The organism is Embleya sp. NPDC050493 (genome assembly GCF_044458105.1).
Classification (GTDB): Bacteria; Actinomycetota; Actinomycetes; order Streptomycetales; family Streptomycetaceae; genus Embleya.
In genome coordinates this window covers 1-52148 of record NZ_JBITHP010000026.1, presented here as the reverse complement: position 1 = coordinate 52148, position 52148 = coordinate 1, and the positions used below count along the sequence as shown (strand labels likewise).

At 71.3% G+C, this 52148-nt stretch carries 49 protein-coding genes; 37 read left to right on the top strand and 12 right to left on the bottom strand.

Annotated elements, in window-relative coordinates; genetic code table 11:
* The first annotated feature begins 158 nt into the window (after positions 1–158).
* The 8 genes from ACIBM5_RS36060 to ACIBM5_RS36025 all read left to right on the top strand — a co-directional run bounded on the left by ACIBM5_RS36060 (position 159) and on the right by ACIBM5_RS36025 (position 9924).
* On the top strand, positions 159–1145 hold the full coding sequence (locus tag ACIBM5_RS36060; RefSeq protein WP_391586750.1) for an ABC transporter permease: 987 nt from the start codon (positions 159–161) through the stop codon (positions 1143–1145).
* Between the two features lie 13 nt (positions 1146–1158).
* Positions 1159–2379: an oligopeptide/dipeptide ABC transporter ATP-binding protein gene (locus tag ACIBM5_RS36055; RefSeq protein ID WP_396010928.1), complete on the top strand. Its 1221-nt coding sequence runs from the start codon at positions 1159–1161 to the stop codon at positions 2377–2379.
* A gap of 45 nt (positions 2380–2424) precedes the next feature.
* Positions 2425–3558: an ABC transporter ATP-binding protein gene (locus ACIBM5_RS36050; protein WP_391586752.1), complete on the top strand. Its 1134-nt coding sequence runs from the start codon at positions 2425–2427 to the stop codon at positions 3556–3558.
* Positions 3559–4051: 493 nt separating this feature from the next.
* Positions 4052–5698: an ABC transporter substrate-binding protein gene (locus ACIBM5_RS36045; RefSeq protein ID WP_396010927.1), complete on the top strand. Its 1647-nt coding sequence runs from the start codon at positions 4052–4054 to the stop codon at positions 5696–5698.
* Between the two features lie 158 nt (positions 5699–5856).
* Complete coding sequence (locus ACIBM5_RS36040) at positions 5857–6786, top strand: ABC transporter permease (RefSeq protein WP_391586754.1); 930 nt, start codon at positions 5857–5859, stop codon at positions 6784–6786.
* A complete protein-coding gene (locus tag ACIBM5_RS36035) occupies positions 6779–7789 on the top strand; it encodes an ABC transporter permease (RefSeq protein ID WP_391586755.1) in 1011 nt (336 codons plus the stop codon). Before ACIBM5_RS36040 ends, ACIBM5_RS36035 begins: the two co-directional genes overlap by 8 nt.
* A 16-nt stretch (positions 7790–7805) precedes the next feature.
* The gene (locus ACIBM5_RS36030; RefSeq protein ID WP_396010926.1) at positions 7806–8849 is read left to right on the top strand and encodes an ABC transporter ATP-binding protein; all 1044 of its coding nucleotides are present in this window, start codon (positions 7806–7808) and stop codon (positions 8847–8849) included.
* The gene (locus tag ACIBM5_RS36025; protein ID WP_396010925.1) at positions 8842–9924 is read left to right on the top strand and encodes an ABC transporter ATP-binding protein; all 1083 of its coding nucleotides are present in this window, start codon (positions 8842–8844) and stop codon (positions 9922–9924) included. Before ACIBM5_RS36030 ends, ACIBM5_RS36025 begins: the two co-directional genes overlap by 8 nt.
* 89 nt (positions 9925–10013) lie before the next feature.
* Here ACIBM5_RS36025 and ACIBM5_RS36020 read toward each other — a convergent pair whose 3' ends face one another.
* Positions 10014–12146, bottom strand: coding sequence for a prolyl oligopeptidase family serine peptidase (locus ACIBM5_RS36020; RefSeq protein ID WP_396010924.1), 2133 nt, complete (start codon positions 12144–12146; stop codon positions 10014–10016).
* A 206-nt stretch (positions 12147–12352) separates the two neighbouring features.
* On the opposite strand from ACIBM5_RS36020, the gene ACIBM5_RS36015 reads away from it, so the two are divergent.
* From ACIBM5_RS36015 to ACIBM5_RS35995, 5 genes are all read left to right on the top strand, one after another.
* The gene (locus ACIBM5_RS36015; RefSeq protein WP_396010923.1) at positions 12353–12553 is read left to right on the top strand and encodes a DUF2304 domain-containing protein; all 201 of its coding nucleotides are present in this window, start codon (positions 12353–12355) and stop codon (positions 12551–12553) included.
* A 148-nt stretch (positions 12554–12701) separates the two neighbouring features.
* Positions 12702–13322: a class I SAM-dependent methyltransferase gene (locus tag ACIBM5_RS36010; protein ID WP_396010921.1), complete on the top strand. Its 621-nt coding sequence runs from the start codon at positions 12702–12704 to the stop codon at positions 13320–13322.
* Between the two features lie 59 nt (positions 13323–13381).
* Complete coding sequence (mshB, locus tag ACIBM5_RS36005; RefSeq protein WP_396010920.1) at positions 13382–14284, top strand: N-acetyl-1-D-myo-inositol-2-amino-2-deoxy-alpha-D-glucopyranoside deacetylase; 903 nt, start codon at positions 13382–13384, stop codon at positions 14282–14284.
* A gap of 10 nt (positions 14285–14294) precedes the next feature.
* Complete coding sequence (locus tag ACIBM5_RS36000; protein WP_396010919.1) at positions 14295–14687, top strand: DUF6113 family protein; 393 nt, start codon at positions 14295–14297, stop codon at positions 14685–14687.
* A gap of 355 nt (positions 14688–15042) precedes the next feature.
* On the top strand, positions 15043–17889 hold the full coding sequence (locus ACIBM5_RS35995; protein WP_396010918.1) for a VanW family protein: 2847 nt from the start codon (positions 15043–15045) through the stop codon (positions 17887–17889).
* Positions 17890–17996: 107 nt separating this feature from the next.
* Here the strand turns inward: ACIBM5_RS35995 and ACIBM5_RS35990 are convergent, their stop codons facing one another.
* A complete protein-coding gene (locus ACIBM5_RS35990) occupies positions 17997–18716 on the bottom strand; it encodes a hypothetical protein (RefSeq protein WP_396010917.1) in 720 nt (239 codons plus the stop codon).
* A 91-nt stretch (positions 18717–18807) separates the two neighbouring features.
* Between ACIBM5_RS35990 and ACIBM5_RS35985 the strand changes: the two genes are divergently transcribed.
* The 5 genes from ACIBM5_RS35985 to ACIBM5_RS35965 all read left to right on the top strand — a co-directional run bounded on the left by ACIBM5_RS35985 (position 18808) and on the right by ACIBM5_RS35965 (position 24275).
* Positions 18808–19758 (top strand): ABC transporter ATP-binding protein, encoded by a 951-nt coding sequence (locus ACIBM5_RS35985; protein ID WP_396010915.1) that lies wholly within the window; start codon positions 18808–18810, stop codon positions 19756–19758.
* Positions 19755–20483 (top strand): ABC transporter permease, encoded by a 729-nt coding sequence (locus ACIBM5_RS35980; protein ID WP_396010913.1) that lies wholly within the window; start codon positions 19755–19757, stop codon positions 20481–20483. The genes ACIBM5_RS35985 and ACIBM5_RS35980 overlap by 4 nt, the downstream gene beginning before the upstream one ends.
* Before the next feature lie 47 nt (positions 20484–20530).
* A complete protein-coding gene (locus ACIBM5_RS35975; protein WP_396010912.1) occupies positions 20531–21739 on the top strand; it encodes a sensor histidine kinase in 1209 nt (402 codons plus the stop codon).
* Between the two features lie 10 nt (positions 21740–21749).
* Complete coding sequence (locus ACIBM5_RS35970) at positions 21750–22355, top strand: response regulator (RefSeq protein ID WP_396010910.1); 606 nt, start codon at positions 21750–21752, stop codon at positions 22353–22355.
* Between the two features lie 315 nt (positions 22356–22670).
* Positions 22671–24275 (top strand): cellulose binding domain-containing protein, encoded by a 1605-nt coding sequence (locus tag ACIBM5_RS35965; protein ID WP_396010908.1) that lies wholly within the window; start codon positions 22671–22673, stop codon positions 24273–24275.
* Positions 24276–24520: 245 nt separating this feature from the next.
* Here ACIBM5_RS35965 and ACIBM5_RS35960 read toward each other — a convergent pair whose 3' ends face one another.
* Positions 24521–25360 (bottom strand): SirB1 family protein, encoded by an 840-nt coding sequence (locus ACIBM5_RS35960; protein WP_391586770.1) that lies wholly within the window; start codon positions 25358–25360, stop codon positions 24521–24523.
* The gene (locus tag ACIBM5_RS35955; RefSeq protein WP_396010906.1) at positions 25357–26298 is read right to left on the bottom strand and encodes a GNAT family N-acetyltransferase; all 942 of its coding nucleotides are present in this window, start codon (positions 26296–26298) and stop codon (positions 25357–25359) included. Before ACIBM5_RS35955 ends, ACIBM5_RS35960 begins: the two co-directional genes overlap by 4 nt.
* Before the next feature lie 204 nt (positions 26299–26502).
* Here ACIBM5_RS35955 and fdxA point away from each other — a divergent pair, with 204 nt between their 5' ends.
* The 5 genes from fdxA to ACIBM5_RS35930 all read left to right on the top strand — a co-directional run bounded on the left by fdxA (position 26503) and on the right by ACIBM5_RS35930 (position 31515).
* Positions 26503–26829, top strand: a complete 327-nt coding sequence (fdxA, locus tag ACIBM5_RS35950; protein WP_020556628.1) for a ferredoxin — start codon at positions 26503–26505, stop codon at positions 26827–26829.
* Positions 26830–26916: 87 nt separating this feature from the next.
* The gene (gene dapC / locus ACIBM5_RS35945; RefSeq protein ID WP_396011004.1) at positions 26917–27999 is read left to right on the top strand and encodes a succinyldiaminopimelate transaminase; all 1083 of its coding nucleotides are present in this window, start codon (positions 26917–26919) and stop codon (positions 27997–27999) included.
* Positions 28000–28083: 84 nt separating this feature from the next.
* Positions 28084–29145, top strand: a complete 1062-nt coding sequence (gene dapE, locus ACIBM5_RS35940; RefSeq protein WP_396010905.1) for a succinyl-diaminopimelate desuccinylase — start codon at positions 28084–28086, stop codon at positions 29143–29145.
* Between the two features lie 79 nt (positions 29146–29224).
* Positions 29225–30007 (top strand): TIGR00730 family Rossman fold protein, encoded by a 783-nt coding sequence (locus tag ACIBM5_RS35935; protein WP_396010904.1) that lies wholly within the window; start codon positions 29225–29227, stop codon positions 30005–30007.
* 98 nt (positions 30008–30105) lie between these two features.
* A complete protein-coding gene (locus ACIBM5_RS35930) occupies positions 30106–31515 on the top strand; it encodes an alkaline phosphatase PhoX (RefSeq protein ID WP_396010902.1) in 1410 nt (469 codons plus the stop codon).
* Positions 31516–31637: 122 nt separating this feature from the next.
* Here the strand turns inward: ACIBM5_RS35930 and folP are convergent, their stop codons facing one another.
* Positions 31638–32450, bottom strand: a complete 813-nt coding sequence (gene folP, locus ACIBM5_RS35925; protein WP_396011003.1) for a dihydropteroate synthase — start codon at positions 32448–32450, stop codon at positions 31638–31640.
* A gap of 205 nt (positions 32451–32655) precedes the next feature.
* On the opposite strand from folP, the gene ACIBM5_RS35920 reads away from it, so the two are divergent.
* Together ACIBM5_RS35920 and ACIBM5_RS35915 are read left to right on the top strand one after the other, a co-directional pair.
* On the top strand, positions 32656–33498 hold the full coding sequence (locus tag ACIBM5_RS35920) for a DivIVA domain-containing protein (protein ID WP_396010901.1): 843 nt from the start codon (positions 32656–32658) through the stop codon (positions 33496–33498).
* Complete coding sequence (locus tag ACIBM5_RS35915) at positions 33495–34073, top strand: DNA-3-methyladenine glycosylase I (RefSeq protein WP_396010900.1); 579 nt, start codon at positions 33495–33497, stop codon at positions 34071–34073. The genes ACIBM5_RS35920 and ACIBM5_RS35915 overlap by 4 nt, the downstream gene beginning before the upstream one ends.
* 105 nt (positions 34074–34178) lie before the next feature.
* Here the strand turns inward: ACIBM5_RS35915 and ACIBM5_RS35910 are convergent, their stop codons facing one another.
* Positions 34179–34976, bottom strand: coding sequence for an enoyl-CoA hydratase/isomerase family protein (locus ACIBM5_RS35910; RefSeq protein ID WP_396010899.1), 798 nt, complete (start codon positions 34974–34976; stop codon positions 34179–34181).
* Between the two features lie 293 nt (positions 34977–35269).
* On the opposite strand from ACIBM5_RS35910, the gene ACIBM5_RS35905 reads away from it, so the two are divergent.
* Entirely contained in the window at positions 35270–35437 is a 168-nt protein-coding gene (locus tag ACIBM5_RS35905; protein ID WP_078976897.1) for a DUF3117 domain-containing protein, read from the top strand.
* A gap of 131 nt (positions 35438–35568) precedes the next feature.
* Here ACIBM5_RS35905 and ACIBM5_RS35900 read toward each other — a convergent pair whose 3' ends face one another.
* The gene (locus ACIBM5_RS35900; RefSeq protein WP_391586779.1) at positions 35569–36255 is read right to left on the bottom strand and encodes an O-methyltransferase; all 687 of its coding nucleotides are present in this window, start codon (positions 36253–36255) and stop codon (positions 35569–35571) included.
* A 325-nt stretch (positions 36256–36580) separates the two neighbouring features.
* Here ACIBM5_RS35900 and sigE point away from each other — a divergent pair, with 325 nt between their 5' ends.
* The 5 genes from sigE to ACIBM5_RS35875 all read left to right on the top strand — a co-directional run bounded on the left by sigE (position 36581) and on the right by ACIBM5_RS35875 (position 41644).
* Positions 36581–37198, top strand: coding sequence for an RNA polymerase sigma factor SigE (gene sigE, locus ACIBM5_RS35895; RefSeq protein ID WP_052174094.1), 618 nt, complete (start codon positions 36581–36583; stop codon positions 37196–37198).
* Between the two features lie 104 nt (positions 37199–37302).
* Positions 37303–37923: an anti-sigma factor family protein gene (locus ACIBM5_RS35890; protein ID WP_396010898.1), complete on the top strand. Its 621-nt coding sequence runs from the start codon at positions 37303–37305 to the stop codon at positions 37921–37923.
* A 288-nt stretch (positions 37924–38211) separates the two neighbouring features.
* The gene (locus tag ACIBM5_RS35885) at positions 38212–40110 is read left to right on the top strand and encodes a trypsin-like peptidase domain-containing protein (protein WP_396010897.1); all 1899 of its coding nucleotides are present in this window, start codon (positions 38212–38214) and stop codon (positions 40108–40110) included.
* Positions 40111–40275: 165 nt separating this feature from the next.
* A complete protein-coding gene (locus ACIBM5_RS35880) occupies positions 40276–40713 on the top strand; it encodes a sec-independent translocase (RefSeq protein ID WP_396010896.1) in 438 nt (145 codons plus the stop codon).
* 286 nt (positions 40714–40999) lie between these two features.
* Complete coding sequence (locus ACIBM5_RS35875; protein ID WP_396010895.1) at positions 41000–41644, top strand: hypothetical protein; 645 nt, start codon at positions 41000–41002, stop codon at positions 41642–41644.
* A 161-nt stretch (positions 41645–41805) separates the two neighbouring features.
* Here ACIBM5_RS35875 and ACIBM5_RS35870 read toward each other — a convergent pair whose 3' ends face one another.
* Positions 41806–42954, bottom strand: coding sequence for an Mrp/NBP35 family ATP-binding protein (locus ACIBM5_RS35870; RefSeq protein ID WP_396010893.1), 1149 nt, complete (start codon positions 42952–42954; stop codon positions 41806–41808).
* Positions 42955–43028: 74 nt separating this feature from the next.
* On the opposite strand from ACIBM5_RS35870, the gene ACIBM5_RS35865 reads away from it, so the two are divergent.
* Genes ACIBM5_RS35865 through ACIBM5_RS35855 form a run of 3 tightly spaced genes read left to right on the top strand, consistent with a single transcriptional unit; the run spans position 43029 to position 45691 of the window.
* Positions 43029–43913: an amidohydrolase family protein gene (locus ACIBM5_RS35865; RefSeq protein ID WP_396010891.1), complete on the top strand. Its 885-nt coding sequence runs from the start codon at positions 43029–43031 to the stop codon at positions 43911–43913.
* A 43-nt stretch (positions 43914–43956) separates the two neighbouring features.
* A complete protein-coding gene (locus tag ACIBM5_RS35860; protein WP_396010890.1) occupies positions 43957–44433 on the top strand; it encodes a macro domain-containing protein in 477 nt (158 codons plus the stop codon).
* A 19-nt stretch (positions 44434–44452) separates the two neighbouring features.
* Entirely contained in the window at positions 44453–45691 is a 1239-nt protein-coding gene (locus ACIBM5_RS35855; RefSeq protein WP_396010888.1) for a benzoate/H(+) symporter BenE family transporter, read from the top strand.
* Here the strand turns inward: ACIBM5_RS35855 and ACIBM5_RS35850 are convergent.
* From ACIBM5_RS35850 to ACIBM5_RS35840, 3 genes are all read right to left on the bottom strand, one after another.
* Positions 45666–46247: a TetR/AcrR family transcriptional regulator gene (locus ACIBM5_RS35850; RefSeq protein WP_396010887.1), complete on the bottom strand. Its 582-nt coding sequence runs from the start codon at positions 46245–46247 to the stop codon at positions 45666–45668. The genes ACIBM5_RS35855 and ACIBM5_RS35850 overlap by 26 nt on opposite strands.
* A 123-nt stretch (positions 46248–46370) precedes the next feature.
* The gene (locus ACIBM5_RS35845) at positions 46371–46955 is read right to left on the bottom strand and encodes a DUF1003 domain-containing protein (protein WP_396010886.1); all 585 of its coding nucleotides are present in this window, start codon (positions 46953–46955) and stop codon (positions 46371–46373) included.
* On the bottom strand, positions 46945–48219 hold the full coding sequence (locus tag ACIBM5_RS35840) for a magnesium transporter MgtE N-terminal domain-containing protein (RefSeq protein WP_391586790.1): 1275 nt from the start codon (positions 48217–48219) through the stop codon (positions 46945–46947). Before ACIBM5_RS35840 ends, ACIBM5_RS35845 begins: the two co-directional genes overlap by 11 nt.
* Before the next feature lie 143 nt (positions 48220–48362).
* On the opposite strand from ACIBM5_RS35840, the gene ACIBM5_RS35835 reads away from it, so the two are divergent.
* Positions 48363–49190, top strand: coding sequence for a hypothetical protein (locus ACIBM5_RS35835; protein WP_396010885.1), 828 nt, complete (start codon positions 48363–48365; stop codon positions 49188–49190).
* A gap of 110 nt (positions 49191–49300) precedes the next feature.
* Entirely contained in the window at positions 49301–50248 is a 948-nt protein-coding gene (locus ACIBM5_RS35830; protein WP_396010884.1) for a hypothetical protein, read from the top strand.
* A gap of 52 nt (positions 50249–50300) precedes the next feature.
* On the opposite strand, the gene ACIBM5_RS35825 is transcribed toward ACIBM5_RS35830, so the two are convergent.
* Positions 50301–50900 (bottom strand): hypothetical protein, encoded by a 600-nt coding sequence (locus tag ACIBM5_RS35825; RefSeq protein WP_396010883.1) that lies wholly within the window; start codon positions 50898–50900, stop codon positions 50301–50303.
* Between the two features lie 115 nt (positions 50901–51015).
* Here ACIBM5_RS35825 and ACIBM5_RS35820 point away from each other — a divergent pair, with 115 nt between their 5' ends.
* Positions 51016–51984, top strand: a complete 969-nt coding sequence (locus tag ACIBM5_RS35820; RefSeq protein WP_391586794.1) for an HpcH/HpaI aldolase/citrate lyase family protein — start codon at positions 51016–51018, stop codon at positions 51982–51984.
* The last annotated feature ends 164 nt before the right edge of the window (positions 51985–52148 follow it).

The window sequence follows — 52148 nt, the reverse complement described above, 5'->3', positions numbered from 1 at the left end:
CACTCACAAACCGTTATTCTAACTTTGCGCGCCCCCCCCCGCGCTGGAGTTTCACGCTGGTTGACGGGTTGGGGGCGCGCCCCCCCCCCGGGGGGCCCCCCCCCCACCGCGACGGGACGGATCACCCTCTGGGCACATCGCGGAGGAAGCCCGGCCTCATGCTTCGATTCCTGGTCCGTCGGCTGATCGGCGTAGTGGCGATCCTGCTCGTCGTCAGCGGCATCACCTTCTATCTCTTCTTCGCGGCCTCCGGCGCCGACGACGTCGTACGACTTTCGTGCGGTCGCAACTGCACCCCGGAGATGCGCGAAGTCGTCCGGCAGAACCTCGGCCTGGACAAACCCCTCATCGAACAGTTCTGGATCTTCATCTCGGGGATCTTCACGGGGCGCACCATCGGCGACAAGGTGTGCGACGCGCCGTGCCTGGGCTACTCGTTCGCCAACAACGAGAACGTCTTCGACAAGTTGGCCGACCGATTCCCGGTGACCCTGTCGCTCGCGATCGGTGCGATCGTGCTGAGCATCGGGATCGGCATCGGGATGGGCGTGTTGGCCGCGCTCAAGCGCGGCAAGGCCACGGACAAGGTGACCACCGGTGTCGCGCTGCTCAGTGGCTCCGCCCCGATCTACGTCCTGGGCCCGCTGTTCATCTACGTCTTCGTCCAGCAACTCGGATGGCTCGACCGACCGACGGACCCCCCATCGTTCTTCGGTGATCCCGGAGGATGGGTATCCGCGTTGCTGCTGCCGTGGGTGTGTCTGATGACGATCCATATGGCGATGTACTGCCGCCTCACCAGATCCACCATGGTCGACGTGTTGTCCGAGGACTACGTCCGAACACTCAAGGCCAAGGGTCTGTCCGGCCGCAGCGTCTACCTCAAACACGCGTTCCGCGGCGCGCTCAGCCCGATCGTCACCGTCCTGGGCGTCGACATCGGCGTCCTGATGAGCGGCACGATCATCACCGAGTCCACCTTCAGCCTGCACGGCATCGGCATGCTCGCGGTGACCTCGGTGGTCGACTCGGATCTGCCGATGATGATGGGCGTGGTGATGGTCGCGGCCACCTTCACGATGCTCGCGAACCTCGCCGTGGACATGGCGTACGCGGCCATCGACCCCCGGGTGCGGCTGTCATGACGGGCGGCCCGCGATGAGACTGCGCCGCAGCGCGGCCACGAGCCCCGCTCCCTCCGGAGCGTCCACCAAGCCCACCACGGCCGCGGCATCCAGGGATGCCACGGTCTCCGACGAACAGGCCCGGGAGCAGGACATGGCCGCCGGCACCGACACCACCGACGGCACCCCGAGTCTGGTCAGGCAGCGGGATTCGAGCGGATCCGGCGACCGACCCGACGCGTTCCTGTCGGTCCGCGATCTCCAGGTCCACTTCAACACCGAGGACGGTGTGGTCAAGGCCGTCGACGGGTTGTCCTTCGACGTCGAGAAGGGCCGCACGCTCGGCATCGTCGGCGAGTCCGGATCGGGCAAGTCGGTCTCCTCGCTGACCATCCTGGGGCTGCACAACCGCGAGCGGACCAGGATCCACGGCGAGATCCGGTTCGACGGTCACGAGTTGGTCGGGATGCCCGAGCGCAAACTGCGCGACCTGCGCGGGCGACGGATCTCGATGATCTTCCAGGACCCGCTGACCGCGCTGTCGCCGTTCTACACGGTCGGCGAGCAGATCGCCGAGTCCTACCGCCGGCATACGGGCGCCAATCGGCACGACGCGCACGCGCGGGCCATCGAGATGCTGGACCGGGTCGGCATCCCCAACCCCAAGACCCGCGTGAACGACTATCCGCACCACTTCTCCGGCGGCATGCGCCAGCGCGCGATGATCGCGATGTCCCTCGTCTGCGACCCCGACCTGCTGATCGCCGACGAGCCGACGACCGCGCTCGACGTGACGGTCCAGGCGCAGATCCTCGATCTGTTGCGGGACCTCCAGGACGAGTTCGGCACCGCGATCCTGTTCATCACGCACGACCTCGGCGTGATCGCGTCGATGGCGCACGACGTGCTGGTGATGTACGCGGGGCGCAGCGTGGAGAAGGGCTCCGTGCGCGAGGTGCTGAAGAACCCCCGGCATCCGTACACGTGGGGGCTGCTGTCCTCGATGCCCAACCTGTCGGGCGACGTCGACATTCCGCTGCGGCCGGTGCGTGGCACCCCGCCGAGCCTGCTGGCGCCGCCCTCGGGCTGCCCGTTCCACCCGCGGTGCGACTACGTCGACGCGGTGGGCGGCGATCGGTGTTCGAGCGAGCGCCCCCCGCTCGCCCTGGTGGACGGCCGCGGCGCCGCGTGCCACCTGAGTGCCGAGGACAAGCAGCGGATCTTCATCGACGACGTCCGTCCGCTGCTCGGCTGACCGCCCCAGCCCGGCCGACGACGGTAGAAAGCAGGAGTAACGACGATGACCGAGACGATCAGCGAGTCCCCGGCGCCGACCCCGGACCCCGCGCCCGAGTCGCCCGGCGAGCCGCTGCTCGACGTGCGGGGCCTGGTCAAGTACTTCCCCGTCAAGGGGGGCGGTCTGGTCCGCCGCAAGATGCTGCACGTGCGCGCGGTGGACGGCATCGACCTGTCGGTCGCGGCGGGGGAGAGCGTGGGCCTGGTCGGCGAGTCCGGCTGTGGCAAGTCCACGACCGGCCGGCTGATCAGCCGGCTGCTCGAACCCTCCGGCGGCACGATCCGCTACGACGGCAAGGACATCACGCACGCCACCCGGCGGCAGATCGCGCCGATCCGCACCGAGATCCAGATGATCTTCCAGGACCCGTACTCGTCGCTGAACCCGCGACAGACGGTGGGCGCGATCATCGCGTCGCCGATGGAGGTCAACGGGATCGATCCGGAGGGTGGCCGAAAAAAGCGGGTGCAGGAACTGCTGGAGCGGGTGGGGCTGAACCCCGAGCACTACAACCGCTTCCCGCACGAGTTCTCCGGCGGCCAGCGGCAGCGGATCGGCATCGCCCGCGCGCTGGCGCTGCAACCGAGGCTGATCGTGGCCGACGAACCGGTCTCCGCGCTCGACGTGTCGATCCAGGCCCAGGTGATCAACCTGCTCCAGGGCCTGCAACGGGACATGGGCATCGCGTTCGTGTTCATCGCGCACGACCTCGCGGTGGTCCGGCACTTCTCCCAGCGGGTCGCGGTGATGTACCTCGGCAAGATCGTGGAGATCGCCGATCGCGCGTCGCTGTACTCGAACCCGCACCACCCGTACACGCACACGCTGCTGGCCGCGGTGCCGGAGGCGGACCCGGACAAGAGCGCGAACCGGACACGCGTGCACGCCTACGGGGACATGCCCAGTCCGATCAACCCGCCGTCGGGTTGCCGGTTCCGCACCCGCTGCCCCAAGGCGCAGGACGTGTGCGCGAACGAGGAGCCGCCGCTGATCGGCATCGAGACGCTGCTGGCGGGCCATCGCGTCGCGTGCCACTTCCCCGGACCACTGGAAGCCACCGCGAAAGCGGAGGAGACCATGCCCGAGGAGCGGATCGAAGCGGCCCTGGAAGCGGGGATCAGTTCCGACCCGGAGTAACGGCCGGTTGTTATAGCGCAGTCCCGAACGGGATGCCACCGATTTGGTGGCATCCCGTTCTTCGTGCTTTCCTGCAGGTCAGCTACGCGCGTTGAACCCGTTCGACCAGCGGGTCCGCGCCGTCGGGCCCGGGCGAGTATCGTCACCCTCGGTAGCGTTTCTCGCCTGTCGAGACGAGGTAGGGGGCGTGCTATGGGTGTTCGTTCATCGGACTGTATGCTCCGGGCAGCGGTACATGGTGTCCGTTTGATACGGCTTCATTACTGGTCTCATATGTGCGGGTTTCGAGATTGATCACGGATTTACGTGATCAAACTGAAACCTGTAGGGGATTGGTCGAAGCCATTTGGTGACGGATAGTAGATCCGCTTGTGCTCGGAACCTGGTCACGCGCTCGGGGGCGCCGACTCTACGAGCAGCTGTGACGGAAGCTTCCCGATCGGGACGCCCCGTTGCACTTCACTTCGGTAGTGATTCCACGAGGAGGCAACCCATGCGCGGAACAACGCGCGTGAAGTGGGTCGTCGGCATGGCCGTTCTCGGCCTGGCGGCGACTGCGTGTGGCAGCAGCGATGACGACAAGGGCAGCAAGGGCGGTGGCGGCGGGCTTCCGGCCGGTTACTACTCCGCCAGCAGCACCGAGCCGCAGAACCCGATTCAGCCGGCGAACTCGAACGAGACCGGTGGGTTCTACCCGCTGCAGCTCATGTTCCGCGGTCTGTACACCTACGACTCCAAGACCGGCCAGCCCGTGCCGGCCATGGCGCAGTCGGTGGAGAGCCCGGACTCGACGAACTACACCGTGAAGCTCAAGCCGGGGTGGACCTTCCACAACGGCGAGCCGGTCACGGCGAAGTCCTTCGTCGACGCGTGGAACTGGGGCGCCAACTCCGACAACAAGCAGATCAACTCGAGCTGGTTCGCCAAGATCGAGGGCTACGACGCGGTGCACCCGGAGAACGGTGCGCCGACGACCAAGGAGATGTCCGGCCTCAAGGTGGTGGACGACAACACGTTCACCATCAAGCTCACGCAGGCCGTCTCGTCCTTCAAGGCGAGCCTCGGTTACGTGGTCTACTCGCCGCTGCCGCAGGAGTTCTTCAAGGACCCCAAGAAGTACGGCGAGGCGCCGATCGGCAACGGTCCGTTCCAGCTGGACACCGCCAACGGCGGCTGGAACCACAAGAAGTCGATCACCGTGAAGAAGTACGACAAGTACGCCGGTGACGACAAGCCGAAGTCCAACGGTGTGCGTCTGGACATGTACACCACGTACGACGCCGCCTACACGGCGCTGCGCGACAACAAGCTCGACGTGATCGACCAGATCCCGACGTCGGCCGTGGGCAGCTTCAAGAAGGACCTGGGCGACCGCGCGATCGAGGCTCCGCAGTACTCGATCCAGAAGATCGGCTTCCCGCTGTACGACGCCGGCTGGGGCGCGCCGGGCAAGGAGAAGGTCCGCCAGGGCCTGTCCATGGCGATCGACCGGGCGAGCATCGTCAAGGCGATCTACAAGGGCGCCGAGCAGCCGGCGACCGACTGGCTGGCCCCGAACATCCCGGGTTACAGCAAGGACATCACCGGCGACCTGACCAAGTACGACCCCGCGAAGGCTCGCGAGCTCGTCCAGGCCGGCGGCGGCATCCCCGGTGGCAAGCTCACGATCGCCACGAACGCGGACGGCCCGCACAAGGAATGGGTCACCGCGGTCTGCAACAGCATCAACGAGGCGCTGAAGCAGCCGGGCGCCTGTGAGCCGAAGCTGTACCCCGAGTTCAGCGTGGCGCGCAAGGACATCACCGAGAAGAAGATGACCGGCGCGTACCGCACCGGCTGGCGTGGGGACTACCCGTTCCCGGACAACTTCCTCGCCGACATCTACCTGACCGGTGCCGCGTCCAACGACTCCGGCTACTCCAGCCCGGTCTTCGACGACCTGGCCAAGCGTGCGATGGCCGCCCCGGACCAGACCGAGGGTGTCAAGCTCTGGCAGCAGGCCGAGCAGCAGATGGCGAAGGACGTTCCGTCCATCCCGCTGTGGTACTACGTGACCAAGGGCGGCTCCTCGACCAAGGTCTCCAACGTCCAGTTCGACCCCTACGGCAACCCGGTCTTCACCGAGGTCACCGTCAAGTAGTGATCCGGATATGACCCGGCACTGACATCGGTCCGGCCGCACCCTGGGTGCGGCCGGACCTTGCCGGTGGCGGGCCGGGCCGGCGACGTGCGATCCACGGCGCCGGTCGCTGGTCCGATCCCTCGCTTCGGGCCGACGACGACAGCAGGAGGCTGGCAATGGGGCGATATGTCGTACGGCGACTGCTCCAGATGATCCCGGTGTTCATCGGGACGACGTTCTTGATCTATTACATGGTGTACCAGCTCGGTGGCGACCCCATCGCGGCCATGTTCGGCGACAAGGGTGCCGACCCTGTCTTCGTGCGCCAGATGCGGGAAGAGTTCCACCTGAACGACCCGCTGATCGTGCAGTACTGGTACTACATCACCGACCTGCTCCATGGTGATTTCGGGACGAGCTTCAACGGCCGTCCCGTCGCCGACGAACTCAAGCGGGCCTTCCCCGTGTCGATCCGGCTCGCGATGATCGCATTTGCGATCGAGGTCGTCGTCGGTGTCGGTCTGGGCCTGCTGTCCGGCCTGCGCCGCGGCAAGTTCGTCGACACGCTCGTTCTCGCCGGCACGCTCGTGGTCATCTCGATCCCGGTCTTCGTGCTCGGCACCGTCGCCCAGTTCTGGCTGGGTTCGGAGTGGGGCATCTTCGAGGCCACCGCCACCGTGGGCGACGCGACCTGGAGTCAGCTCCTGCTGCCGGGCATCGTGCTCGGCTCGCTTTCCTTGGCCTTCGTCGCCCGACTCACCCGGACCAGCGTCGCGGAAAACATGCGCGCCGACTACGTCCGCACGGCGACCGCCAAGGGTCTTCCGCGCCGTCGGGTGGTCACCCGCCACCTGCTGCGCAACTCGCTCATCCCCGTGGTGACGTTCCTCGGTGCGGATCTCGGTGCCCTGATGGCCGGCGCGATCGTGACCGAGGGCATCTTCAACGTCGACGGTGTCGGCCGCCTGATCTACCTCGCGGTCACCAAGCACGAGAGCTCGACAGTGGTCGGCGCGGTGGCGGCATTGGTGATGATCTATCTGGTCATGAACCTGATCGTCGACCTGCTGTACGCCGTCCTGGACCCGAGGATCCGGTATGCCTGACATGAACAAGCAGCAGCGCGAACAACTGGCGACCAGCAGCGACGAGCAGCCGCAGTCGGCCATCGAGCTGCCGGGGATGCTGCTCGCGGACGAAGAGGGCACCACGCTGGAGAAGCGCGGCGCGTACTCCGCACCGGACGTGCAGGGACCGCAGGACAAGCCCCGCGGAGCCTGGGCCGAGGCGTGGCGCGAGCTGCGCAACAGCCCGAGCTTCTACGTGTCGGGTGTGCTGCTGCTCTTCCTGGTGTTCATGGCGGCCTTCCCGGGTGTGTTCACCGACATCGACCCGCGGCACTGCCCGATCCTGGACACCAACAAGGACCCGTCCGGCGACCACTGGTTCGGCACCAACGTGCAGGGTTGCGACGTGTACGCGCGCACCGTCTACGGTGCCCGCGCCTCGATCATCGTCGGCGTCGCCACGACCGCGCTGATCGTGGTCATCGGCGGCCTCGTCGGTGCGCTGTCGGGCTACTTCGGCGGCTGGCTGGACACCATCCTGGCCCGCATCACGGACATCTTCTTCGGCATCCCGCTGCTGCTGGCGGCGCTGGTGTTCATGAGCTCGGTCAAGGACCGCACCGTGTGGACCGTGGTGGCCGCGCTCGGTGTCTTCGGCTGGATGCAGATCGCGCGCATCATGCGCGGCTCGGTGATCACGGTGAAGAAGTCCGACTACGTGGTGGCCGCCAGGGCGCTCGGCGCCGGCACCCCGCGCATCCTGGGTCGACACGTGCTCCCGAACGCGATCGCCCCGGTGATCGTGGTCGCGACCATCTCGCTCGGCACCTTCATCGCCACCGAGGCGACGCTGTCCTTCCTGGGCATCGGACTGCCGCCCACCGAGATCTCGTGGGGTGCGGACATCAGCTCCGCGACCACCGCGCTGCGCGACTCGCCGTACCAGCTGATCTTCCCGTCGATCTTCCTCTCGGTCACGGTGTTCAGCTTCATCCTGCTCGGCGACGCGGTGCGCGACGCCCTCGACCCGAAGCTCCGCTGAGGGAGGGGACAGACAAGTGACGACGATCGACACGAAGAACAAGCCCGAGGGCTCGGGCTCGGCCGCCGCCGCGCCGCTGCTCGAAGTGGACAACCTCCACGTCGAGTTCCGCACCCGCGACGGCGTGGCCAAGGCGATCAACGGTGTCTCGTACGACGTCAGCGCGGGCGAGACGCTCGCGGTGCTCGGCGAGTCCGGGTCCGGCAAGTCGGTGACCGCGCAGACGATCATGGGCATCCTGGACATGCCGCCGGGGCACATCACCGGCGGTGAGATCCGCTTCCACGGCAAGGACATGCTCAAGATGTCCAAGGAGGAGCGCCGGAAGATCCGCGGCCAGAAGATCTCGATGATCTTCCAGGACGCGCTCTCCGCGCTCAACCCGGTGTACTCGGTGGGCTTCCAGCTCGCCGAGATGTACACCGTGCACCGCGGGATGTCCAAGAAGGACGCCAAGCTCAAGTCCATCGAGTTGATGGACCAGGTGCGCATCCCGGCCGCCAAGGACCGGGTGAACGACTACCCGCACCAGTTCTCCGGCGGTATGCGCCAGCGGATCATGATCGCGATGGCACTCGCGCTGGACCCCGAGCTGATCATCGCGGACGAGCCGACCACCGCGCTCGACGTGACCGTTCAGGCGCAGGTGATGGACCTGCTCGCGGAACTCCAGCGCGAGCGCAACATGGGTCTGATCCTGATCACCCACGACCTCGGCGTGGTCGCCGACGTCGCGGACAAGATCGCGGTCATGTACGCGGGCCGGATCGTCGAGCAGGCGCCGGTGCGCGAGCTGTACCGGCAGCCGACCCACCCGTACACCAAGGGTCTGCTCGAATCGATCCCGCGGCTGGACCACAAGGGTCGCGAGTTGTACGCGATCAAGGGCCTGCCGCCGAACCTGATGCGCATCCCGTCCGGCTGCGCGTTCAACCCGCGCTGCCCGTATGCGCAGGACGTGTGTCGCAGCGAGATTCCGCCGCTGCACGAGATCTCGGTCGGGCGTGGCAGCGCATGCCACTTCTGGGAGACCGTGATGGAGGGAGAAGTCCGTGACTGAGTCCCCGAGCGGCGCGACCGCCGCCGACCTGCGCAAGGTCGTCAAGCCGGTGACGCAGGGCGAGCCGATCCTTCAGGTGCGGGGGCTGGTCAAGCACTTCCCGATCACCCAGGGCATCCTCTTCCAGAAGAAGATCGGCGCCGTCAAGGCCGTCGACGGCGTCACCTTCGACCTGATGAAGGGCGAGACTCTCGGTCTCGTCGGCGAGTCGGGTTGTGGCAAGTCCACGGTCGCCCGGCTGCTGATGAACCTGGAGTCGATCACCGCGGGCAGCGTGCTCTACAAGGGCGACGACCTGGCGAAGTTGTCCGGTCGCGCGCTCAAGGCGGTGCGTCGCAACATCCAGATGGTCTTCCAGGACCCGTACACGTCGCTGAACCCGCGGATGACGGTCGCCGACATCATCGGCGAGCCGTACGACATCCACCCCGAGGTCGCGCCCCGGGGCGACCGCAAGCGGCGGGTACAGGAACTGCTCGACCTGGTGGGCCTGAACCCGGAGCACATCAACCGGTATCCGCACCAGTTCTCCGGCGGTCAGCGCCAGCGCATCGGGATCGCCCGAGGCCTCGCGCTCAACCCGGAGATCATCATCGCGGACGAGCCGGTCTCCGCACTGGACGTGTCGGTGCAGGCGCAGGTGGTCAACCTGCTGGAGAAGCTGCAGAACGAACTGGGTCTGTCGTACCTGTTCATCGCGCACGACCTCTCCGTGGTGCGGCACATCTCGGACCGCGTCGCGGTGATGTACCTCGGGCGGATCGCCGAGATCGGCACCGATGCGCAGATCTACGACCACCCGACGCACCCGTACACCCAGGCACTGCTGTCCGCGGTGCCGGTGCCGGACCCGGACGGCCGCGAGCACCGCGAGCGGATCATCCTCACCGGTGACGTGCCGTCGCCGGCGAACCCGCCCTCGGGCTGCCGGTTCCGCACCCGCTGCTGGAAGGCGCAGGACATCTGCGCCGAGCAGGAGCCGTTGCTGGAGATCCGCAAGGGCCTCTCCGGACTGGGTGCGCACGACAGCGCGTGCCACTTCGCCGAGGAGAAGGACATCGTCGGCGCGGCCTGACCCGCGTCCCGACGCCGCAGCGCCCGCCGTTCCCGATCGGGAACGGCGGGCGCTGCGGCGTGTGGCGGCTCGTGTCGCTCGCCGGTGGGTCAGTCGGTCGCGGGACGCGCCAGCGCGCGGCGCAGGAAGTCGACCTGAAGGAGCAGGAGGTTCTCCGCGACCTGCTCCTGCGGCGTCATGTGGGTGACGCCGGACAGCGGCAACACCTCGTGCGGGTAGCCCGACGCGAGCAGGCTGCTGCTCAGCCGCAGCGTGTGCGCCGCGACCACGTTGTCGTCGGCGAGACCGTGCACCAGCATCAGCGGCCGACGGGTCGTCGGCTGCTCGCCCGCCCGGCCGGCGGTCACCAACGAGTTCCGCCGGTAGGCGTCCGGCTGTTCGGCCGGCAGGCCGAGGTAGCGCTCGGTGTAGTGCGTGTCGTAGAGCTCCCAGTCGGTGACCGGCGCGCCGGCGACCGCCGCGTGGAAGACGTCCGGACGGCGCAGCACGGCCAGCGCCGCCAGGTAGCCGCCGTAGGACCAGCCCCGGATGCCCACCCGCGTGGTGTCCAGCCAGGGCCGCTCGGCGGCGACCGCCGCCAGGGCGTCCACCTGGTCCTGGAGGGTGACCGGGCCGAGGTCGAGGTGAACCGACTTCTCCCACTCGGGGGAGTGGCCGGGAGTGCCGCGGCCGTCCGCGACCAGCACCGCGAAGCCCTGATCGGCGAACCACTGCGAGGTCAGGTGCGGGTTGCGCGCGGCCAGCACCCGCGGGCCGTGCGGGCCGCCGTACGGGTCCAGCAGGATCGGCAGCCGCTCGCCGGAGGCGGGGTCGAACCCGGTCGGCAGCAGCAGTGCGCAGGGGATGTCGCGGGCGCCGGCGCGGAGCAGCTCGACCCGCGCGGTGAGCACGGGGGTGGCCGCGTGCGAGGTGATCTCGGCGAGTTCGGCTCCCGCGCGGTGCACGGTGACCCGGGCGCCGAAGCGGTCGAGCGAGGAGGACAGCAGCACGGTGGTGTCGCCGGAGCGCACCGCGTTGTGCACGCCGGGTTCGGTGCTCACCCGGGTGACCCCGTCGGCGGCGACCCGGTACACGTGGATCTCGCCGATCTCGGGATCGCTCGCGTCGGTGCCGGCCGATGCGGTGATCAGCACGTCCTCGTCGGCGATGTCCAGGATCGAGCGCACGAACAGACGCCGGTCGGTCAGCTCCTTGTCCGCGACCACCACGCGGCGTGCGCCGTCGGCGTCCGCCAGCCGGACCAGCCGGCCGTCCGGCGTCCACGCGGGCACGCCCGGGACCAGGTCGATCCACACGTCGTCGGTCTCGGCGTGCAGCTCGCGGGTGGTCCCGGCGGCGACGTCGACGGCGAGGGTGAGCAGGCGCTTCTGGTCGCGCGGCTGCACGCTCAGCAGCGGATCGCCGCCGGCCGACCAGTGCACGCTCGCCAGGTAGGGGTATGTCGCGCGATCCCAGGTCAGCTCGGTACGGCTGCCGTCGAGGCCGATCAGCCACGCGGTGACATCGGCGTTGGGGGTGCCGGCCGCCGGATAGGCGACCCGGGTCGGCGCACCGGCCGGGTTGGCCGGGTCGCTGATCCACCAGCGGTCCACCGGCCCGTCGTCCACCCGCGCGACGATCAGCGCGGAGCCGTCGGGGGCCCACCAATAGCCCCGGAAGCGGGACATCTCCTCGGCGGCGATGAACTCCGCCAGGCCCCAGACGACGTCGTCGCCGTCGGGCTCGGCGAGCGCGGTGTCCCCGGAGCCGTCGACGGCCACGACGCGCAGGGCGCCGCCCGCCGCATAGGCGATGTGCGTGCCGGTCGGGGAGGGACGCGGATCGATCACCGGGCCGGGCACGGTCAGCTCGCGCGGGGCCTCCCCGGTGGCGAGGGAGACGGCGAACAGCCGGCCCGAAAGGGTGAAAGCCGCCAGATCGCCGGCGCTGTCGAGCGCGTAGCCGACGATGCCGGCCGCCCCCTCGCGACTGCGTTCGCGCCGGGCCCGCTCCTCGGCGGAGAGGTCCTCGGCCGCGCCGCCGAGGAGCACCGCGGGATCGGCCACCAGGCGCTCGACGCCGGTCTCGGGATCGAGCGTCCACAGGCACGTGGTGGGGTCGTCGGCGGCCTTGGACCGCAGGAAAGTGATCCGGCCGTCGGCGATGCCGAAGCTGCGCGGAGCGCCTTGGGTGAAGCGCTGCGTGCGGGCGTATTGCCGGGGAAATGTGATCTCCGAGCTCATGCGCCACAGCGTACGTGGCGGTGACGTCGAGGGAAGGGGAGACCGAGGGAGAGTGCGGACGCCCGTACGAACACCACCTCACGCCCGCTGAACGAGTGAACGCTGTTCGTGATCGCCGGCTTACAGTCTGTGTGTAGACATGTCCCTTTGGGTCCGCCGGCCGGCTTCCCCGAGCAAGCCGCGAACCCCCTGCGCACAGGAGGTGCGTGACTGTGGTGGTGTCCGTCTCCGCCGTGCTGCTGCTCGGTGTCACCGTCGTCTTCTTCGTCCGAAAGTCCGCGCTCAGGCCCGTCCACGCGATCACCTGCACGATGCTCGGCTTCTATCTGTCGACGACGTCGATGGCGCCCTCGATCCGAGACGCGGGGATGAGCTTCGCCGGAGTGGTGAACGGGATCCACTTCTGAACGGGATTCGTTTCCGAGCGGGTGCCGTCGACGCGGGTCCGGGGATCGCTTCCGGGCTGATTCACCGCCGTTGTGGTGTACGGAATCCGGGTGCGATCGCGGGCTCGCCGGGCCGGGTGGCGGGTCGGGCTTTGTAGGCTCGTCTGCCATGACCAATCGATGGCTGGCCAATACCGGCGGCACCCGTGGGCCCGAGTACGCCGAGCGGTTTCGCAGGCTCGCCGCCGAAGGGCGGGACATGCACGGCGAGGCGCGGTTCTGCGACGCGCTGCTGGCCGAGCCCGCACGCGTGCTGGACGCGGGGTGCGGGACGGGTCGGGTGGCGATCGAGCTGGCCCGGCAGGGCCACGAGGTGGTCGGCGTCGACCTGGACGCCTCGATGCTGGCCGAGGCCGAGGCGGCGGCGCCCGGACTGACCTGGGTGCTCGACGACCTCGCCGACCTGGACCCGCTGCCGCTCGGCGGGCGCGGCAGCTTCGACCTGGTGGTGGCCGCCGGCAACGTGATGATCTTCCTGACCCCGGGCAGCGAGGCCGAGGTCGTGCGCACGCTGGCCACGATGTTGCGGCCGGGCGGGATCCTGGTCGCCGGCTTCAGCCTCACCGGTGGTCCCGACGGGGTCGGGGCCACCATCGACGTCGACCGGTACGAGGCCGCGTGCGCGGCGGCCGGCCTGACCCGCCGCACCCGGTACGCCGGCTGGGGGCGCGAGCGCTGGATCGACGGCGGCGACTACGTGGTGGCCGTGCATGCGCGGCCGACCGGCTGAGCCCGCGGTCGCGGGCCCGGCCCGCCGGGCACCCGGCTCGGCTGCGTAGGCTGTCGAGCATGACCGAACGCACTGCCGAGAGCCCGCTGCGCCTGTTGCTCGTCCACGCCCACCCGGACGACGAAGTGATCAACAACGGCGCCTCGATGGCGCGCTACGCGGCCGAGGGTGTGCACGTCACGCTCGTCACCTGCACGCTCGGTGAGGAGGGCGAGATCCTGGTGCCCGAACTGGCTCACCTGGCGGCCGACCGCGAGGATGCGCTCGGTCCGCATCGGATGACCGAGATCGCCGACTCGATGAAGGCGCTCGGCATCTCCGACCAGCGTTTTCTGGGCGGCCCGGGCCGCTACCGCGACTCCGGGATGATGGGCGTGCCGAGCAACGACCGGCCCGACTGCTTCTGGCAGGCCGACGTCGACGAGGCCGCGACGCACCTGGTGCCGGTGATCCGCGAGGTGCGCCCGCAGGTGCTGGCCACCTACGACGAGCGCGGCGGCTACGGCCACCCGGACCACATCCAGGCCCACCGGGTGGCGCTGCGCGCCGCCGAGTTGGCCGCCGATCCGACCTACGCCGAGGGCGAGGGCGAGTCCTGGACGATCGCGAAGATCTACTACAACGTGATGCCCCGGTCGATCCTCAAGGCCGGCATCGAGCGGATGATCGAGGCCGGCCAGGACGTGCCGTTCACCGTGGTCGAGGTGGACGAGTTGCCGTTCGCGGTGGACGACGACCAGGTCACCACCGCCGTGGACGCGGGCGACCATGTGGGCGCGAAGTACGATGCGCTGCGGGCCTATCCCACCCAGGTCTCGGTGGAGGAGGGCTTCTTCGCGCTGTCCAACAACATCGGCCAGAGCATCATGTCGGTCGAGCACTATCGACTGGTCCGCGGCGAACTCGGGCCCACCGGCCCGGACGGCCGCGAGGACGACCTGTTCGCCGGACTGCGCCCGTAAGGTAGCCGTCGTGCCAGAGAAAGCCGGCCGCATCGCGGCATACGTCGTGCTGTTCCTGCTCGGCGTGGTGATCGCCTTCATCGGGGCGTTCACCCAGGCGGCCTACCCACCCGCCGGGCTGATCGTCGCGCTCGCGGGCAGCGGCGGGCTGTTCGTCGCGGGCGGTTCGCTGCTCGAGACGAAGGCGGGCGCCGCGGTACCGGTCGCCGGCTGGATGCTGACCGTGCTGTGGTTGGCGAGCTGGACCAAGCCCGAGGGCGACTGGATCTTCGTCAGCGGGGTCCTGTCCTACATCTACCTGCTCGGTGGCACGATCTTCGGTGTGGCCGCAGCCACTTACCCCTGGGGCGGCATCAAACCCGTCCTTCTTTCGGGTGAATCGGTGAAGACGCATACGAGGTGAGTTCCTTGCCCCGCCATGCTTGCCGACGGCGCGTGCTTCGAGGCAGGCGACGGTGCGGGGTAACGGTGTGGCAGGAGCGCAGTATTGTGGTTGCCGAGGTGCGGTGCGCGTCATGCCCTGTCCATGGGGCCGTCGCGGCCGACTCCTCTAGCCCGTCGTACCGGGCAACCTCGGTGGCCGAGTTCGTCCACTCGCTTTCGATGGGGAGCAGCAAAACCCTCGGAGGCGGTGTCACGACCCGCACACGGCGTGTGTCAACGCACCGCCGTCGCACTTTCCTGGATACCGTCCGACCCCGGGCGGGGGCGGCCGTGCGCCGCCACGCAACCTTCAGCTGTCGGAGAGCTCGTTCTTCGTGAGTAACGACCAGCCCCCCACGCCCGACGACCCGGGCGCGCAGCCGCGCCGTGACGATCTCGGCGGTGATCCGCATCCGTTCTTCGGACGGGTCGGCCGCCCGTCGCCGGCTGCGCCCGCTGCCCGTGAGCGATCCGCCGCGCCCGCGTCGTCTCCGCATCCATCCCCCGATCCGTTCGGGGACGACGACGAGTTCGCGTCGTGGTTCGACGACGAACCGCCCCGGCCCGCGCCCGTCGCGGGGCCGCCGGGTGGCTCGTCGTGGCCCAGCGCGGACGACGATGTGCCGCCCGTCGCGGAACCGCCGCGGCAGGAGGCCCCGCCGCTGGGGCCCAACGGACTGCCGCAGCGCGTTCCCGGCGCCTCGGGAGCCAGGAGTCTGACGGCCGACGGTACGGGCGCGCCCGGTCCGGTGCCGTTCTCGGACGCGCCGCCGCCGGCGTTCGTACCGGGGCAGTCCGGGCAGCCGCCGCTCCACCGGAAACCGCCGCAGGGTCACTCCGGCGCGCCCGCCGCCCACGCGGGCGAGCGCGGCGCGGGTGTGCCCGGCGCGGGTCTGGACGACGCCGGTTACGGCCCGCCGCCCGGGTCCGAGCCGTTCGCCCACCCGACCGGGCCGAGCGACGCGGCGCCGGGCGAGGCACCCCCGGAGAGCGGCGCGCTGCCGACCCGGGTGGGTCGGCGCCGGTTGATCGCCGGCTTCGGCACGCCCGAGGCCAACCCGGCGCCGGTTCCGCCGGCCGCGGAGTCGGACGCCGAATCGGATGCCGAGTCGGGCGACCAGACCATGACGACCCGGGTCAGCATCAAGATCCCCGGATCGCGGCCGATCCCGCCGGTGGTGCTGCGCGGCCAGGCACCGCTGCCCTCGCAGGACCCACCGCGCTGGACGCGCGACGGCGAGGCGGACGGGCCGTACGAGTACCAGACGCGGCAGGAGCAGGACGCCGCCGACCACGGGTTCCCGCAGTACGGCACGACCGACGCGCACGCGGCGGACACCGGTGCGGCGCACCCCGACGACACCGGGGACCGCGCCGACGATCCGCGACCGGCGCCCGCCCGACCGCGGCGGCGCAAGCCGAAGGCGCTGATCGCGTGTGCGGCCGGGCTCGCCGTGCTGGGCGGGGTGTACGGCGCCTCGCTGGCCTATGCCGGCGGCGGGGTGCCGCGCGGCACCTCCGTGCTCGGCGTCAACATCGGCGGCCAGTCCCGCGACGAGGCGGTTCGTACGCTCGAACAAAAGCTCGGCGACCGCACCACCAAGCCGATCCGACTGACCCTGGCGGGCAAGCAGCTCCAGCTCGATCCGGCCGTGGCCGGACTGCTGCTCGACGCGCGTGCGACGGTCAGCGAGGCCTCGAAGGGCGGGATGAACCCGCTCACCTCGGTGCCGGCGATGTTCGGCAAGACCCGGGAGACGGCGCCGCGTACGGTCGTGGACCCGGTCAAGCTGGGGGCCCAGCTGGAGGCGCTCGCCGCCGAGGCCGGTGGCGCGCAGCTGGACGGTGGCATCACGTTCGCGGGTGGTCAGGCCGCCGCGGTCGCGCCGACCAAGGGCAAGGTGCTGGACACCGCCGCCGCGGTCAAGCTGGTCCAGGCCGCCTTCCTGCGCGGCGACGCTCCGGTCGAACTGCCCACCAAGACCGCCGATCCGAAGGTCACCCAGGCCGAAGTGGACCGCGCGATGCGCGAGTTCGCGGTGCCCGCGATGTCCGGACCGGTCACCCTGACGGCCGGCACCAAGAGCATCAAGCTGACTCCGGCCGTGCTCGCGAAGTACCTCACGATGGTTCCGGACGGCAACGGCAGGCTCCAGCCCAAGATCGACGCGAACGGCCTGCAGGACGAACTGGGCCAGACCTTCTCCTCGGTCGGCGACAAGCCGAAGAACGCGACGTTCAAGGTCGAGGGCAAGTTGGCGGCCGGCGCCAAGGTGTCCGTCGTACCGTCCGTGGCGGGCAAGGGCGTCTCCGGTGCGACCGCGGCCGACGCGCTGCTGACGGTGCTGGCCAAGACCGGCACGGCCCGCACCGCGAAGGTCAACCTCGGCCCGATCGAGCCGGAACTGACCACCGAGGCGGCGAACAAGCTCGGCATCACCGAGGTGATGTCGACGTACACGACGAACTACCCGTTCGCCCCATACCGGTTGACCAACATCCACCGGGCCGCCGACCTGATCACCGGCTCGGTGATCAAGCCCGGCGACACCTGGAGTCTGAACAAGACGGTCGGCGAGCGCACCGCGGAGAACGGCTTCGCCAAGGGCACGATCATCAACAACGGGCGCTTCCAGACCGACTTCGGCGGCGGCGTGTCGCAGGTGGCCACGACGACCTTCAACGCGGTGTTCTTCGCCGGGCTCAAGGACGTCATGCACCGCCCGCACAGCTTCTGGATCGACCGCTACCCGGCCGGTCGCGAGGCCACCGTGGCCTGGCCCTCGCTGGACCTGAAGTTCCAGAACGACTCCGGGAAGAACGTCTACCTGGAGTCCACGTACACCGACTCCACGGTGACGGTGACCCTGCTCGGCACACGCCGGTTCGACGACATCAAGGCCGAGCCGGGCAGCAAGTACGACGTGGTCAAGCCCAAGTCGGTGGTGGACAAGTCGGCCGGCTGCGTGGAGCAGGCCGCCTCCGACGGGTTCAAGATCGACGTCACGCGGGTGTTCATCCAGGGCGGCAAGGAAACCGCGCGGGAGAAGTTCCACACCAAGTACGACCCGGCGGACAAGATCACCTGTGATCGCACCGGCGGCGCGGAGGGCGAGGGCCAGGGACGCACGGCGGACTCACCACCGCCGGGCGGGATGCCGGTGCGCGCCTCGGACGACTAGGCCGTGTCCGGCGGATCTTGGTGGATGAGGTCGCGCCGCCTGGCACCGCACCGACGCCGGACGGGCGCCACGCCCGTCCGGCGTCGGTGTGTTCGGGGCGGGCCCGGTCAGTCCGTGGGACGGCCCACGTCGCGGGACAGGTCCAGGGCCAGGAAGCGGTCCAGGTGGGCCAGCGCCTCGAACCGGGCGCCGGGCGCCAGCCCCTCGTCGCGGGCCAGCTCCAGCACCAGCCGGAGCGCGGTGCGGGTGTCCAGGTCGTCGTCGAGCGCCGCGTGGATCGGCTCCACCGCCTCGGCGGGCAGGGCCCGGGACGGGGACTCGGCGCACCGGGCCGTCCGGGCACGCAGCTCGGCGAGGGTGCGCTCGGCCTCGGCGGCCCCGAGATAGCCCTTCGGGTCGGCGCGCAGCGGCTCGTCCGCGGCCAGCGAGAGCAGCAGCAGGCGCAGCGTGAGCGGGTCCTCGGGATGCGGGACCGGGCGCCGCGGCGCCGTCTCGATCAACGCCGCCGGATGCAGCACGTGCACCCGGGCCCTCGGGCCCTGATCGCCGCTCTCGCCGATGTACAGGTCGATCGCGCCGTCCGGCTGCCCGGTGGTGGGCACCGGCATGTTGTACCGCCCGTAGCCCGCCGCGTCCGCCACCTGCGCGCGGTAGGGCAGCTGATGAATCGTCACGGTCAGCCGGTGCCGGCCCGCGACGCGGCGGAAGGTGTCGGCGAGGATCGCCGCGCGCAACGAGCGGCTCGGATACGCGACGCGCACCCGTCTGCCGATCGAGCTGGTCACGGGCTCGGACTTGCCGGTCTGGGAGTCGGTCAGTCGCACCATGCGCCCACGGTAGGCGCCCATGACATCTGTCATGGCGCGATCAGGAGGTTTCCCACTTCGCCGGGTCGGCGCCCGCCGCCACTGTTGATCCATGACGATCACGGCTGGAAAACAGACGACCGCGCCGGCCGTCGCGCTCAGCGGTGTGCGCAAGAGCTTCGGCGACCTGCGCGCCGTGGACGGTCTCGACCTGGAACTGCACCAGGGCGAGACGGTGGCACTCCTGGGCCCCAACGGCGCCGGCAAGTCCACCACGCTGGACCTGCTGCTGGGCCTGAGCCGGCCCACCGAGGGCACCGTCGCGCTGTTCGGCGGCGACCCGCGCGACGCGATCCGCCTGGGCCGGGTGGGCGCGATGTTGCAGAGCGGTGGCCTGATGCCGGACGTGACCGTCGGCGAGATGGTCCGGCTGGCCCGGGACCTGCACCCGCGCCCGTTGCCGCAGGCGGAGGTGCTGCGTCGGGCCGGGATCGAGGAACTGGTCGGCAAGAACGTCGCCAAGCTCTCCGGCGGTCAGGCCCAGCGGGTGCGCTTCGCGGTCGCCATCGCGGGCGAGGTGGACCTGATCGTGCTGGACGAGCCCACCACCGGCATGGACGTGGACAGCCGGCAGCGATTCTGGGGGAGCATGCGCGAGCAGGCCGAGCTGGGTCGCACCGTGCTGTTCGCGACGCACTACCTGGAAGAGGCGGACAACGTCGCCGACCGGGTGCTCGTGCTGCACCGCGGCAAACTGCTCGCCGACGCGAGCGCGGCGCAGATCAAGGCCCGCGCGGGACTGCGCCGGATCGCCTTCGACCTGGCCGAGACGGTCGAGCGGTACGAGCCCACCCTGCGCGCGCTGCCCGGCGTGGTGCAGCTCGAACTCGGCGGCAACACGGTGCGCATGCGCAGCGACGACGCCGACGCGACGGTCGCCGCGATCTACGCCGCCGGCCTTCGGCCGCGCGGCCTGGAGGTGGCCGGACTCGGCCTGGAGCAGGCGTTCCTGGCGATCACCCAGCAGGCGGACGAGGCGGAAGGCATGGAGATCGCGTCATGAGGACCCTGTTGAGGCTGGAGATCCTGCGGATGCTGCGCAACCGCCGGTACCTGATCTTCACGCTCGCCTACCCGGTCGCGATGTACCTGATCTTCGGCAGCCAGTCGGGTGATGTCGACGGCACCGACGTCGCCGCCTACATCATGGTGTCGATGGCCTCGTTCGGCGCGGTCGGCGCGACGCTCAGCGCGGGTGTGCAGCGGATCGCGGCGGAGCGGCAGAGCGGCTGGACCCGCCAGCTGCGGCTGACCACGCTGACCGGGCGGCAGTACGTGATCTCCAAGCTCGCGTCGGCGGCGGTGGTCGGCCTGCCCGCGATCGTGCTGGTGCTGTTCACCGGCTTCCTGCGCGGGGTCCGACTGGACCCGTGGCAGTGGGGCGTGCTCGTGATCGCGCTGTGGTTCGGCTCGTTCGTGTTCGCGGTGCTGGGGATCGGGCTGGGCTACCTGGTCGCGCCCGACTCCGCGCAGCCGGTGTTCATGCTGGTCTACCTGGGCATGGCGGTGCTCGGCGGGATGTGGGTCCCGTTGACCGGGTTCCCGCGATTCCTCCAGGACATCGGGCACGTGATGCCCACGTATCGGCTCGGCCAACTCGGCTGGGAGGTGCTGGGCGGCCGGCATCCCCGGATCTCGGACATCGCGATCCTGGCGCTGTATCTGGTCGCGTTCACCGCCTTGGCGGCGTGGCGCTACCGTCGCGACGAGCAAAAGGTCGCGGCCTGAGTCCGGATCGCTCGGCACGGGATCTCTCGCACGGAGGAGCACACGGCATGAAGTGGTCGGACCCGACGCGGCAGGACAGCGCGCGAGGGCGGGCGATCCGGATGTCGTGGTCGTTGTTGTGGCTGTTCTTCCTCACCCCGATCGTGCACGACCTGGCGACCGGGGGCTACGGCCCGATCCGGCTGGCGCTGGGCTCGTTCGGGCTGCTGGTGGTGGTGGTCTGCTACGTCTCGCTGGTGTTCGGCGGGATCGGCTGGTTCGGTCTGTTCGGCCGGGCGGAGACCGCCGTGCGCCGGGTGCTGGACACCGATCGCATCCTGGAGCTGACCTGCCTGGTGTTGTGGGCGACCGCGGTCGGGCTGATCCTGGCCTTCGACGACGCGTGGCTGGGCCTGATGGTCTACGTGTCGGTGTCGCTGGGGGCCGGGCTGCGCTTCCCGCAGTCGATGTGGGCGATCCTGGGCTGCGTGCTGACCGGGCTGGCCCTGGGCACGCTGCTGGACGCGCCCGGGGACGACGTCCTGGTGCTCGCGTTCGTCACGGTGCTCACCGGCGGGCTGATGATCGGGATGCGCCGACTCATGGAGACGCTGGTCGAGTTGCGCGAGGCCCGGGAGATCGTGGCCCAGCTCTCCGCGAACGAGGAGCGCCTGCGGATGGCCCGCGACCTGCACGACGTGCTCGGCCACTCGTTGTCGCTGATCACGCTCAAGAGCGAACTCGCCGGCCGGTTCCTGCCCGGGCACGTCGAGCGGGCGGCGGAACAGGTCGCGGACATCGAGCGGGTCAGCCGGCAGGCGCTGGTGGACGTGCGCGAGGCGGTCGGCGGCTACCGGCGGCCGACCTTCGCGGTCGAGTTGGCGGGCGCTCGGATCGCCGCCAAGGCGGTGGGGATCGAACTGGCCCTGGTGCCCGAACAGTGGCCGGTGTGCCCGGATCCGGAGGCGGAGGCGGTGCTCGCGTGGGCGCTGCGCGAGGCGGTCACCAACACGGTGCGGCACAGCGGCGCACGGCGCTGCACGATCACGCTGGGCACGGGAGCGGTGTGGAGCCTGGACGTCGCGGACGACGGGCGCGGTGCGGCGCGGCGCGAGGGGAACGGGCTGACCGGGCTGCGCGAGCGGTTCGCGTCGGCCGACGGCGACATTCGGGTGGGTGTGCCCGACGGGGGGCGCGGGTTCAGATTGACCGCTTCGGTCCCGGTGCTTCCCGGTAAGGACGACGTGGGGCGGATCGCCCACGAGGTGAACCGCTAACGTTCGGCCCGTGATCAATGTGCTGCTCGCCGAGGACCAGGCCATGGTGCGTGAGGCGCTGGCCGCGTTGCTCGGCCTGGAGGAGGACATTCGCGTCGTGGCCCAGGTCGCACGCGGGGACGAGGTGCTCGACGCGGTGCGCACCAGCGGCGCCGACGTGGCGCTGCTGGACATCGAGATGCCCGGTCAGGACGGCCTCGCCGCCGCCGCCGAGTTGCGCCGGGCCGTACCCGGGTGCCGGATCGTCATGCTGACCACGTTCGGCCGCCCCGGCTATCTGCGCCGGGCGATGGAACTGGGCGCGGACGCGTTCCTGGTCAAGGACGCGCCCGCGGCGCAGCTGGCCGACGCGGTCCGCCGGGTACTGCGCGGGGAGCGGGTGATCGACCCCACGCTCGCGGCGACCGCGCTCTCGGTGGGCGCCGATCCGCTGACCGAGCGCGAGCGCGACGTGCTGCGCGCGGCGGCCGACGGCTCGACGGTGTCCGAGATCGCCTCCCGGCTGCACCTGTCCGAGGGCACCGTGCGCAACCATCTGTCCTCGTGCATCGGCAAGACGCACGCCCGCAACCGGGCGGACGCGGTGCGCATCGCGCACGAGAACGGCTGGTTGTGAGCGGCGGAACGACCGGTTGTGCGCCGCGGCTCGCACCGGGCCGCCCGGGGTGCGATCCCGGCCCGGATCCGGCGGTGCCCGGGACGGGGCGCGGTCGGGCGCGGCGCTCGTGCCGAGTCCGGGAGCGTGCCGGGCGATGCCCGGGAATGCACGGCTCGTAGCCGGAGTTCGATACCCGTATCTCCGGGTCCGAGACGAAGGATCTTTTGCTTCGATCGCCCGGACCGGGTCGATGGGACCCGGGCCCGAAGGCCGGTAGAGTCCTCCTGCCCGGCGGCCCGAGTGCCGCCGGAGAGGATGTCGGAGGAAATGGGCATGGGGTCGCACCGGGCAAGCGGTCCCGAGCCGGGCGCCGGTCGTCCCCGCCGGGAGCGGATCCGCTGGGCCGCCGCCAGTGCCGCGCTCGCCGCGTTGCCCGCAGCGTTGGTCGTGGCCCTGTCCGGGGACTCGCCCGGGCACGACCGCGTGCTCAGCGCCGACTACGTCCGCACCGGTTCGTGGCCCACCGGGTACAGCGGCCAGTACGTGCTGCGCAACGTCGGCTCGGACACGGTCAAGGGCTGGACGCTGCGCTTCGACCTGCCGGCGGGCACCCGGATCGCGAACGTGTGGAACGGCCGCCTGGAACCGGCCGAGGGCAAGTACACGGTGCGCAACGAGAATTGGAACAAGGCGCTGCGCCCGGGCGAGAGCATCGTGGTCGGCTTCGAGGTGCGCCGGGAGGGCGCCGGGGTGCCGACCGCGAGCGAACCGGTCCGCTCCGACGGCCCGATGGCCTGCACGATCAACGACAAGCCGTGCAACGTGCCCGCCCCGACCGCGTCCGGCGACCGCTCGGCCACGGCCGGGCCGATCCCGCCGACCGGGCCGCCCGACGGCGCCGACCACCACACCGGTACGCCCGTCCCCACCGGCACCGGCCGGGCCGCCGCTCCCACGACCACGTCGCCGCCCCCGAGCCCGAACGGAGCCGGCGGCACCGCGCCGCGCTCGGGCACGATCGAACACATCGCGCCGTACCTGGACATGACGCTCGCCGGTCCGTTCGACCCCATCCGGGCGGGCGCGCCGGGCACGGTGCGCGAGCGCACGCTGGCCTACGTCGTGGACGGCGGTGGGTGTCGGCCGATGTGGGGCGGGGTGACCCGACTCGACGACCCGGTGACCACCGGTCGGATCGCCGCGCTGCGCGATGCCGGCGGGACGATCCGGGTCGCCTTCGGCGGCGCGGGCGGCACCGACCTGGCCGCGTCGTGCGGCACACCCGAGGAACTGGCCACCGTCTACCGGCAGGTGCTGACCGCGACCGGGGCGACCGGCATGGACCTGGACATCGAGGGCCGCTCGCTGGTGCGTCCCGACGTGGTCCAGCGGCGCAACGCGGCGCTGCACCTGCTCCAGGAGAGCGCCCGGGCGGCCGGCGGGGCCGTGGACATCGGGTACTCGCTGCCGGTGGATCCGCTCCAGGGCCTGGGCGACGAGGCCAAGGCGCTGCTGCGGGACGCGGTCACGCGGCGGGTCGAGGTCTCCTACGTCAACGTCAAGGCGCTCAACTACGGTGCCGCGGTGGCCCCGCGACCGCAGGACCGGATGGGCCAATTCGCGAGCGACGCCGCGCACGCCGTGCAGGGACAGATCCGCGAGGTGTGGCCGCACCTGTCCGAGGAGCAGGCCTGGCGGCGGGTGTCCGTGACGGTGATGATCGGCCGCAACGACGTCGCGGGCGAGGTGTTCACCCTCGACGACGCGCGCAGGTTCGCCGAGTTCGCCCGCACGGTGCGCCTGGGCCGGGTCGCCTGGTGGTCCGCCGCGCGGGACCGGCCGTGCCCCACCGGCGGCGGCGCCGATGCGGGCGCCGAGCCCACGTGCAGCGGGATCGCCCAGGACGCCGACGCGTTCCTGCGCATCCTCGGCGGCTGAGCGCCGGCGGCCGGGAGGCGGTCGCCCGCCGCGGCACGGGGCCTGGGCCGTGTCCGGCGGATCCTGGTGGGGTCGCGCCGCCCGGCATCCGCCCTTCGGGCTCCTCGCCGCGCTCGTCTCGCCGCACCGGAGAAACAGCCGAAGGGAACCACTGTGCGGCTGCTTCTCCGGCACGCCGAGCCACGGCACCGGACGACGCGACCTGATCCACCAGGATCCACCGGACCCGGCCTCGGTGGCCGCGCTCAGTTCAGCCGGGCCCGGGCCGCCTTGGCCTCGGCCAGCACGCCCTCGGCGACTTTCGGATCGATGCGCTCGACCAGTTCGGCGTACTCCTCCAGCTGCCGGGCCCCGGCCGCGAACTGGCCGGTCTTGGCGAGCAGCGAACCGCGCTCGTGGCGCAGCGCCGCCGGATGGCGCGGCAGCAGCAGGGACAGCTCGACCGCCCACAGCCGGGTCCAGGCGCCCTCGATGCCGCGTTCGGGCTGGGCGGCCCACGCGCGGATGTTGTTGAGCACCCGGAGCAGGATCGCGGTCGGCCGGGCCGGCTGCAGGAGCGCCGGGTCGCCGGCCTGCCCGCCCGCCTCCGCGGCCAGGCGACGGGCCCGCGACACCGACAGCGGGACTCCGCCGTGGAACGGGTCGGCCAGCTCGAACGCGCCGTCCGGATCGCCGATCCCGACCACGAAATGTCCCGGCAACGCGACGCCGTACACCGGCAGCCCGGCCCGGCGGCCCACCTCGATCCACACCACCGACAGCAGGATCGGCAATCCGCGTCGGCGGCGCAGCACCTCGTGCAGCAGCGACGAGCGCAGGTCGGCGTAGTCCGACTGCTGTCCGAAGAAGCGGGCCCGGCCGCCGAGCACGAGCGCGAGCGCCGCGGCGGCCCGCGCCGGGTCGTACCCCGATCCCGCCTCGGCCCGCACGGCCGCCGCGAGCCGGTCCAGCTCGGCGATGCCCGTGGCCGGGTCGAAGGCCGGATCGACCTCGACGCCCATCAGCAAAGCGGCCTCGGCCAGATCCACCTCGTCCGCCCGGACCACCGAGGCGAACCGGTCGCGTGGATTCCCGGGAACGCTCACGGGCCCGTGACCGGTGATCGGCGGTAGTGGTAGCGGTGGTGGTCGGTGAAGCCGAGCGCGTCGTAGAGCTCGCGGGCCGGCCGGTTGTCCGCCTCCACCTGGAGCCACCCGGTGACCGCGCCGTTCGCCAGCGCCCGATCGGTCAGCGCCCGGACGATCGCCCGGGCGTGGCCCTGCCGACGATGGGCCGGGTCGACCTCCAGGGCGGCGAAGCCCGCATACCGACCGAGCACGCACACGCGCCCGATCGCGATCGGTGTGCCCGAGTTCGGATCGCACACGGTCGCGAACAGGGTGCCCGGCGGGCCCTGGAGCACGTGTCGTTCGGCGCCGCCGCCCGAGCGGCCCGCGACGTGGTGGTAGAGGGAGAGCCACGCGTCGGTGAGGGTGTCCCGCACCCGGACCGCACTCGCGTCCACGTCGTGCAGCACGTCCGCCGCGCGCACCAGCCGCCCGGTGCGCATCAGGGCGTCGCCCTCGGTCAGCCATCCGGCCGTGTCGAGGAAGCGGTCGAACGGGTCGTCGTGCGCGACCTGGAACAGGGTCGGCAACCGGCGCTTCTCGTACCAGCGGTTCACTCGATCGAGCGCCTCCGGGAACGGGACACCGGGCTCGCCCAGAACCAGCACCGAGTTGGCCCGCCGGGTGAAGCCCTCCGCCGCGCGCAGCAGCCACTCGCCGAACGTGGCGACCTCCGGCGCGGGCCAGGATCGGCTGGCCACGTCCTGCAATCGGGCCGGGGTGAGCCGTTGCACGGGCGGCGGGACCACCTTGGCGGCCACGATGCTCGCTTCGGCCACCCGGGCGATACTGCCGTCCTTGCGGGTGATTGTCAGCACACCGTCGCGCCAGTCCACGAGGTCGCCCACGACGTCCGTATAGGTCGCTCCGGAGTCCTCGGGCGGCAGCTCGCGGCGCACCGACACGCGTCTGCCCACATCCCGTGGTGTGATCCTCTTCACCTGTCCGGCTTCCCCGATCCGTGCTGACCTCGTCCGCCCACGTCTGCTGACATGTTCCCGGCCCACAGGTAAGGGCCACCTGCTAGGAGTAGGCCCCGGCCCACCGCGATACTAGTTGCGGGCACCGACGTTGCCGCGCTCCCGCGCACCCTGTACCGCCCGCATGAGGAGGAACCCGACGTGACCTACGTCATCGCGCAGCCCTGCGTCGACCTGAAGGACAAGGCATGCATCGAGGAGTGCCCCGTCGACTGCATCTACGAGGGTGAACGTGCGCTGTACATCCACCCCGACGAATGCGTCGACTGTGGAGCCTGCGAGCCCGTCTGCCCGGTCGAGGCAATCTTCTACGAGGACGACACCCCGGAGCAGTGGAAGGACTACTACAAGGCGAATGTGGAGTTCTTCGACGACCTCGGTTCCCCGGGTGGCGCCTCGAAGATGGGCCTGATCGCCAAGGACCACCCGCTCATCGCCGCGCTGCCGCCGCAGGCGACCGGCGAGTAGAGCGACGTGACCGCTTCGCACAACGGTGCGGAAACGCCTACCGACCCCGCAGCCGCGCGGGGTCGGCGGGCGCGTCGCGTCACCGATCTGCTCCCCGTGTTCCCCTGGGACCGCCTCGAACCGTTCGGCGCACGCGCGCGGGCCCACCCGGGCGGCGTGGTCGACCTGTCGGTCGGCACGCCGGTCGACCCCACCCCGGAGCTGATCCGGGACGCGCTGAGCGCTGCCGCCGACTCGCCCGGATACCCGACCGTGTACGGCAGGCCCGAACTGCGCGAGTCGATCGCCGCGTGGCTGGTCCGCCGACTGGGGATCGCCGGCGCGAACCCGGACGCGGTGCTGCCGGTGATCGGCACCAAGGAACTGGTCGCGGCGCTGCCCAACCAGCTCGGGCTCGGCCCGGGCGACGTCGTCGCGCACCCGGCGCTGGCCTACCCCACCTACGACGTGGGTGCGCGGCTGGCCGGGGCCACTCCGCTCGCGGTGGTGGACGGCACGCTGCCGGATCCCGCCGGCGTGCGGATGATCTGGCTGAACTCGCCGGGCAACCCGCACGGCGCGGTGCGCTCGGTCCAGGAGTTGCGCACGGTGGTCGAGTGGGCCCGCGCGCACGACATCCTGGTGGTCTCCGACGAGTGCTACATCGAGCTGTGCTGGGACACCCAGGCGGTCTCGGTGCTGCATCCGGACGTGTGCGGCGGCTCGCACGAGGGGCTGTTGGCCCTGCATTCGTTGTCCAAGCGCAGCAACCTGGCCGGCTACCGGGCGGGGTTCGTCACCGGCGACCTCGCGGTGATCCGCGAGCTGCTCGCGGTGCGCAAGCACTCGGGGCACATCGTGCCGGGCCCGGTGCAGGCGGCGATGGCCGTGGCTTTCGCGGACGACGAGCACGTCGCGGTGCAAAAGGCCCGCTATGCGGCCCGACGCACCGCGCTGCGCGGTGCGCTGGAGTCGGCCGGCTTCCGGATCGAGCACTCCCAGGCGAGCCTGTACCTGTGGACCACGCGCGACGAGGACTGCTGGGAGACCGTGGCCTGGTTCGCCGAGCGCGGCATCCTGGCCGCCCCGGGCGACTTCTACGGCCCGCTGGGCGACCGGCACGTGCGGATCGCGTTCACCGCGACCGACGAGCGGGTGGCGGCGGGCGTGGAGCGCCTCAAGAACGGTTGAGCCGGGCAATTGTCGAGTGACGAGGCCCGATTCACCTGACGTATCGTCAGATGACGCGTCCCGGGACCGGGATAGGCTGCCGGCATGACCGTGAGGCTTGATCTGTCCCAGGACGCGGCATCGCTCACCGCGCAACTCGTCGACATCCCGTCCGTCAGCGGCGACGAGCGAGCGCTCGCCGACGCGGTGGAGGAGGCGCTGCGCGCCCACCCGCACCTGACCGTGTACCGGGACGGCGACTCGGTGGTCGCGCGCACCGACCTCGGTCGGTCCGAACGCATCCTGATCGCGGGTCACCTGGACACCGTCCCGATCGCGGACAACCTGCCGTCGCGGATCGAGGGCCCGCTGATGTACGGGTGCGGCACCTCGGACATGAAGAGCGGCGTCGCGGTGCAACTGCGGCTCGCCGCGCACCTGACCGAGCCCAATCGCGACGTCACCTACGTGTTCTACGACTGCGAGGAGATCGAGGCGTCCCGCAACGGTCTGCTGCGACTGGCGAACACCCACCCGGAGTGGCTCGTGGCCGACTTTGCGGTGCTGATGGAGCCGACCGGCGGCGCGGTCGAGGGCGGCTGCCAGGGCACGTTGCGGGTGCGGATCACCACGCGGGGCACCCGGGCGCACTCGGCCCGCTCGTGGCTGGGCGACAACGCGATCCACGCGGCGGCGCCGATTCTGACCCGGTTGCAGGGCTACGAGGCGGCCAGGGTCGTGATCGACGGGCTCGAATACCGCGAGGGACTCAGCGCGGTCGCGATCGAGGGCGGTGTCGCGGGCAACGTCATCCCCGACGCCTGCACCGTGACGGTCAACTTCCGCTTCGCCCCCAACCGCAGCGTCGAGCAGGCGCTCGAGCACGTGCGGGAGGTGTTCGCCGGTTTCGACGTGGTGCTCACCGATGCGGCCGCCGGTGCGCTGCCCGGTCTGGACCGACCCGCGGCGGCGGCGTTCGTGGCGGCGATCGGGACCCCGCCGCGGGCCAAGTTCGGCTGGACCGACGTGGCCCGGTTCTCCGCGCTGGGCATCCCCGCGGTCAACTACGGGCCCGGCGACCCCAATCTCGCGCACAAGCGGGACGAGCACGTCGAGATCGCGCTGATCGGGGACAGCGAGAGCAGGCTGCTGCGCTGGCTTCGCTAGCGCCGCGACCGGCGGTCCGTTCCCGGTGCTTCCCGGGTAAATGCGATCAACCATTGCCGCGGCGTGACAGGGTGGCCGGATGGATGCGCGATTCGCTCCGGAGGAGCCACCCGAGTTCGCCTCGCCCAGTGAGGTCGAGGAACAGCATCCCGGCATGGGGCACCTCGGTACCGAGGCGTGGCGCGTGCTGCGGATCCAGACCGAGTTCGTGGACGGGTTCGGCATGCTCGCCGACCTCGGCCGGGCGGTGAGCGTGTTCGGATCCGCCCGGACCAAGCCGGGGTCGGCCGAGTACCGGATCGGCGAGCGGGTCGGCCGGGCGCTGGCCGAGGCCGGCTACGCGGTGATCACCGGCGGCGGTCCCGGCGCGATGGAGGCGGCCAACAAGGGCGCCCGGGACGCGGGCGGGCAGTCCGTGGGCGTGGGCATCAAGCTCCCCTTCGAGTCCGGGCTCAACCCGTACGTGGACCGGGGCATCACCTTCCGGTACTTCTTCGCCCGCAAGACGATGTTCGTCAAGTACGCGCAGGGCTTCATCGTGCTGCCCGGCGGGATCGGCACGCTGGACGAGTTGTTCGAGGCGCTGACCCTGGTCCAGACCGGCAAGGTCACCCACTTCCCGGTGGTGCTGATCGGCCACGACTACTGGACCGGCCTGATCGACTGGGTCCGCGACGTGGTGATCGCCCAGGGCAAGGCGTCACCGGCCGACCTGGACCTGATCCGGATCACCGACGACGTGGACGAGGCGGTGCGGATCATTCGCGACGCCGACCTGGAGGTCTCGAAGATCGAGGCCGAGTCCCGTGCGGACAAGGCCGCGGCGGAACGCCGCGCCGGTGGCGGAGCAATTGCCACCTGACGGGCATTCGGGCGCCCCGCCGCGTTCACTCGGTGGACACCGGCGGGCGAAAGCGTAGGGGCGTCCCGATATTTCCTGCCTGTCACTGGAGAAACCAGATGTCGCTGTCCCGCAGGGGCTTCCTCGGTCGCACCGCCACCACCGGTGCCGGTGTCGCCCTCATCGGCAGCACCGGCATGCTGCTGGCCCCGAACGCCTCCGCCTCGTCCCGGCACAACGGGCACGGCCGGCCGCCGGCCCAGCCGGGTTACGGTGCGCTGATCGACGACCCGGCCGGGCGCCTGGCGCTGCCCAAGGGTTTCTCGTACCAGATAGTCACCGAGGCCGGTGTCACCAAGCTCGAGTCGGGCGAGGTCACCCCGAGCAACCACGACGGCACCGGCGCCTTCAAGCTGCGCGGCGGCGGCACGGTGCTGGTCAACAACCACGAGCTCGGCGGTTCGCTCAAGGACACCCCGCTCCCGGTTCCGCACCTGTCCGGCCTGGTCTACGACGAGGGTCTGGCCGGCGGCTGCACCGTGGTCGAGGTGAACCGTTACGGCAGGCGCATCCGCGAGTACGTCGGCGTGGCCGGCACCGCGACCAACTGCGCGGGCGGGGTGACCCCGTGGGACACCTGGCTGACCTGTGAGGAGACCGAGCAGCTGGCCGGTCAGGGCAGCGCGACCAAGGACCACGGCTACGTGTTCGAGGTCGACCCCTACGACCGCCGCGCCAACCGCGACCCCAAGCCGATCAAGGCGCTCGGCCGGTTCGCCCACGAGGCCGTCGCGGTCGACCCGCGCCGCGGCCACATGTACCTGACCGAGGACGCGAGCAACCCGAACGGGCTGTTCTACCGCTGGGAGCCCCCGCGCCACTGGGACGGCGGCCGGGGTCGGCTGCGCAAGCTCGCCGACGACGCGGGCACCCTCGCGGCGATGCGCTGCGTGGACGCGAGCGGCAAGCACGTGGACGACCTCTCCCGGGCGACCGAGATCGGCACCACCTACGCGGTGAACTGGGTGACGGTGCAGGAGCGCGACGCGCGCACGGTGTCCATCCGCAAGCAGTTCCAGAACACCGACATCACCCGCGGTCGCAAGATCGAGGGCATCTGGTGGGGCGACGGCGGCGCGTACGTCGTCACCAGCTTCGCCCGCAAGGAGAGCCCGGGTACGCCGCACGACGGCCAGGTCTGGTTCTACGACCCGCGTCGGGGCCGGCTGACCCTGAAGCTGCGCTTCGGCGTCAACACCACGCCGGACGTGGACGGCCCGTACGACGGCCCGGACAACATCAGCGTCTCGCCGCACGGCGGCGTGATCATCGCCGAGGACGGCGAGGGTGTGCAGCACCTGCTCGGCGCGACCGAGGACGGCAAGACCTACCCGATCGCCCGCAACGACGTGCCCGGTGGCAGCGAGATGACCGGCCCGGTCTTCTCCGAGGACGGCCGCACGCTGTTCGCGAACATGCAGACCCCGGGCACGATGTACGCGATCCAGGGCCCCTGGAAGCGCTGCTGATCCGCTGATTCGCCGGCTGCGGTCGGCGTGCACGCCCCGGCGCCCGCGCCCACCTCCCCGGTGGGCGCGGGCGCCGAAGCGCGTTCCCCGCGGGACCGCGCGGCGGCGGCCCCGCGGGTCGGTCAGGCCAGGGCGCGCCGGGCCACCGCGGGCTGCCGGGTGCCGTGGATCGAGGACACCATGTCCAGCACCTGCCGGGTCTCCTCGACCTGGTGCGCGCGGTACACCCGGGCACCCAGCCACGCGCTGACCGCCGTGGTGGCGAGGGTGCCGAGCAGGCGCTCGTTCACCGGCTTGTCCAGCGTCTCGCCGACGAAGTCCTTGTTGGACAACGACACCAGGACCGGCCAGCCGGTGTCGACCATCTCGCCGAGTCGGCGGGTCGCCTCCAGCGAGTGCCGGGTGTTCTTGCCGAAGTCGTGCCCGGGGTCGATCAGGATCGCGTCCCGGCGCACCCCCAACCGGGCGGCCCGCTCGGCCAGGCCGACCGTGACGTCCAGGATGTCGGCCATCACGTCCACGTAGCCGATCCGGTGCGGCCGGGTACGCGGCTGCGCGCGACCGGCGTGGGTGCACACGATGCCCACGTCGTACTTGGCGGCCACCTCGGCGAGCTTGGGGTCCACGCCGCCCCATGCGTCGTTCATCAGGTCCGCGCCCGCCTCGCAGACCGCCTCGGCCACCTCGTGCCGCCAGGTGTCGACGCTGATCACCACGTCGGGGTGGCGGCGGCGGACCTCGGCCACGAAGGACGCCGTGCGGCGGATCTCCTCCGCCACGTCCACCTCGGCCCCCGGCCCGGCCTTGACACCCCCGATGTCCACGATCCCCGCGCCCTCGGCCACCGCGCGTTCGACCGCGTCCAGGGCCGGTCGATCGTCGAAGGTCGCGCCCTTGTCGAAAAACGAGTCCGGTGTGCGGTTGATGATCGCCATGATCACCAACTCGTCGCCATCGAACTCCCGTCGCCCCAGCCTCAGCGTCGTCACCCCGTCGACCTCCGCTAACCACACCCTGCACGTGCCACCTGACCCCCTGATCGTGGCACGATCGTCCCGTGCGACGACCCGGGGGCTTCCCGAAGCCGCCGGAGCGGACACCCGTCCCAGCACCTGCACCACCGTCGAAGGGGAGCCGTCCGTGTTCTGGATCCAGCTTGTCGTGGTGACCGGGGTGATCCTCGTGATCGCCGCGGTCGTGCTCGGGGCGGGTGGCTCCCTTCCCGACGCCCACCGCGAACAGCCCGAGCTGCGGATGCCCGGCGACCGCCCGCTCACGAGCGCGGATGTCGACGACATCCGGTTCCCGGTGGTCTTCCGCGGCTACCGGATGAGCGAGGTCGACGTGGTCCTGGACCGCCTCACCGGCGAACTCGCGGCGCGCGACGCGCGCATCCTGGAACTCGAATACAAGATCAGCGGCACCACCCCGGCCGGCATCACCGTGTCCGTCCCGGGCGCCGCCACCGTCGGGGCGAGCGCGCTCGGCGCCGGCCGGCTCGCCCCGCCGCCGCGCGCCGCGGGCGGCACCACACTGTCCCTGGAGAAGCCGGGCCCGGCCGAGTCGACCGAGCCCGACCGGGACGCGCCACGGCCCGTGAGCGTGACCGCGGGTGCGGACGAGGGTGCGGACGACACGCGTGAGTCGATCACGGGCGGGACGGCTGTCCAGGCCGCCACACGGCCCGTGAGCGTGGCCGCGGGTGCGGACGAGGGCGCGGACGACACGCGTGAGTCGGTCGCGGGCGGGACGGCTGCCCAGGCCGTCGCCGAGCGGACCGGTGAGCCGGCGACGGGTGAGCCGACCGCCGAGTCGACCGCCGAGCAGAACGCCGAGCCGGCGGATGCCGCGACCGACGCGGGGACCTCCACCGACGAGACCGCCTCGGCCGATGCCGACGCCCCGGCCGCCCCGGCCGACGCCGACGCCCCCACCGACGTCGCCACGCCGACCGCCGAGCCGAAGGGCGACCCGAAGCCGTGACCGTCGTAGGTGGTCCGGTCGCGGGACCGGACGGACTGCTGCGCTGCCCGTGGGGCGCGACCGGCCCGGAGGACTACCGGACCTACCACGACACCGAGTGGGGCCTCCCCGTGCACGGCGAGGACGCGCTGTACGAACGGCTGTGCCTGGAGGCGTTCCAGTCCGGATTGTCCTGGCTGACCATCCTGCGCCGACGGGCCGGCTTCCGGGCCGCCTTCGCGGACTTCTCGATTGCCCGGGTGGCGCGATTCGACGACGCGGACCGGGCGCGGCTGCTCGCCGACGAGGGCATCATCCGCAATCGGGCCAAGATCGACGCCGCGATAGCCAACGCACACGCGGCGCAGGCCCTCCAGGGCGGTCTGGACGCGCTCGTGTGGTCCTTCGCACCTTCCGGACGCCGGAAGGCTCCCGCGGCCCTGTCGGACGTACCGGCGGTCACCGAGGAGTCCACCGCGCTGGCCAAGGAACTCAAGCGCAAGGGATTCCGGTTCGTCGGCCCGACCACGGCCTATGCGCTGATGCAGGCCTGCGGGTTGGTCAACGACCATCTGAAGGGCTGCGTGTCCCGCTGAGCATCGGGCACCGCCGGCGCGAGGAACCTCGCGCGCCGGCGCCCCCGGGGACCCGTCCGGCGGGTCTCGGCGGGGCCACCGAGACCCGCCGGACCGGGCCCGGGCTCAGCGGCCGACGAAGGCCGGCTTCTCCTTGGCGACGAACGCCGCGACCGCGATCCGGTGATCCTCGGAGCCGCCCGCGCGCAGTTGCAGCTCCTCCTCCTTGGCCAGGGTGTCGATCAGCGAGTGGGACGCGCCGTAGGCCACCGACTCCTTGAGCGCGGCCAGCGCCACGGTCGGCCCCTCGGCCAGCCGGCGGGCCAGTTCGCGGGCCGTGTCCAGGACCCGATCGGCCGGTACCACCTGGTTGGCCAGGCCCAGTTCGAGCGCCTCGGCCGCCTTGACCGTGCGCGGCAACATCAGCAGGTCGATCGCCCGGGCCTGACCGACCAGGCGCGGCAGCGTCCAGGACGCGCCGGAGTCGGCGGTCAGCGCGACACCCGCGAACGCGGTGTTGAAGCCGGCCGTGTCCGCCATGATCCGGAAGTCGCAGGCCCACGCGATCGCCGCGCCGGCCCCCGCCGCGACCCCGTTGACCGCGGCGATCACCGGCTTGGCCATCGTGGCGAGCGCGGTCACCAGCGGGTTGTAGTGCTCACGCACGGTCGCGAAGGTGGCCTCGGGGCCCGTCTCCAGCTGTCGGATGTGCGCCTTGAGATCCTGACCGGCACAAAATGCCCGACCGCTGCCGGTCAGCAGGACGGCCCGCACGTCGGCGTCCTCGGCCGCGCGGAGCACCGTGTCGCGCAACGCGATCTTGGTCGGCTCGTCCAGCGAGTTCATCGCGTCGGGACGGTTCAGCGTGACGGTCGCGACTCCGTCGACGACTTCGTAGCGCACATTGTCGGTCTTGTCGGCCATGGCCTGCCTCCGCATCACGTACATCACCGCAGGTGGGATGTGCACAGCATGCCGGACCGCCAGGCCGTGCCCCCGCCCGGCCCTGACGGACCGTCAGCTCATTCCCGAGTCGGGACCGAGCCGGGACGGACCGTCTCATTCCGTCGTCGTACGGACGAGGTTCGAGAGGCCGACGGGACCCGATGTTGCTCACCCCACCGTTCGATGCGGGATAATGGTCCCTGATCAATGCTCTCGAAGACCGGTGGCCGGTTTGAGCACCGGTGCGTCGATATGCAGGAAGGGGAACGAGCATGGCGGCCATGAAGCCGCGGACGGGCGACGGCCCGCTCGAGGTGACCAAGGAAGGGCGGGGCATCGTCATGCGCGTTCCGCTTGAGGGCGGTGGACGGCTCGTAGTCGAGCTGTCGGCCGATGAGGCCGGCGCCCTGAGCGAGGCGCTGAAGAACGCCGTGGGCTGACCCCCAGGGGCGACGCCCTCGACGAAAGTCGTGATGCGACGGCCCCGATCCGGACATGGATACTCATGTCCGGATCGGGGCCGTCGGCATGTCCGGGCGACTCCCGGCGACCGGCACGCGAACCGCGCCGATCAGCCCCGGCGGGCCGCGCACAGCAGGCCGTCGCCGACCGGGAGCAGGGCCGGCACGAGCGACTCGTGCTCGCGGATCACCCGCAGCACGTCGCGCACGGCCGCGGTCTCCGCGTCGCGGTGCGCCGGATCGGCCACCCGGTCGTGCAGGAACGCGTTGTCGAAGCACACCACGCCGCCGGGCCGCAGCAGGCGCAGCGCCTCGGCCAGGTAGTCCAGGTACTCCAGTTTGTCGCCGTCGCAGAACACCAGGTCGTAGCCGCCGTCGGCGAGCCGGGGCAGCACCTCCAGGGCGCGACCCGGGATGAAGCGGGCGCGACCGCTGGGGAAGCCCGCCTCGGTGAAGGTCTCCTTCGCGAGCCGCTGGTTCTCCGGGTCGGCGTCGACCGTGGTGAGCACGCCGTCGGAGCGCATGCCGCGCAGCAGGTAGAGGCCGGAGACCCCGGTCCCGGTTCCGATCTCGGCGACCGCCTTGGCCTCCACCGCGGCCGCGAGGAAGCGCAGCGCGGCGCCGCCGCCCGGACCTATCGGGACCACGCCGACTTCCCGGGCGCGGGCGCGGGCGCCCGCGAGGACGGCGTCCTCGCCGACGTACTCTTCCGCGAACGCCCAGCTCGCCTGGCGATTGCCGGAAATGGCTTCCTCCTCTGTCCCGGCCGCCCGTACGCGTCTCGACGGGTCGGCCACCTGAGCGCAAGCGTATTACCGAGGGGTCATCCGCCCGGCCGGGGAGCGCCGCACGAGTGCGCCCGAGCGCCGTCGGCGACCGGCGTCCGGCGACCGGGCCGGAATCGGGGAACCCCGTCCGGGCGCGGTTCGTTGGCCCCCTCGGAAGACAGGTGAACACGAGGCTCGTGGTCTCGCGGCACCGCAGGTGGGTCGGATCCGGGCTCGGCGCCCTTATCCGGGCTTAACAGGCAGGGCGCCTATGGTGGTTGCGCTACTCGGAAGAGGAGGTGTGGCAGTGGTCGACCACCGCGGGGAACAATCCTGTACCCGCGACGCGTCGCCGATGCCGGATCACGTGGCCGAAGCCGCAAACGCAATCAGCAGCCCAGCCCAGGCCGAATGGGTCCCGCCGTCGTGGGAGGACATCGTCCGCACCCACTCCGCTCGGGTCTATCGGCTCGCCTACCGCCTCAGCGGCAACCCGCACGATGCGGACGACATCACCCAAGAGGTGTTCGTCCGAGTGTTCCGATCGTTGTCGAGCTACACGCCCGGCACGTTCGAGGGTTGGCTGCACCGCATCACCACGAACCTTTTCCTCGACATGGTTCGGCGCCGTCAGCGCATCCGCTTCGAGGGTCTGGGCGACGACGCGGGCGAACGCCTCGCCGGTCGTGAGCTCTCACCCGCGCAGGCATACGACGACGCCCACCTGGACGCGGACGTCCAGCAGGCGCTGGATGCCCTCGCCCCGGAGTTCCGCGCCGCGGTCGTGCTGTGTGACATCGAGGGCCTGTCGTACGAGGAGATCGCCACCACGCTCGGAGTGAAACTCGGGACCGTGCGCAGCCGCATTCACCGCGGCCGGTCCCAGCTCCGTGCGGCGCTGCGGCATCGTGCTCCCCGGAACAAGGCAGGCCAGGAGACGGCTGCGGAGGTCCGGACCACGGTGCGGAGATGAGGGACCGTGACCAGTGAGCCCGGCGACCGCTTGGGCAGGGGGGTAGTGAGTGCCACACGGGTGGGGCGCGCCGCGACCCGACGTGGGGCATGCGAGGTGGGGACATGAGCCACCTCGACGACAAACTCGCCGCCTATGTGGACGGTGAGCTGGGCCATGAGGCCCGGGAGAAGGTGCTGGCGCACCTCGCCGAATGCGCGGACTGTCGCGTGGAGGCCGAGGAGCAGCGCCAGGTGAAACAACTGCTCGGCAAGGTGCGGCAGCCCGGTCCGTCGGACGACCTGATGGCACGGCTGTCGGCTCTCGGCGAACCCGCCCAGGAGCCGCCTCCGCCGCCCGCGTCGGGGGACCGTTTCACCTTCCCGACCGCCGGGCGATCGGCGGCCTCGGCACGCGGGCGCTCGCGCTCGACCGGTCCGCGGGCCGGTCGGCCCGGCAACATGCCCGAGCGGGTGCGCCCGCCGGTGAGCCGACGTCGGCTGACGTTCGCCGCCGCGGGCGCGTTCTCGATGATGGCCGTCGCGCTGAGCAGCGCGTTCGTGCCGGGCGGGACCAGCGGCGGCACCGAGGGACGTCCCGCGGCGCCGGCCGTGGAGCGCTATCTCGTGGAGCAGGCCGCCACCACGACCGCACTGCCGGCGGGCTCGGCGCCCCGACGCCCCGCGCAGGTGCTGGCCGGGACACCGCTGACGGTGGCGGTCCAGCCGGAGGGTGTCCGGCACTAGGCCGAGTTCGGTACCGGGCCGTGTCCGGTACCGGGCCGGCTCCGGCTTCGCCGGTCTGCTCGCGCCGCCCGGTGTCGGCCGTCGCGGGAATCGGCGGAAACGGTTCGTCGCGGTCGGCCCGGGTGTGCGGGCCGACCGGGTGGGGCACTTTCGGCCGACCGCGCGTGCGGCGTGGTGGGGCGGGTATCCACTGCCGCCGGGACGGCACCGATCGGCACGCGCAAGACTGTGGCCGTGTCGGGGAAGCAGCAGGTGCTCGGCACACCGGGAGCGGTAGGAAGGCACACGATGAGCGACGCATACGGCCGCGGGGGAGCGGAGCCGCCGCGAGGCGACGACGCGCCGGCCGGGCCGGGACCCGATCACGACGCGGAGCCGGCGGCCTTCCCGCCCGGAGCACCGCCCTCGGCGGCGGGTGCCCGGCGGGAGGACGAGCCCGAGCCGGGTCGATCCGCCGAATCGGCCGAGCCGGCACCGGCTGCCGATGCCGGGCCGGAGACACCGGCCGGAGCATCGACCGAGACCCCGCCGGAACACCCGGCCGAGCCCGGCCCCGACGCCGAACCCGACGCGTTCCCGGCCCGGCCGTCGTTGGCCGAGCCCGACCGCCCGGTGCAGGACGCGGCGGCGGAGCAGGACGCGGCGGCCGAGGAGGCCGGCGCCCGCGACGGCGCGACCCGGTTCGGGCACGCCGCCGAGCCCGTGCCGCCCGAGCACGCCGCCGATCCGGCCACCGAGCCGGCCGCATTCGGGCCCCCGGTTCCGGATGTGCGCGAAGCGGTCACCGCCGAGGTGCCGGTGGTGCACGGGACCGCCGAGCTGCCGAGCGCGGACGATCCGGCGTACGACCCCTTCGCGCCACCTCCGCAGCCGCCCCCGCCCGCCGCGCCGACCCGGCCGCAGCCGTGGCCCGGACAGGCCGGCCCCTACGGCACCCACCCCGGCGCGGGACAGCCCGGCTACGGGCCGTACGGGCCGTACCCCTCGTATGCCCCGCAGGCGGCCTACACGCCCTATCAGGCCGTGCCGTACGGCTATCCGGTGCCGGGGGACATGACCGGCGCCGGCGGGCCGACGGAGGACCTCGGCAGGCGCTACGGGCGCCGGTTGGTGGTCTGGGCCGCGGCCATCGCGTTGGTGGCCGGACTGATCGGCGGCGGCATCGGAGCCTGGGTCGCCGATCGGCAGGACACCAAGGTCCGGCTCGGCGACCCGCCGCCCAGCGGTCCGGCTCGGGGCAAGGACACCATCGCCGGGCTCGCGGGCAGCACGCTGCCCGGCGTCGTGTACATCCACACCAAGACCGGCCGCGGCGAGGCCACCGGCACCGGCTTCGTCCTGGACACCGCCGGCGACATCCTGACCAACAACCACGTGGTCGAGGCGGCCTCCTCCGGCGGCACGATCACGGTCACCTTCAACGACGGCCAGCAGACCTCGGCGACCCTGGTCGGCCGGGACACCGGTTACGACCTCGCGGTCATCCGGGTCGCGGGCGTGCAGGGGCTGCACCCGCTGCCGCTGGGCAACTCCGACAGTGTCCAGGTCGGCGATCCGGTGATCGCCATCGGTGCGCCGTTCAACCTGGAGGGCACCGTCACCTCCGGCATCATCAGCGCCAAGGACCGCGCCGTGAGTGCGGGCAGCTCGGGCAGCGACGTGTCCTACATCAGCGCGTTGCAGACCGACGCGCCGATCAACCCGGGCAACTCCGGTGGTCCGTTGATCGATGCGGCGGGCTCGGTGATCGGGATCAACTCGGCGATCCGCTCGGCCGGCGGCGGGCAGGGCAATCCGTTCGGAGCGCAGCAGGAGGCGGGCAGCATCGGTCTCGGCTTCGCCATCCCGATCAACCAGGCGCGCCGCGTCGCGCAGCAGTTGATCGACACCGGCAAGGCGTCGCACCCGGTGATCGGCGTTTCGTTGGACGTGGCCTACCAGGGCGACGGCGCGCGGATCTCGCCGACCGACGTCAAGGGGACGCCGCCGGTCCGGGCCGGGGGACCGGCCGACCGGGCCGGCCTCAAGCCGGGCGATGTGATCAAGGCGATCGACGGCCGCAAGGTGCACGACGCCAACGAGTTGATCGTGGCGATCCGGGCCAAGGCCCCCGGCGCGGTGGTCAAGCTGACCATCGAACGGGACGGGACCGAGCGCACGGTCGACATGACCCTCGAAGCCGGATGACCCGGACATGACGTACACATGTCCGGACGGTCACATCTTCCGACGATAGGCACCAAACGGAACGTTCGATGCCGGCCGCGGCCTTCCGCTCCGGGCGTCGACGACTACTCTGAGGGGGTTCGGTCGCCCGATCGAACCCCTTCGGCGCAATCTCGTGGAGTCCAGGTGTTCGACGTCGGTGCACCCGAGATGGTCGCGCTCGTCATCCTCGCGATCGTGATCTTCGGCCCGGAGAAGCTGCCGAAGATGATCGGCGACGTGGCCCGCACCATTCGCAAGTTTCGCGAGTTCTCCTCCGGGGCCCGTGCGGATCTGAAGAAGGAACTGGGCCCGGAGTTCCAGGACATGCACCTGGAGGACCTCAACCCCAAGACGTTCGTGCGCAAGAACCTGATGGGTGACGGCGACGACGACCTGGGCATCCGGGAACTGCGCGACTCGCTCGGCAAGGACTTCGAGGAGATCAAGGGGCTGGCCGGTGGCAGCCCCTACGACCCGGACCTGCCGGACACCTCGTACAGCCCGCCGTCCTTGCAGAAGAAGACCGCCGCTTCCCGGGTCGAGCCCGGCGAACGCCCGCCGTACGACGCCGACGCGACCTGACGTCGACGCTTCCCGCGTCCGGGGTCCTTTCCGACGCGGGTTCGAGGACCGCTCCGGGCCGCCGCCGATTCCCACCCGCCGCCCGCCGCGCACGGTGCGGGGCCGCGTGCGCATTCGGGCAGTATGGAGCCGGAGTACACGGGCGGTGTGTGGTCGGTGACTCGGCGGATACATGTATCGGACGGTCGGTCCACCGGGAGTCGCCGGGGGAGGTGGGCTCCGGACATGGCGTGACCGAGGCAGCCGGCGGCGCCGCCGCGCCGCGCGAGAGGACCTGAGGCGGAGTATGGACACAATCAGCCACGCGGGCGAGGCGTTGCCCGCCGACGAGGCCGGCAAGCCCGACCTGTTGGCGGAATACCTGGGCGCGGACTTCCCCTGGTACGGCCTGGACGAGGGCTGGAACGGGCGTCGTTGGTTGGCGTCGGTGTGCAGGGGCCGGCGCGCGATCGAGTACGGCACCCTCGGCCACGGCGACCTGCCCAGCCGGCGCCCCGGTGATCCCACGCCACGCCGGTTCGTGTCCGTGGTGACCGTTCCGCGGCGACCCAAGCGGCCGGCCGGGGACGGTACCGGACAGATGGAGGCCACCTCCCGGGCGAGTGCGGCGTCACTCGCAGGGGTGGCCTTGCTCGCGGACAGTTGGCCGTGGCAGCTGGACCGGGCGACCCGGGCGGAGTGGCTGGATCAGCAGACCAACATCGCGTGGGATCTGTCCGACAACCTGACCGGCCCCGGATGGACGGACCTGGCCATCCCGGTGGACGGGGTGCCCGCGCGGTTCCGCTATCGGGAGTCGGCCTACGGCTGGGTGCTCGCGGGCGAGAGCGCGGGCGTGTACCTGGGGGTGTACGGCCGCGGCGCGAGTGCGTACGGCCTGGGCCTGTCCCGCGCGGTGGACCTGCGCACGTACGCGACGCCGGATTCGTGACTGTGCGGCGATGACCCCGGGGGCACGGGCGCGACCGGTGGAGCGGGCGCGCGTGCCCTCGGGATCATCGCGGTGGAGCCGGCATGGCCGGGCGCGCTCCGCGCACCGGCGGGGTGCCCGTGCCCGGGCGGCCCGAACCGACCGGACCGACCCGGACCGGCCTAGAAGTTGCGCAGCGGGGTCAGGCCGAGTTGGAGGCCGGAGAGCCCGCGCTCGCGTCCGCCGAGCCTGGCGGCGATCGCGCTCAGCGCGATGGCGGCGAGCGATTCCGGGGCGTCCAGCACGACCGGCTTGCCGGTGTCGCCGCCCTCGCGCAGCCGGGTGTCGATCGGGATCGAACCGAGCAGCGGGACCTTGGTGCCGGTGGCCGCGGACAGGCCGTCGGCGACCCGCTGACCACCACCGGAGCCGAACACGTCGACCATCTCGCCGCAGTGCGGGCAGGGCAGCCCGGCCATGTTCTCGATCACGCCGGCGATGGTCTGGCGCGTTTCCACGGCGATGGTGCCCGCCCGCTCGGCGACCTCGGCGGCGGCCTGCTGCGGCGTGGTCACCACCAGGATCTCCGCGTTGGGGACCAACTGCGCGACCGAGATGGCGATGTCGCCGGTGCCCGGCGGGAGGTCGAGCAACAGCACGTCCAGGTCGCCCCAGTAGACGTCGGCGAGGAACTGCTGGAGTGCGCGGTGCAACATCGGGCCGCGCCACACCACCGGGGTGTTGCCCGGGGTGAACATGCCGATCGAGATCACCTTCACGCCCTGTGCCGACGGCGGCATGATCATGTTCTCGACCTGGGTGGGCTTGCCCTCCACGCCGAGCATGCGCGGTACCGAGTGGCCGTAGATGTCCGCGTCCACGATGCCGACCTTGAGGCCCTGGGCGACCATCGAGGCGGCCAGGTTCACGGTCACCGACGACTTGCCGACGCCGCCCTTGCCGGATGCCACGGCGTACACGCGGGTGAGCGAGCCGGGCCGGGCGAACGGCACCTCGCGCTCGGCCTGGCCGCCGCGCAGGTTGCTCGCGAGTTCCTTGCGTTGTGCGTCGCTCATCACGTCGAGCTCGACCCGGACCGCGGTCACGCCGGGCAGGGCGCCGACCGCCGTCTCGACCCGGCTGATGATCGTCTCGCGCATCGGGCAGCCGCTGACGGTCAGGAACACCCCGACCTCGACCCGCCCGTCGGCGTGGATCTCGACGGATTTGACCATGCCCAATTCGGTGATGGGCCGGTGGATCTCGGGGTCCTGGACGGTCGCCAGCGCATCCTGGACGTCGTCCGCCGAGGGCAGGGTTGCAGAAGCCATACCGTGAGCTTACGACGCCCTCGGCAAAAGACTTCGAGAGCATCGACCTCCGAGCCGGATGGGGTGGTGGCCGCGTGACGACGGTGGCCGAGGAGACGCGAGTGGCCCGGTTCCGCCGGGAGCTGGGCCTGGCGTCGTTGATCGACGTGCACACGCACTTCATGCCCAAGCAGGTGCTGGACAAGGTGTGGGCCTACTTCGACGCGGCCGGCCCGCTGATCGGTCGGCCCTGGCCGATCACCTATCGGCTCGACGAGGACGAACGGGTCGCCAGGCTGCGCGCATTCGGCGTGTCGGCGTTCACCTCGATGCTGTATCCGCACAAGCCCGGGATGGCCGCGTGGCTGAACGCGTGGGCGCGCGAGTTCGCCGCGCGCACCCCGGACTGCCTGCACACGGCGACCTTCTTCGCCGAACCGGGCGCGGGGAAGTACGTGCGCGAGGCGATCGAGTCGGGGGCGGTCGTGTTCAAGGCGCACGTCCAGGTCGGTGGGTACGACCCGACCGATCCGCTCCTGGCGGACGTGTGGGGCACGCTCGCGGACGCGGGGGTGCCGGTGGTCGCGCACTGCGGGTCGGGGCCGGTGCCGGGCGCGCACACCGGGCCCGGGCCCGTCTCGCGGGTACTGGCCCGACACCCGCGGCTGCGGCTGATCGTCGCGCACATGGGGATGCCGGAGTACGGCGAGTTCCTGGATCTCGCGGACCGCCACGAGGGCGTGCACTTGGACACCACGATGGCCTTCACCGACTTCGTCGAGGAGTTCACCCCGTTCCCGCCCGCCGATCGGGTTCGACTGCGGGACGCGGCGGACCGGATCCTGTGGGGCAGCGACTTCCCGAACATCCCCTACGGCTACGCGCACGCGCTCGACGCGCTGACCCGGCTCGACCTGGGCGACGACTGGCTGCGGGCGGTCTGCCACGACAACGCGGCGCGCCTGTTCGGCCGGCCGTGAAACCGGTGTCACGGCGTCGGTGCAGGCGGTTAGCGTGCCGCGCATGGCGACCGTCGCGTATGTCCGAGGAGACGCCACCACGCCGCTGGGCAAGGGCGTCAAGGTGATCGCGCACGTCTGCAACGACCAGGGCGGGTGGGGCAAGGGCTTCGTGCTCGCGCTGTCCGGGCGATGGCCCGAGCCGGAGCGGGACTACCGGCGATGGCATCGCGAGCGGGCGCACAACGATTTCGGGCTCGGCGCGGTGCGCCTGGTCCGGGTGGACACCTACCTGTGGGTGGCCAACATGATCGGCCAACACGGCATGCGCACCGGCAGCAAGGGACCGCCGGTGCGCTACGACGCGATCGATCGGGCGCTGACCGAACTCGGCCGCCGGGCGCTCGAACTCGGGGCATCGGTCCACATGCCGCGAATTGGCTGTGGTCTGGCGGGGGGCAACTGGGGCAGGGTGGAGCCGCTCGTCCTCGAACGGTTGAGCGCGTGCGGTGTCCAGGTCACCGTCTACGACCACGATTGAGCACGAGGCGAGGCGCCGGGTGAGTACGGGGACCACGACGAACACCGAGCCGGCGGCGTCCGCGACCGCGCCGAACCTGTGGCGGGACGCGTCCTTCTCGGCCGTGCTCGCCGGTCTGATCGCGGTGCTGGTCTCCTACTCGGGGCCGCTGGTGATCGTGCTGACCGCGGCGTCCGCCGGCGGGCTGACCGCCGAGCAGACCGGCTCGTGGGTCTGGGCGCTGTCCATCGGCAGCGGGCTGACCTGCCTGGGCCTGAGCCTGTACACCCGGATGCCGATCGTCACCGCGTGGTCCACCCCGGGCGCCGCACTGCTGGTGACCAGCCTGGGCTCGTACTCGTATCCCGAGGCGATCGGCGCGTTCGTGGTCACCGGTGTGCTGATCACGGTGATCGGGGTGACCGGCGTGTTCGGCCGGTTGATGCGGCGGGTGCCGGCCGCGGTGGTGTCCGCGATGCTGGCCGGGATCCTGTTCTCGTTCGGTACCGGGGTGTTCACGTCGGTCCGGACCGCGCCCTGGATCGGCGGCGGCGTGCTGCTCGCCTACCTGGTCGGGAAGCGGTTCCTCGCGCGCTACGCGGTACTGGTCGCGTTGGTGGTCGGGGTGGCCTGCGCGGCGGCGACCTCGCGGCTGCACGTGCACATCGACACGTTCGAGATCGCGCGTCCGGAGTGGACCACGCCGCACCTGTCGGTGCCGGCCCTGATCGGGATCGCGGTGCCGCTCCTGGTGGCCACCCTCGCGTCGCAGAACGCGCCCGGGATGGGGGTGTTGGCCGCGTCCGGCTATGCGCCGAACGACCGGGTGCTGATCGGCTCGACCGGGGCGGTGTCCACGCTGCTCGCCCCGTTCGGGTCGCACGCGATCAACCTGGCCGCGATCACCGCCGCGATCTGTACCGGCCCCGAGGCGCACCACGACCCCCGCAGGCGCTACGTCGCGGGGGTCTCGTGCGGCGTCTTCTACCTGGTCGTGGGCATGTTCGGGTCGACCCTGGTGGCCCTGTTCGCGGGCCTGCCCAAGGAACTGGTCGCCGCGGTGGCGGGCGTGGCGCTGTTCGGCGCGCTGGCGAGCGGCCTCACCGGCGCGATGGCCGACGACGAGCACCGCGAGGCGGCGCTGATCACCTTCCTGGCCACCGCGTCCGGGGTCACCATCGGCGGGATCGGGTCCGCGTTCTGGGGACTGATCGCGGGTGTCCTGGCCCACCTGGTGCTGTCCGGCGGCCGGTTCAGCCGGTCGGGTTCGCGGTCATGAGCACGCGCATGCCCTCGGCGAGATCCCGGCCGGTGGGGGCGTTCTCCGGGGCGAACATCCACTGACTGACCACGCCCACCAGGAGCGCCTGACACAGCGCCCCGACCGTGCCGGTGAGGTGCTCGTTGCCCTCCTCGGGTACGCCCAGGAAGATCGAGGCCAGCCCGGAGCGGCCGTCGTTCTGCGCCGCGGCGAGCACCTTGTGGATCTCCGGCAGCTCGTCGAGATGGGCCAGGATCTCGAAATTGGCCGCCCACATCATCCGGTGCGCCTCCATCAGGTCGATCACGCGCGTCCAGATCGCCTCGAAGCGCTCCAGCGGCGCGGTCTGGCTGCCCACGGCGTCGGCCAGCGCGTCGGCCAGTTCCGCGCCCCACCCCTCGATCGACTCCAGCAGCGCCTGCTGCATCAGCGCGTCCTTGGACCCGTAGTGGTAGCCGATCGATCCGAGGTTGGTTCCCGACGCGGCGACGATGTCGCGCGCGGTGGTGCGCATGTAGCCCTTCTCGTACAGACAACGTTTGGCTCCGGCCAGCAGGTCTTCGCGATGTCCCATGAAGTGATCGTAACCCCGTGCTAGACAATTGTCTTATACAAATGACTGATACACTTGTATAAAAAGATGCCGAGGCCGGACGACACCCCGGATCCGGCGGCGCCGGCGGACCCGGTCCTCGGCTCAGGAGTGCTCGGGGTCCGGCGGGGGCTGCTGCCGGGTCAGGTGCGCGTCGGTCACGTTGCGGCCCATCAGCCACCCGTCGGTCTCCCGACGCTCGTCCAACTCCTTGAGCATGGACTGGAGTTCCGAGCGCAGGAAGTCGCGGGTGGCGACCTCGCCGAGGGCGATCCGCAGCGCCGCGACCTCGCGGGTCAGGTATTCGGTGTCCGCGATGTTGCGCTCGTTGCGGGCCCGGTCCTGCTCCAGGTTGACCCGGTCCCGGTCGTCCTGTCGGTTCTGTGCGAGCAGGATCAGCGGCGCCGCGTAGGACGCCTGGAGGGACAGCGCCAGGGTGAGGAAGATGAACGGGTACTCGTCGAAGCGCAGCGCCGGCGGCACGAAGATGTTCCAGGCGATCCACACGATCACCGTGGCGGTCATGTAGACCAGGAACCGACCGGTGCCCAGGAACCGGGCGATCCGCTCGGAGAACCGGCCGAACGCCTCCGGGTCGTACGCGGGCAGCAGCGGACGCCGCCGCGGGTCGCGCGGTTGATCCAGGCGCGGGCGGCGGCGCTTGTCGGTGCTCGTGCTCTCACGTGCCACGGCGGACACCCCCGTCTCCGTGTATGGCACCCTCGCGCCAGTCCTCGGGCAGCAGGTGGTCGAGCACGTCGTCGACGGTGACCGCGCCGAGCAGGTGGTCGTCCTCGTCCACCACGGGCGCGGCGACCATGTTGTACGCGGCCAGGAAGCTGGTCACCTCGGCGAGCGGGGTGTCCGGCCGCAGCGGCATCAGGTCGGTGTCCAGGACCGCGCCGACCAGGGTGAACGGCGGATCGCGCAGCAGCCGCTGGAAGTGCACCGTGCCCAGATACTTGCCGGTCGGCGTCTCGGTCGGCGGCCGGCAGACGTAGACCTGGCTCGCCAGGGCCGGCGACAGGTCGGAGTTGCGCACGTGCGCGAGCGCCTCGGCGATCGTGGCGCCCGGTTCCAGGACGATCGGCTCGGTGGTCATCATGCCGCCGGCGGTGTCCTCGACGTAGGTCAGCAGGCGGCGTACGTCCTCCGCCTCCTCGGGCTCCATCAGGCCGAGCAGGCGTTCCGCGGTGTCCTCGGGCAGCTCGGAGATCAGGTCGGCCGCGTCGTCCGGGTCCATCGCCTCCAGCACGTCGGCCGCGCGTTCCTCCTGGAGCTGGCCCAGGATCTCGACCTGGTCGTCCTCGGGCAGTTCCTCCAGCACGTCCGCGAGGCGGTCGTCGTCCAGCGCCGCGGCCACCTCGGCGCGGCGCTTGGCGGACAGGTTGTGCAGCACGTTCGCCAGGTCGGCGGGTCGCAGCTGCTCGAAGGTGGCGAGCAGGTTGGCCGCGCCCTGCTGATCCTCCGGACGCTCGAAGCCGACCACCGCGTTCCAGTCGACGGTGATCGTCTCGCCGCGCCGCCGGCGCAGCCCGGAGGTGCCGCCCTTTTGCACGAACAGCTTGGAGATCAACCAGTCGCGACCGCGCCCGAGCGCCATCGCGACGTCCAGGACGGTCACCGCCTCGTCGTTCTCGGCGAGGGTCACCCGGCGGTCCAGCATCTCGGCGAGCACCAGCGTCTCGCTCGGCCGCTGCTCGAAGCGGCGCATGTTGACCAGCCCGGTGGTGATCACCTCGCCGGTCTCCACACTGGTCACCCGGGTCATCGGTACGAAGATCCGCCGGCGGGTGGCCACCTCGACCACCAGGCCGAGCACGCGCGGGGGGAGCTGGGCGGTACGCAGCATCACCACCACGTCGCGCAGCCGGCCGACGTGGTCGCCGTTGGGGTCGAACACGGCCACGCCGGCCAGGTGCGAGATGAACACTCGCCCGGATGACGCACCCATGCCGTGGTCCCTCCGTCGCCGATGTGTACGTCCGCGTTGGCCGATCCGCGCGGTCACTCCGCGGGTGCCCCGGACGGCCCAGGCTACCGGTGAAGGTGGGCATGATCACGACACCCGGTGCCCGGCTCAGTACAGTGCCGCCCGTGCGCTTGCCTCAGACGAAGACCACGATCGCCCTCCTGGCCGCCTGTGTCCTCACCGGCACGGCGTGTTCGAAGGAGGAGACCGGGCTCGGTACGGAGTCCGCGGACTCCATCGCCGGCAAGTCCAAGGCGGCTGCCGCGCGGGCCGGCGCCGTCCACGTGCAGGGCGTGTGGAAGATCCAGAGCCAAGAGTTCCGGATCGACCTGCGGCTCAAGCGCGAGGGCGGGGTGGGCACCGTGGTCACCGCGGACAGCACCATCGAATTGCTGCGGATCAACGAGGACCTGTTCGTGCGCGGCGACGCCCGGCTCTATCAGGGGCGGGACGGTCGCGGCGGGGCCGATGTGGAACAGTCGGCCCAGGCGCTGCGGGACAAGTTCGTCAAGGTTCCGCCCGCCGATCCCAGTTATGCCCGACTGTCCGGGTTCACCCGGATGCAGGACATGATGACCGACCTGATCCGGCTCAACGGCAAGCTCAAGAAGGACGGTCGGGAGAAGGTGCGCGGAGCCGAGTCGCTCAAGCTCGTCGCGGACCGAGGTCGCGGCGGCGAACTGCGGGTGGCCCTGCACGGAGTGCCGTTCCCGCTCAAGTACATTCCGTCGCCCGGCGGGGGAGCGCTCGAACTCTTCGAATTCGACCAGGACTTCCCGCTCGTGTTGCCCAAGGCCGAGGATACGGTCGACTACGGCACGCTGACCGACGGCAAGGAGCCGTCGGACAAGCCCCCGGTCAAGCCGTCGGACAAGCCGTCCGACAAACCCTCCGGCAGGCCGTCGGACAAACCCTCGGGCAACCCCGACGGGTTGGTGCCGGGCACCGACTGAGGCGGGCGATTCCGGCTCCGGGATACCGTTTCCGGCAGGACGTCGACGCGCCCGGGCGTCGACTCGGGTCAGCGAACCAACGAGACATCGAACGACGAGGGAACCCAACGGTGGATCACGTGCGGCGCGGCTTCGTGGTGGCTACGGCTGTATCGGTCACGGTGCTGGCCGCCGGGTGTAGTGCGGGACGACCCGCACACCGCTCGTGGCAGGCACCGGTGGACGAACCGACGGCGGGTGCGCCGCTCGGCAACCAGGTGGACAACCTGGATCCGGCGGCGATCCTGCAGCGCGCCCAGGCCGCGACGGCGGGGGCGAAGTCGGTGCACGTCAAGGGGGAGTTGACGGTCCCGGGCGCGGCCGGCAAGCCGGCCAAGCCGTTCAGCGTGGACATGCGCTTCACCAGCACCGGCAGCGAGGGCCAGATCGTCGAGGACACCACGACCGCCTACGTCACCCGGGTGCAGAACCAGGTCTGGTTCCGAGGCGACGCGAAGTTCTGGTCCAAGGTCGAGGGCACCACCACCGAGGTGGCCAACCACGACAAGTACGTACAGGTCCCCACCTCCGGGGACAAGAAATACGACGGCCTCGTGGAGAACACCTACGTCGAGCGGCTGACCAACAAGCTGATGGGCAAGCCGGGCAAGCTGGAGAAGGGCCCGGTCAAGCAGGTCAACGGGCACAAGGCGATCGCGCTGGAGAACCGGACGCCGGGCACCGGCGGCACCATCTGGGTGGCCGTCGAGGGCGCCCCGTACCTGTTGCGGATGGAGTCGGCCCCGGACGCCAAGCAGGCCGGCGCGTTCGATTTCCTCGGCTACGGCGAGCGGGTCATCGTGCACGCGCCGGATCCCAAGGAGGTGGTGGACAAGGGCCTGCCCACCCAGGGCCGCCCGACCGGCGGCAACGGTTCCTCGTCCGGCCCCGGCGGCACCTCGACGCGTCCTCCGAACGGCACGCCCTCCACCTCCACCACGCGCCGCCCGGACATCGGCCGGGTGAGCAAGCCGCCGGTGCCCACCGGGCTCAGGAGCGACCCGCTGCTGTTCTCCTGAGGGCTCCGGCCGGATTTCGGCCGGGTGGTCGCCGGCTCGCGGCCTCCCGGGCTCAGCCGCCGCGGCGGCGCAGCCGGCCGATGGACAGATTGAACGGCGAGGCTCCGCGGGTCACCGCGGGCGAACCGATCGGCACCGTGCGGCCCGCGTCCCGGGGCACGGAGCGCGCCGAGCCGGTCGGGGTGAGCCGGATCAGGTCGCACTCGCGCGCCCAGCGGGCCGGCTGCTCCTCGCCGTCCGGCGCGTTCAACCGGGCCGCGTGCAGGGCCAGCACGGCCGGCTCGTACGCCGGGTCGTCCGGTGTGACCACGGCGACCTCGGCGGTCCACCCGGGCAGCCGGCCGCCCTTGTCCTTGCTGCGCATGTCCACGAGCGCCCGGTCGGCCTCGGCCAGGCCGGGTACGAACTGCTCGACGGCGCCGTCCTCGCGGGCGTTCACCAGCCACGACGAACCGTCCAGCCACACGTGCCAGACCGGGCGGGGCGGGGTGGTGCCCACGGTGAGCCAGAGCAGGCCGGACTTCTTCGCGCCTTCTTCGAGCAGCGCGCCTTCTTCGAGCCGTGCACCCTCTTCGAGCCGCGCCGCTTCGTCGGGCGACGCGCCCTGCCCGCGCGGCGTGTTCGCTCCCGGGAGTGGGTCGGTGTCCGTCATGGGCCACAGCGTCCCACAACGCGCGGTCGCGGAACGTGCGCCACCTCATAGCCCGGGTGGGGTGACCCGTCGGTAACCTGACCGCACGATCCGCAGCACTGGGAGGACCAGACACATGGCCGCCACATCGCGTAGCTTGCGTTCCCGCCGTTCCTGTATGGCTGTGCCCGGCAGCAACCCGCGCTTCATCGAGAAGGCGCAGGGGCTCCCGGTCGACCAGGTGTTCCTCGACCTCGAGGACGCCTGCGCCCCACTCGCGAAGGAGGGCGCGCGACACACCATCGTCGACGCGCTGAACAACGGCGACTGGGGCAATCGCATCCGCGTCGTGCGGGTCAACGACTGGACCACGCACTGGACCTACCGCGACGTGGTCACCGTCGTGGAGGGCGCGGGGGCCAACCTCGACGCCATCATGCTGCCGAAGGTCCAGGACGCAGGCCAGGTCAAGGCGTTGGACCTGCTGCTCACCCAGATCGAGAAGACGGTCGGCCTGGAGGTCGGCCGGATCGGCATCGAGGCGCAGATCGAGAACGCCCGCGGCCTGGTGAACGTGGACGAGATCGCCGCCGCGTCGCCGCGCGTGGAGACGATCATCTTCGGCCCGGCCGACTTCATGGCGTCGATCAACATGAAGTCCCTCGTGGTCGGCGAGCAGCCGCCCGGCTACGACACCGGCGACGCGTACCACTACATCCTGATGCGCATCCTGATGGCCGCGCGGGCCAACGACCTCCAGGCGATCGACGGCCCGTACCTCCAGATCAAGGAGGTGGACGGGTTCCGTCGGGTGGCCGGCCGCTCGGCCGCGCTGGGCTTCGACGGCAAGTGGGTGCTGCACCCCGGCCAGATCGACGCCGCGAACGAGCTGTACTCGCCGACCCAGGCCGACTACGACCACGCCGAGATGATCCTCGACGCGTACGACTGGTGCACCTCGGCCGAGGGCGGGATGAAGGGCGCCGCGATGCTCGGTGACGAGATGATCGACGAGGCGTCGCGCAAGATGGCCCTGGTGATCTCGGCCAAGGGCCGTGCCGCGGGCATGCAGCGCACGCAGAAGTTCGAGGCCCCCAAGGGCTGAGGCCGCACCGGCGGACCGGTCCGGAGCCGGGCCGGTCCGCCGGGTCCGGCCGAGGTCGGGGACGCGGGGAAGGGGGGGGGGGGGGGGGGGGCCCCCCCCCCCGCCCACGGGCGGGGTGGGGCGGGGGGGGGGGGGGGGGCCCCCCCCCCCACGGGGCGAGCCCC

What these genes read in the sequence shown, in the direction of transcription:
- ACIBM5_RS36060 (WP_391586750.1), top strand. Translation starts at nt 159, where the DNA reads ATGCTTCGATTCCTGGTCCGTCGGCTGATCGGCGTAGTGGCGATCCTG.
- ACIBM5_RS36055 (WP_396010928.1), top strand. Translation starts at nt 1,159, where the DNA reads ATGAGACTGCGCCGCAGCGCGGCCACGAGCCCCGCTCCCTCCGGAGCG.
- ACIBM5_RS36050 (WP_391586752.1), top strand. Translation starts at nt 2,425, where the DNA reads ATGACCGAGACGATCAGCGAGTCCCCGGCGCCGACCCCGGACCCCGCG.
- ACIBM5_RS36045 (WP_396010927.1), top strand. Translation starts at nt 4,052, where the DNA reads ATGCGCGGAACAACGCGCGTGAAGTGGGTCGTCGGCATGGCCGTTCTC.
- ACIBM5_RS36040 (WP_391586754.1), top strand. Translation starts at nt 5,857, where the DNA reads ATGGGGCGATATGTCGTACGGCGACTGCTCCAGATGATCCCGGTGTTC.
- ACIBM5_RS36035 (WP_391586755.1), top strand. Translation starts at nt 6,779, where the DNA reads ATGCCTGACATGAACAAGCAGCAGCGCGAACAACTGGCGACCAGCAGC.
- ACIBM5_RS36020 (WP_396010924.1), bottom strand. Translation starts at nt 12,146, where the DNA reads ATGAGCTCGGAGATCACATTTCCCCGGCAATACGCCCGCACGCAGCGC.
- ACIBM5_RS36010 (WP_396010921.1), top strand. Translation starts at nt 12,702, where the DNA reads ATGACCAATCGATGGCTGGCCAATACCGGCGGCACCCGTGGGCCCGAG.
- mshB (WP_396010920.1), top strand. Translation starts at nt 13,382, where the DNA reads ATGACCGAACGCACTGCCGAGAGCCCGCTGCGCCTGTTGCTCGTCCAC.
- ACIBM5_RS35990 (WP_396010917.1), bottom strand. Translation starts at nt 18,716, where the DNA reads ATGGTGCGACTGACCGACTCCCAGACCGGCAAGTCCGAGCCCGTGACC.
- ACIBM5_RS35985 (WP_396010915.1), top strand. Translation starts at nt 18,808, where the DNA reads ATGACGATCACGGCTGGAAAACAGACGACCGCGCCGGCCGTCGCGCTC.
- ACIBM5_RS35980 (WP_396010913.1), top strand. Translation starts at nt 19,755, where the DNA reads ATGAGGACCCTGTTGAGGCTGGAGATCCTGCGGATGCTGCGCAACCGC.
- ACIBM5_RS35975 (WP_396010912.1), top strand. Translation starts at nt 20,531, where the DNA reads ATGAAGTGGTCGGACCCGACGCGGCAGGACAGCGCGCGAGGGCGGGCG.
- ACIBM5_RS35965 (WP_396010908.1), top strand. Translation starts at nt 22,671, where the DNA reads ATGGGGTCGCACCGGGCAAGCGGTCCCGAGCCGGGCGCCGGTCGTCCC.
- dapE (WP_396010905.1), top strand. Translation starts at nt 28,084, where the DNA reads ATGACCGTGAGGCTTGATCTGTCCCAGGACGCGGCATCGCTCACCGCG.
- ACIBM5_RS35935 (WP_396010904.1), top strand. Translation starts at nt 29,225, where the DNA reads ATGGATGCGCGATTCGCTCCGGAGGAGCCACCCGAGTTCGCCTCGCCC.
- ACIBM5_RS35930 (WP_396010902.1), top strand. Translation starts at nt 30,106, where the DNA reads ATGTCGCTGTCCCGCAGGGGCTTCCTCGGTCGCACCGCCACCACCGGT.
- folP (WP_396011003.1), bottom strand. Translation starts at nt 32,450, where the DNA reads ATGGCGATCATCAACCGCACACCGGACTCGTTTTTCGACAAGGGCGCG.
- ACIBM5_RS35910 (WP_396010899.1), bottom strand. Translation starts at nt 34,976, where the DNA reads ATGGCCGACAAGACCGACAATGTGCGCTACGAAGTCGTCGACGGAGTC.
- ACIBM5_RS35905 (WP_078976897.1), top strand. Translation starts at nt 35,270, where the DNA reads ATGGCGGCCATGAAGCCGCGGACGGGCGACGGCCCGCTCGAGGTGACC.
- sigE (WP_052174094.1), top strand. Translation starts at nt 36,581, where the DNA reads ATGCCGGATCACGTGGCCGAAGCCGCAAACGCAATCAGCAGCCCAGCC.
- ACIBM5_RS35890 (WP_396010898.1), top strand. Translation starts at nt 37,303, where the DNA reads ATGAGCCACCTCGACGACAAACTCGCCGCCTATGTGGACGGTGAGCTG.
- ACIBM5_RS35885 (WP_396010897.1), top strand. Translation starts at nt 38,212, where the DNA reads ATGAGCGACGCATACGGCCGCGGGGGAGCGGAGCCGCCGCGAGGCGAC.
- ACIBM5_RS35875 (WP_396010895.1), top strand. Translation starts at nt 41,000, where the DNA reads ATGGACACAATCAGCCACGCGGGCGAGGCGTTGCCCGCCGACGAGGCC.
- ACIBM5_RS35870 (WP_396010893.1), bottom strand. Translation starts at nt 42,954, where the DNA reads ATGGCTTCTGCAACCCTGCCCTCGGCGGACGACGTCCAGGATGCGCTG.
- ACIBM5_RS35860 (WP_396010890.1), top strand. Translation starts at nt 43,957, where the DNA reads ATGGCGACCGTCGCGTATGTCCGAGGAGACGCCACCACGCCGCTGGGC.
- ACIBM5_RS35850 (WP_396010887.1), bottom strand. Translation starts at nt 46,247, where the DNA reads ATGGGACATCGCGAAGACCTGCTGGCCGGAGCCAAACGTTGTCTGTAC.
- ACIBM5_RS35840 (WP_391586790.1), bottom strand. Translation starts at nt 48,219, where the DNA reads ATGGGTGCGTCATCCGGGCGAGTGTTCATCTCGCACCTGGCCGGCGTG.
- ACIBM5_RS35825 (WP_396010883.1), bottom strand. Translation starts at nt 50,900, where the DNA reads ATGACGGACACCGACCCACTCCCGGGAGCGAACACGCCGCGCGGGCAG.
- ACIBM5_RS35820 (WP_391586794.1), top strand. Translation starts at nt 51,016, where the DNA reads ATGGCCGCCACATCGCGTAGCTTGCGTTCCCGCCGTTCCTGTATGGCT.